56 protein-coding genes and 8 pseudogenes (1 of these 64 only partly in view) are annotated in these 57,671 nt (G+C 40.9%); 41 read left to right on the forward strand and 23 right to left on the reverse strand.

Features of this window, described 5'->3' with window-relative positions; genetic code table 11:
- The first annotated feature begins 178 nt into the window (after positions 1-178).
- A complete protein-coding gene (locus G3352_RS03610) occupies positions 179-523 on the forward strand; it encodes a DMT family transporter (protein WP_240342939.1) in 345 nt (114 codons plus the stop codon).
- A 67-nt stretch (positions 524-590) separates the two neighbouring features.
- Complete coding sequence (locus G3352_RS31035) at positions 591-674, forward strand: hypothetical protein (RefSeq protein WP_345940723.1); 84 nt, start codon at positions 591-593, stop codon at positions 672-674.
- A gap of 176 nt (positions 675-850) precedes the next feature.
- Here G3352_RS31035 and G3352_RS03620 read toward each other — a convergent pair whose 3' ends face one another.
- On the reverse strand, positions 851-1,528 hold the full coding sequence (locus G3352_RS03620; protein ID WP_163753869.1) for an SDR family NAD(P)-dependent oxidoreductase: 678 nt from the start codon (positions 1,526-1,528) through the stop codon (positions 851-853).
- 155 nt (positions 1,529-1,683) lie between these two features.
- On the opposite strand from G3352_RS03620, the gene G3352_RS03625 reads away from it, so the two are divergent.
- Together G3352_RS03625 and G3352_RS03630 are read left to right on the forward strand one after the other, a co-directional pair.
- Positions 1,684-2,268, forward strand: coding sequence for a TetR/AcrR family transcriptional regulator (locus G3352_RS03625; protein ID WP_163753871.1), 585 nt, complete (start codon positions 1,684-1,686; stop codon positions 2,266-2,268).
- Between the two features lie 588 nt (positions 2,269-2,856).
- Positions 2,857-3,423: an NAD(P)H-dependent oxidoreductase gene (locus G3352_RS03630; protein ID WP_163753873.1), complete on the forward strand. Its 567-nt coding sequence runs from the start codon at positions 2,857-2,859 to the stop codon at positions 3,421-3,423.
- Positions 3,424-3,761: 338 nt separating this feature from the next.
- Here G3352_RS03630 and G3352_RS30810 read toward each other — a convergent pair whose 3' ends face one another.
- Positions 3,762-3,947 carry a hypothetical protein gene (locus G3352_RS30810; RefSeq protein ID WP_205524689.1) on the reverse strand — a complete coding sequence of 62 codons (186 nt, stop codon included), beginning with the start codon at positions 3,945-3,947 and terminating at the stop codon, positions 3,762-3,764.
- A gap of 217 nt (positions 3,948-4,164) precedes the next feature.
- Here G3352_RS30810 and G3352_RS03640 point away from each other — a divergent pair, with 217 nt between their 5' ends.
- Complete coding sequence (locus tag G3352_RS03640) at positions 4,165-5,355, forward strand: glycine C-acetyltransferase (protein WP_163753877.1); 1,191 nt, start codon at positions 4,165-4,167, stop codon at positions 5,353-5,355.
- A 37-nt stretch (positions 5,356-5,392) separates the two neighbouring features.
- On the forward strand, positions 5,393-6,352 hold the full coding sequence (locus G3352_RS03645) for an L-threonine 3-dehydrogenase (RefSeq protein WP_024630055.1): 960 nt from the start codon (positions 5,393-5,395) through the stop codon (positions 6,350-6,352).
- 628 nt (positions 6,353-6,980) lie between these two features.
- Here G3352_RS03645 and G3352_RS03650 read toward each other — a convergent pair.
- Both G3352_RS03650 and G3352_RS03655 read right to left on the reverse strand, forming a co-directional pair.
- The gene (locus tag G3352_RS03650; protein ID WP_163753879.1) at positions 6,981-8,360 is read right to left on the reverse strand and encodes a sugar phosphate nucleotidyltransferase; all 1,380 of its coding nucleotides are present in this window, start codon (positions 8,358-8,360) and stop codon (positions 6,981-6,983) included.
- Positions 8,361-8,377: 17 nt separating this feature from the next.
- Positions 8,378-9,187 carry a DUF6492 family protein gene (locus G3352_RS03655; RefSeq protein ID WP_163753881.1) on the reverse strand — a complete coding sequence of 270 codons (810 nt, stop codon included), beginning with the start codon at positions 9,185-9,187 and terminating at the stop codon, positions 8,378-8,380.
- A 203-nt stretch (positions 9,188-9,390) separates the two neighbouring features.
- On the opposite strand from G3352_RS03655, the gene G3352_RS03660 reads away from it, so the two are divergent.
- From G3352_RS03660 to G3352_RS03670, 3 genes and pseudogenes are all read left to right on the forward strand, one after another.
- A complete protein-coding gene (locus G3352_RS03660) occupies positions 9,391-10,146 on the forward strand; it encodes a YheC/YheD family protein (protein ID WP_240342920.1) in 756 nt (251 codons plus the stop codon).
- Positions 10,134-10,418: pseudogene (locus tag G3352_RS03665) on the forward strand (response regulator); the annotation flags it as partial. The gene G3352_RS03660 and the pseudogene G3352_RS03665, both read left to right, overlap by 13 nt.
- A gap of 609 nt (positions 10,419-11,027) precedes the next feature.
- Complete coding sequence (locus tag G3352_RS03670) at positions 11,028-11,390, forward strand: VOC family protein (protein ID WP_145321572.1); 363 nt, start codon at positions 11,028-11,030, stop codon at positions 11,388-11,390.
- A gap of 57 nt (positions 11,391-11,447) precedes the next feature.
- On the opposite strand, the gene G3352_RS03675 is transcribed toward G3352_RS03670, so the two are convergent.
- Together G3352_RS03675 and G3352_RS03680 are read right to left on the reverse strand one after the other, a co-directional pair.
- On the reverse strand, positions 11,448-11,882 hold the full coding sequence (locus G3352_RS03675) for an Rrf2 family transcriptional regulator (protein ID WP_163753901.1): 435 nt from the start codon (positions 11,880-11,882) through the stop codon (positions 11,448-11,450).
- A gap of 438 nt (positions 11,883-12,320) precedes the next feature.
- Positions 12,321-12,668 (reverse strand): winged helix-turn-helix transcriptional regulator, encoded by a 348-nt coding sequence (locus G3352_RS03680; RefSeq protein WP_163753903.1) that lies wholly within the window; start codon positions 12,666-12,668, stop codon positions 12,321-12,323.
- A gap of 435 nt (positions 12,669-13,103) precedes the next feature.
- Here G3352_RS03680 and nfsA point away from each other — a divergent pair.
- The 3 genes and pseudogenes from nfsA to G3352_RS03695 all read left to right on the forward strand — a co-directional run bounded on the left by nfsA (position 13,104) and on the right by G3352_RS03695 (position 15,284).
- Positions 13,104-13,834, forward strand: a pseudogene (gene nfsA, locus G3352_RS31540) (oxygen-insensitive NADPH nitroreductase).
- Positions 13,835-13,887: 53 nt separating this feature from the next.
- Positions 13,888-14,619 carry an NADPH-dependent F420 reductase gene (locus tag G3352_RS03690; protein WP_163753905.1) on the forward strand — a complete coding sequence of 244 codons (732 nt, stop codon included), beginning with the start codon at positions 13,888-13,890 and terminating at the stop codon, positions 14,617-14,619.
- Between the two features lie 239 nt (positions 14,620-14,858).
- Positions 14,859-15,284, forward strand: coding sequence for a MarR family winged helix-turn-helix transcriptional regulator (locus tag G3352_RS03695; protein WP_163753908.1), 426 nt, complete (start codon positions 14,859-14,861; stop codon positions 15,282-15,284).
- Between the two features lie 767 nt (positions 15,285-16,051).
- Here G3352_RS03695 and G3352_RS03700 read toward each other — a convergent pair.
- Positions 16,052-16,747, reverse strand: coding sequence for a MerR family transcriptional regulator (locus G3352_RS03700; protein ID WP_205524690.1), 696 nt, complete (start codon positions 16,745-16,747; stop codon positions 16,052-16,054).
- 159 nt (positions 16,748-16,906) lie between these two features.
- Here G3352_RS03700 and G3352_RS03705 point away from each other — a divergent pair, with 159 nt between their 5' ends.
- From G3352_RS03705 to G3352_RS03730, 6 genes are all read left to right on the forward strand, one after another.
- Positions 16,907-17,395 carry a DUF6022 family protein gene (locus G3352_RS03705; protein WP_163753910.1) on the forward strand — a complete coding sequence of 163 codons (489 nt, stop codon included), beginning with the start codon at positions 16,907-16,909 and terminating at the stop codon, positions 17,393-17,395.
- Between the two features lie 72 nt (positions 17,396-17,467).
- The gene (locus tag G3352_RS03710) at positions 17,468-19,099 is read left to right on the forward strand and encodes an SNF2-related protein (protein ID WP_163753912.1); all 1,632 of its coding nucleotides are present in this window, start codon (positions 17,468-17,470) and stop codon (positions 19,097-19,099) included.
- Positions 19,100-19,489: 390 nt separating this feature from the next.
- Complete coding sequence (locus G3352_RS03715; RefSeq protein ID WP_163753914.1) at positions 19,490-19,960, forward strand: DinB family protein; 471 nt, start codon at positions 19,490-19,492, stop codon at positions 19,958-19,960.
- A 647-nt stretch (positions 19,961-20,607) separates the two neighbouring features.
- On the forward strand, positions 20,608-20,880 hold the full coding sequence (locus tag G3352_RS03720; protein WP_163754744.1) for an ArsR/SmtB family transcription factor: 273 nt from the start codon (positions 20,608-20,610) through the stop codon (positions 20,878-20,880).
- Between the two features lie 62 nt (positions 20,881-20,942).
- The gene (locus tag G3352_RS03725; protein ID WP_205524691.1) at positions 20,943-21,989 is read left to right on the forward strand and encodes an Atu2307/SP_0267 family LLM class monooxygenase; all 1,047 of its coding nucleotides are present in this window, start codon (positions 20,943-20,945) and stop codon (positions 21,987-21,989) included.
- Between the two features lie 93 nt (positions 21,990-22,082).
- On the forward strand, positions 22,083-23,255 hold the full coding sequence (locus G3352_RS03730) for an MFS transporter (RefSeq protein WP_163753916.1): 1,173 nt from the start codon (positions 22,083-22,085) through the stop codon (positions 23,253-23,255).
- Positions 23,256-23,413: 158 nt separating this feature from the next.
- On the opposite strand, the pseudogene G3352_RS03735 reads toward G3352_RS03730, so the two are convergent.
- The 7 genes and pseudogenes from G3352_RS03735 to gap form a co-directional block, all read right to left on the reverse strand.
- Positions 23,414-24,564, reverse strand: a pseudogene (locus tag G3352_RS03735) (IS3 family transposase).
- Between the two features lie 125 nt (positions 24,565-24,689).
- Positions 24,690-25,880, reverse strand: coding sequence for an MFS transporter (locus tag G3352_RS03740; RefSeq protein ID WP_345940711.1), 1,191 nt, complete (start codon positions 25,878-25,880; stop codon positions 24,690-24,692).
- Between the two features lie 105 nt (positions 25,881-25,985).
- Positions 25,986-26,078, reverse strand: a pseudogene (locus G3352_RS31050) (sugar ABC transporter permease); the annotation flags it as partial.
- 57 nt (positions 26,079-26,135) lie between these two features.
- A pseudogene (locus G3352_RS31545) lies at positions 26,136-26,828 on the reverse strand (DUF2306 domain-containing protein).
- 183 nt (positions 26,829-27,011) lie between these two features.
- Complete coding sequence (locus tag G3352_RS03755; protein WP_163753922.1) at positions 27,012-28,001, reverse strand: aldo/keto reductase; 990 nt, start codon at positions 27,999-28,001, stop codon at positions 27,012-27,014.
- Between the two features lie 210 nt (positions 28,002-28,211).
- Positions 28,212-28,451, reverse strand: a complete 240-nt coding sequence (locus tag G3352_RS03760; protein ID WP_163753924.1) for a NifU family protein — start codon at positions 28,449-28,451, stop codon at positions 28,212-28,214.
- Between the two features lie 220 nt (positions 28,452-28,671).
- A complete protein-coding gene (gene gap, locus G3352_RS03765; RefSeq protein WP_163753926.1) occupies positions 28,672-29,682 on the reverse strand; it encodes a type I glyceraldehyde-3-phosphate dehydrogenase in 1,011 nt (336 codons plus the stop codon).
- A gap of 193 nt (positions 29,683-29,875) precedes the next feature.
- Here gap and G3352_RS03770 point away from each other — a divergent pair, with 193 nt between their 5' ends.
- From G3352_RS03770 to G3352_RS03785, 4 genes are all read left to right on the forward strand, one after another.
- Positions 29,876-30,475: a TetR/AcrR family transcriptional regulator gene (locus tag G3352_RS03770; RefSeq protein ID WP_163753928.1), complete on the forward strand. Its 600-nt coding sequence runs from the start codon at positions 29,876-29,878 to the stop codon at positions 30,473-30,475.
- Between the two features lie 1,035 nt (positions 30,476-31,510).
- Positions 31,511-32,287: a hypothetical protein gene (locus G3352_RS03775; protein WP_163753930.1), complete on the forward strand. Its 777-nt coding sequence runs from the start codon at positions 31,511-31,513 to the stop codon at positions 32,285-32,287.
- Between the two features lie 3 nt (positions 32,288-32,290).
- Positions 32,291-32,800, forward strand: coding sequence for a hypothetical protein (locus G3352_RS03780; RefSeq protein ID WP_163753932.1), 510 nt, complete (start codon positions 32,291-32,293; stop codon positions 32,798-32,800).
- 511 nt (positions 32,801-33,311) lie between these two features.
- Positions 33,312-33,713 (forward strand): DUF3888 domain-containing protein, encoded by a 402-nt coding sequence (locus G3352_RS03785; protein ID WP_163753934.1) that lies wholly within the window; start codon positions 33,312-33,314, stop codon positions 33,711-33,713.
- A gap of 122 nt (positions 33,714-33,835) precedes the next feature.
- On the opposite strand, the gene G3352_RS03790 is transcribed toward G3352_RS03785, so the two are convergent.
- Positions 33,836-34,441, reverse strand: coding sequence for a GNAT family N-acetyltransferase (locus tag G3352_RS03790; protein ID WP_163753935.1), 606 nt, complete (start codon positions 34,439-34,441; stop codon positions 33,836-33,838).
- 184 nt (positions 34,442-34,625) lie between these two features.
- On the opposite strand from G3352_RS03790, the gene G3352_RS03795 reads away from it, so the two are divergent.
- Positions 34,626-34,781, forward strand: a complete 156-nt coding sequence (locus G3352_RS03795) for a hypothetical protein (protein WP_163753937.1) — start codon at positions 34,626-34,628, stop codon at positions 34,779-34,781.
- Here G3352_RS03795 and G3352_RS03800 read toward each other — a convergent pair.
- Positions 34,762-35,373, reverse strand: coding sequence for a hypothetical protein (locus G3352_RS03800; RefSeq protein ID WP_163753939.1), 612 nt, complete (start codon positions 35,371-35,373; stop codon positions 34,762-34,764). The genes G3352_RS03795 and G3352_RS03800 overlap by 20 nt on opposite strands.
- Before the next feature lie 1,029 nt (positions 35,374-36,402).
- Between G3352_RS03800 and G3352_RS03805 the strand changes: the two genes are divergently transcribed.
- From G3352_RS03805 to G3352_RS03840, 8 genes are all read left to right on the forward strand, one after another.
- On the forward strand, positions 36,403-36,987 hold the full coding sequence (locus G3352_RS03805; RefSeq protein ID WP_163753941.1) for a hypothetical protein: 585 nt from the start codon (positions 36,403-36,405) through the stop codon (positions 36,985-36,987).
- Positions 36,988-36,995: 8 nt separating this feature from the next.
- Positions 36,996-37,436, forward strand: a complete 441-nt coding sequence (locus tag G3352_RS03810; RefSeq protein ID WP_163753943.1) for a hypothetical protein — start codon at positions 36,996-36,998, stop codon at positions 37,434-37,436.
- 367 nt (positions 37,437-37,803) lie between these two features.
- Positions 37,804-38,190 (forward strand): DMT family transporter, encoded by a 387-nt coding sequence (locus G3352_RS03815; protein ID WP_205524693.1) that lies wholly within the window; start codon positions 37,804-37,806, stop codon positions 38,188-38,190.
- Positions 38,191-38,530: 340 nt separating this feature from the next.
- A complete protein-coding gene (locus G3352_RS03820; protein ID WP_163753945.1) occupies positions 38,531-39,007 on the forward strand; it encodes a Cif family virulence factor in 477 nt (158 codons plus the stop codon).
- 402 nt (positions 39,008-39,409) lie between these two features.
- Positions 39,410-39,790: a hypothetical protein gene (locus tag G3352_RS03825; protein ID WP_163753948.1), complete on the forward strand. Its 381-nt coding sequence runs from the start codon at positions 39,410-39,412 to the stop codon at positions 39,788-39,790.
- A 117-nt stretch (positions 39,791-39,907) separates the two neighbouring features.
- Positions 39,908-40,249 (forward strand): hypothetical protein, encoded by a 342-nt coding sequence (locus G3352_RS30815; RefSeq protein WP_205524694.1) that lies wholly within the window; start codon positions 39,908-39,910, stop codon positions 40,247-40,249.
- A 129-nt stretch (positions 40,250-40,378) separates the two neighbouring features.
- Complete coding sequence (locus tag G3352_RS03835) at positions 40,379-40,933, forward strand: AAA family ATPase (RefSeq protein WP_163753951.1); 555 nt, start codon at positions 40,379-40,381, stop codon at positions 40,931-40,933.
- A gap of 258 nt (positions 40,934-41,191) precedes the next feature.
- Entirely contained in the window at positions 41,192-41,677 is a 486-nt protein-coding gene (locus G3352_RS03840) for an AbiH family protein (protein ID WP_163753954.1), read from the forward strand.
- A gap of 279 nt (positions 41,678-41,956) precedes the next feature.
- Here the strand turns inward: G3352_RS03840 and G3352_RS03845 are convergent, their stop codons facing one another.
- Positions 41,957-42,517 carry a hypothetical protein gene (locus tag G3352_RS03845; protein WP_163753957.1) on the reverse strand — a complete coding sequence of 187 codons (561 nt, stop codon included), beginning with the start codon at positions 42,515-42,517 and terminating at the stop codon, positions 41,957-41,959.
- Between G3352_RS03845 and G3352_RS03850 the strand changes: the two genes are divergently transcribed.
- Positions 42,504-42,974: a GNAT family N-acetyltransferase gene (locus tag G3352_RS03850; protein ID WP_163753958.1), complete on the forward strand. Its 471-nt coding sequence runs from the start codon at positions 42,504-42,506 to the stop codon at positions 42,972-42,974. The genes G3352_RS03845 and G3352_RS03850 overlap by 14 nt on opposite strands.
- Positions 42,975-43,199: 225 nt before the next feature.
- On the opposite strand, the gene G3352_RS03855 is transcribed toward G3352_RS03850, so the two are convergent.
- Positions 43,200-44,072, reverse strand: a complete 873-nt coding sequence (locus tag G3352_RS03855) for an SDR family oxidoreductase (RefSeq protein WP_163753961.1) — start codon at positions 44,070-44,072, stop codon at positions 43,200-43,202.
- Between the two features lie 96 nt (positions 44,073-44,168).
- Complete coding sequence (locus G3352_RS03860; RefSeq protein WP_163753964.1) at positions 44,169-45,023, reverse strand: helix-turn-helix transcriptional regulator; 855 nt, start codon at positions 45,021-45,023, stop codon at positions 44,169-44,171.
- Between the two features lie 245 nt (positions 45,024-45,268).
- Between G3352_RS03860 and G3352_RS03865 the strand changes: the two genes are divergently transcribed.
- Both G3352_RS03865 and G3352_RS03870 read left to right on the forward strand, forming a co-directional pair.
- Positions 45,269-45,613, forward strand: coding sequence for an SDR family NAD(P)-dependent oxidoreductase (locus G3352_RS03865; protein ID WP_205524695.1), 345 nt, complete (start codon positions 45,269-45,271; stop codon positions 45,611-45,613).
- Positions 45,614-45,984: 371 nt separating this feature from the next.
- A pseudogene (locus G3352_RS03870) lies at positions 45,985-47,193 on the forward strand (methionine--tRNA ligase); the annotation flags it as partial.
- A gap of 744 nt (positions 47,194-47,937) precedes the next feature.
- On the opposite strand, the gene G3352_RS03875 reads toward G3352_RS03870, so the two are convergent.
- Positions 47,938-48,900 carry an NAD(P)-dependent oxidoreductase gene (locus tag G3352_RS03875; protein ID WP_240342924.1) on the reverse strand — a complete coding sequence of 321 codons (963 nt, stop codon included), beginning with the start codon at positions 48,898-48,900 and terminating at the stop codon, positions 47,938-47,940.
- Positions 48,901-49,134: 234 nt separating this feature from the next.
- Here G3352_RS03875 and G3352_RS03880 point away from each other — a divergent pair, with 234 nt between their 5' ends.
- The 5 genes and pseudogenes from G3352_RS03880 to G3352_RS31665 form a co-directional block, all read left to right on the forward strand.
- Entirely contained in the window at positions 49,135-49,794 is a 660-nt protein-coding gene (locus G3352_RS03880) for a TetR/AcrR family transcriptional regulator (protein WP_163753969.1), read from the forward strand.
- 67 nt (positions 49,795-49,861) lie between these two features.
- Complete coding sequence (locus tag G3352_RS03885) at positions 49,862-50,992, forward strand: alpha/beta hydrolase (RefSeq protein WP_163753972.1); 1,131 nt, start codon at positions 49,862-49,864, stop codon at positions 50,990-50,992.
- 496 nt (positions 50,993-51,488) lie between these two features.
- Positions 51,489-51,785 (forward strand): hypothetical protein, encoded by a 297-nt coding sequence (locus G3352_RS03890; RefSeq protein ID WP_163753975.1) that lies wholly within the window; start codon positions 51,489-51,491, stop codon positions 51,783-51,785.
- 86 nt (positions 51,786-51,871) lie between these two features.
- A pseudogene (gene xerS, locus G3352_RS03895) lies at positions 51,872-52,650 on the forward strand (tyrosine recombinase XerS); the annotation flags it as partial.
- Between the two features lie 383 nt (positions 52,651-53,033).
- Positions 53,034-53,198 (forward strand): annotated as a pseudogene (locus tag G3352_RS31665) (ROK family protein); the annotation flags it as partial.
- A gap of 148 nt (positions 53,199-53,346) precedes the next feature.
- Here G3352_RS31665 and G3352_RS03905 read toward each other — a convergent pair.
- On the reverse strand, positions 53,347-53,721 hold the full coding sequence (locus G3352_RS03905; protein ID WP_163753978.1) for a collagen-like protein: 375 nt from the start codon (positions 53,719-53,721) through the stop codon (positions 53,347-53,349).
- Positions 53,722-54,858: 1,137 nt separating this feature from the next.
- Here G3352_RS03905 and G3352_RS03910 point away from each other — a divergent pair.
- Both G3352_RS03910 and G3352_RS03915 read left to right on the forward strand, forming a co-directional pair.
- On the forward strand, positions 54,859-55,935 hold the full coding sequence (locus tag G3352_RS03910) for a glycosyltransferase (RefSeq protein ID WP_163753980.1): 1,077 nt from the start codon (positions 54,859-54,861) through the stop codon (positions 55,933-55,935).
- Between the two features lie 19 nt (positions 55,936-55,954).
- Positions 55,955-56,455, forward strand: coding sequence for a PIG-L family deacetylase (locus tag G3352_RS03915; RefSeq protein ID WP_163753983.1), 501 nt, complete (start codon positions 55,955-55,957; stop codon positions 56,453-56,455).
- Between the two features lie 114 nt (positions 56,456-56,569).
- Here the strand turns inward: G3352_RS03915 and G3352_RS03920 are convergent, their stop codons facing one another.
- Positions 56,570-57,316 carry a glycosyltransferase gene (locus G3352_RS03920; protein ID WP_163753986.1) on the reverse strand — a complete coding sequence of 249 codons (747 nt, stop codon included), beginning with the start codon at positions 57,314-57,316 and terminating at the stop codon, positions 56,570-56,572.
- 5 nt (positions 57,317-57,321) lie between these two features.
- Positions 57,322-57,671 carry the 3' end of a glycosyltransferase family 4 protein gene (locus G3352_RS03925; protein ID WP_163753989.1) on the reverse strand. Its footprint extends 661 nt past the window's final position, so only the last 350 of its 1,011 coding nucleotides appear in the window; the start codon falls outside the window, past its right edge; its stop codon occupies positions 57,322-57,324.

Raw genomic sequence — 57,671 nt, forward strand, 5'->3', positions numbered from 1 at the left:
GTAAATAATATACATTAATGGATCTGACCCTCAGATTAATACAACTCTCTTGCCGTCCGAAGAAAGAGTTTCACCCCGTGTGAAGACTCTTTAAATGAAGGAACAGCCAGGTGAATCTCTCTCTCGGGTTGCGGATCAATCGTCCTGATGCGAACATTAGGCGGTATTGACGTTGACTATGATCTTTGGTGGAATTATATTGTTAGTTACGGAGACAACCGTTGAAAATTGGACGGATATCACTTGGAATCAGCAATTCATCTCGACATTATCCATTATTGCAATCTTCTGTTCGGCGCTAACTTGGCTAGTTTTCTTTTTGCTTGTTCGATCAGGGGAAGCCGGAAGAATCGGATCGTTTAACTTTCTGGTCCCACTTATTGCAATAGTGATCAGCGTTATCTTTTTGGGAGAAACGATTACTACGAAGAGGGTATTTGGACTTGTTCTGATTATCATTGGAATTGGACTAGTAAATCTTAAAATAAAATCCCAGCGAAATCATAGTAATATGAGGGGATAATTAGACACCTGGGATATCACAACGAATGCTGACTTTACAGTTCAGGGAACTCTAAGCGGATGGAATTGTGAAGAGGGAGGTAGATAATACTGCGCCACCAAAAGTAGAATATTTCCTAAGGAACAAGGGGGGGATTATCGAGTATCATTGATTCTATAAGGGGTTGGGGAAAAGAGTTTCGAACCTAAGTCTGTGTTTACCAAATAAATGATTTTAAAAAACGCGAGCAAAACTATAATTTAAGTTTTGTTCGCGTTCTTTGTTTATGTGGTGTGGTTTCGATTTTTAAACGAAAAAATAGTTCACAAATGACGAAGAAAATTTCAATTAAGAAATCGTCGTCGGATCAAAATCGGGAGGGAATATTTGTTCAAAACATTCCTTTCTCTCATATAATTTATACCAAGCGTTTGCAATAGCATCCGGGTCCCCGGCTGTACCTAGTTGTATCATGGTCCCAATTGAAAGATGTCCGACATACACACCTTTTTCTTTTAACTCATTGTGCAAGTTTGTCGCATAATTACGAATACCCGCCCCAACAATTCCGGCATTCCCTGCAAAAGTTAAAGGGAACATCGCAGATATCCCTGTTGTAAACAGAACTGCGCCAGAACCACTATTGATCATATCGGGCAGCACCTCATTGACGGAAAGAACGGCTGGCAGCAAGTAGCTGTTCATTAAATCTAATACACTTTGAGGCGTAGTTCCAAGCACATCTGTGAAATGATCCCCTTTGGCATAGGGGCTAAATTCCAGCACATCAATCGAACCAAACACTTTCTTTGCAGATTGGATGGCTTGTTTTAATGCGGCTAAATCGGTGATATCTGCGACAAAAGACTGCGTTTGAATATTTAATTTTTGAAGTTCAGACTCGATCATTGCTAATTTCTCAGGGTTACGTGCAATGGCTGCCACCCTAAATCCGTGCTTCCCGAATTTTTTGGCGAGAGATAAACCTAATCCGGGACCTGCACCAACAATGGCAATAGTTTTCATTTTTCATTTACTCCTTGTCTGTATTATATTAAAGTAACATTCTGTTGCTTTAGTATAACTATAACTTTCAATGAAATAATGCAACAATCAACAACCGTGTGCGAATGTTGCTATAACAACAAATATGATAAATTGTCGGGAGAGAGGTGAGGAACATGGCATCAAAAGTAAGGAATTTACGAAACACACATACCAAACAGTCATTAATTAATGCTTTTTATAGTTTGGTATCTAAAAAGGATTTCGAAAAAATCACAATAGCAGATATAACAAAGGAAGCGCAAGTTAATAGGGCTACTTTTTATGCACACTTTAATGATAATGATAAATACGATTTAATAGAGTATCTTATGGGGGATTTTGCTTCGGTTTCTATCAATAAGCATACTTTAGGTATTGTAAAGTTTGATCAGGATAGTATATATCAACTTGTTCTAGCGGTATTGGATTTTTATCAACAACCGAACATTGAATGTCGCAGCAGCTATGGTGGCTTGGTGTTACCTCAAATGAAAGAAAAAATAATAAATGAATTGAAGGTTTTTTTGTCGAAAAGTTTGGAACATATGTATAAAGATAACGAAACGAATATGTTTATTCCAATTTTTGTACAAATCATCCATGAAGGGGCCTTGCAATTGGCTAGTGGTAAAATCACTATGAATAAGGAGAAATTTGCCAATAAGATTGCATTATTTGTAACAGGTAGATCTGGTATTTTTGAGGAAACAGTACGCTAACAAATAACACAGGATGGAGCTGTGAAAAGGACAGTTCCATCATTAGGTCCCCGTTTTCGTTTGTAGATACAATGATTTCAAAAAATAAGTACAGCGAAAGTTAGGATTAGCTTTACCAACGTTTTTCAATACGATGAGTTACGGTTAGTCGCCATAATGGAGTGAAAAATTGATTTATTAAAAATAAATTTTCAACTTAGTAGCCATAACATAAAGGTTTTTATGAAATATGATTTGCATTATAGGAAAAGATAACATACAATATCAACATGTTAGTGATTGATCAATCACAATCTTTAAAAACAAAGGAGCAAGTAGACCAAGTAGGGACTACAACTCATCCAATAAGGCCAAACGCTGCCTCTCAGAGCGCATTTCGTGACATGACATCCATCTTCTCAGGGAATCAGGTTTACTGATACTTCACGACAAACATTTGATGAGAAAGGCTTGATTGGAGAAAGGTCTTTTACCATGATTTGAGGCAGACAGCTCCTACAGATTTTCCAGACAAAATAATATTTCATTTAATGTGATTGATCAATCAATAACTACTATAGTGCTTTCAAAATGAAAGGAGACATCCCTATGAAACATTTAATTGTGTACGCTCATCCGAGAAAAGAAAGTTTTAACCATGCCATTTTAGAAACTACCGTCCAAGGCCTTCGCCAAAAAGGACATGAAGTCACCGTACGCGATTTATACGAGATGGAGTTTCAACCCGTCATTAGCAGCAGTGAAATTTTGGGTGGAGTTGGCGAAGACATTGAACAGGAGCAGGAATATCTGAAGTGGTCGGACGTCATTACTTTCATTTATCCGATATGGTGGACTGGACTGCCTGCAATTGTCAAAGGCTATATTGAGCGGGTCTTCACTTACGGATTTGCCTACCGTTACGTGAATGGGGAGCAGAAAGGATTGCTGAAAGGCAAAAAGGCCATAATCATCAACACGCAAGGAAAATCGCATGCCCAGTATGCTGCCAGCGGCATGGATAAGGCGCTACTCCTGACTTCCGACAAGGGGATCTTTGAATATTGCGGCATAGAAGTGTTGCATCATGAATTTTTCGAGTCCGTACCGAGTTCCGATGAGGCAACGCGAACAGCTTGGTTGAAACAGATCGAAGAGATGGTAGGCAAAGCGTAAGTAAAATTTATAGTTAAGGATGACAGAACACCTCTTTAGAGCCATTTTTCGGTACTTTTCTTTAAGATGATTTAACAATTGTTGTTGGCTGGTTGAGGAATACAAACTGTAGTAAACATAAATTAGAATACCGATTATGAATTATTCCAGATGCGATTCTGGCTATAGGGAGAGAATTGCCCATCAATAGTAATTGATTCATTACTAACAAGTGGATGATAGCTTTTTTAAACGAAAACCTGTGCCGGATAATAGCCAATTCGAGCAGCCGGAATTAATTCAGGAGGGATTAGGACTTCATTGGTAATATTAATGAGCGTATAAGTGCTTCGCCGTTGTCAGCCCTTCGCGATGCTGACGACACCTTCATTGATATTCCATTGGGACTGCTGCATGATTTTTTTTGCTAAGGCAGTATCCCTTTGCGCAAGGGCTTGAAAAATAGCTTCGTCAACGAGTGCTGTTTGCCGCGGAAGAATCCCGTTTGAACCGGGGTAAATCGATTGATTTAAAGGAATAAGCAAAAGATATAAGCAAAGATTTACTAGCGATTGCTTCCAGGAATGGGGGAAGCAATCGCTATGTTTTTTTGCGGATATTTTTATTTTTTGTCCGCCACATGTGTACAATAAATAAAAAAGATGATACATTGAAATTAGTTTAATTCCTTTTATAACAGGGTTTTTTGGAGAATATTATGTCTCCTGTACGAGGACATTCGTATATCGAGGAGGGAATGGAATGTCAAGTCAAGCATTGGACCAATTTTTAAGTTCGAACATCGAAGATCTAAAGACTAAAGGTCTATATAACGTCATCGATACGCTGCAGGGTGCAAATGGTCCTGTTATTCGTATCGACGGAAAGTCCCTAATCAATTTGTCTTCCAATAACTATTTGGGACTGGCAACAGATTACCGCCTGATTGATGCTTCAGTTAAGGCGTCGCAGACATACGGTGCAGGCGCAGGGGCTGTGAGAACAATTAATGGTACGATGGATCTTCATATTGAGCTTGAAGAAAAACTGGCCCGTTTCAAAAAAACGGAAGCCGTTATCGTGTATCAATCGGGATTTAACTGCAATATGGCTGCTATATCCGCGGTAATGGACCAGCATGATGCGATTTTATCAGATGAGCTGAACCACGCTTCGATTATTGATGGCTGCCGCCTGTCGAGAGCCAAGGTGATTCGCTTTAAGCATTCGGATATGAATGATTTAAGACAGCAGGCGAAAGAGGCCAAGGAATCCGGTCAGTACCATAAAATTATGGTCATCACCGACGGGGTTTTCTCCATGGATGGTGATATAGCAAAGCTGCCCGAAATCGTGAAAATAGCAGAAGAATTCGATCTGATTACTTATGTGGATGATGCCCACGGTTCGGGCGTTCTCGGAGCAGGTGCGGGAACCGTGAAGCATTTTGGATTGTCCGACCGCATTGACTTTCAAATTGGTACTCTTTCCAAGGCGATCGGCGTTGTTGGCGGTTATGTGGCGGGTAAAAAACAACTGATCGAATGGTTGAAGCTGAGAAGCCGTCCGTTTCTGTTCTCGACATCGCTACCTCCGGCTGCAATCGCTTCTTGCAGCGCTTCTGTCGACATTTTGATGAATGACAAAGAGCTGATCGAGAAGCTGTGGGAGAACGGTAATGATTTGAAAAACGGCTTGAGCCGGCTTGGATATGATGTAGGCCAAAGCGAAACGCCGATTACACCTTGTATCATTGGCGATGAAGTAACCACCCAACAGTTCAGCAAACGGCTCTATGAAGAAGGCGTTTACGCCAAGGCAATCGTGTTTCCGACGGTTCCCAAAGGAACCGGAAGAATACGCAACATGCCGACAGCTGCCCATACCAAGGAGATGCTCGACCAGGTGATCTCCGTTTATGAGAAAGTTGGCAAGGAAATGAAGCTGATTTAGCTGCATTCGCGGGAGTATATTTCGGGAGGAATGTCTTATGAACAAGATTTTGGTGACCGGAGCACTGGGCCAAATCGGTTCTGAGTTAGTTGTTAAATTACGTGAAATTTATGGTGCGGATCACGTCGTTGCTACGGATCTAAGGTCATCAGCCCACGAAATTACCCGATCCGGACCATTCGAGCTGCTGGACGTGACGAATGATAAGGCGATGTTCGAAATCGCCAAGCGGTACGAAGTTGATACCGTCATCCATTTGGCTGCGCTGCTGTCGGCTACCGCAGAGGAGAAACCGCTGCTTGCCTGGAATTTGAATATGGGCGGATTGATGAATGCACTTGAAGTATCCAGGGAGCTCGGCTGCCAATTTTTCACTCCAAGCTCCATTGGATCTTTTGGTCCCTCGACTCCGAAAGACAATACCCCGCAGGATACGATCCAGAGGCCCAATACAATGTACGGCGTGAACAAAGTGTCCGGCGAACTGCTTTGTGATTATTATTTTCACAAATACGGCCTGGATACTAGGGGGCTGCGATTCCCGGGTTTGATATCTTATATGACGCCTCCCGGCGGAGGAACGACGGATTACGCGGTGGAAATTTATTACGCAGCCGTGACGGCTGGCCGGTATACATCTTATATCGCCAAAGACTCAAACATGGACATGATGTATATGCCGGATGCCCTGAACGCTATCATCGAATTGATGGAAGCGGATTCTTCCCGGTTGATGCACCGAAATTCATTTAATGTCACCGCAATGAGCGTGGATCCGGAGGCGATTGCTGCAGCGATTCGGGATGAGTTTCCCGGCTTTATCCTTGATTATGACGTTGATCCGAAGAGACAGGCGATTGCCGATAGCTGGCCGCATTCCATTGATGCGACTGCAGCGAAAACAGAATGGGGATTTCATGCCCGCTACGACCTGAAGGCCATGACGAAGGATATGCTTTCACAGCTAAGCGAGAGACAAATGCTTCGCAAAGCTTAAAGTTATTACGAATTCGCTGTGCAAAGCGAGTAGAAATACAAAAGAAGCTGCATCAAGAGGTTTTGCGTTACCCGGACCTTTGGTTGCAGCTTCTTTTTTCATCCTCCAGCCCAGACACGTGTCTGTGGCTTATCAGATAAAGAACATGGCATAAAGTTTGCAACAGGACGGACCGAGGTATGCAAAATTAAAAAACACAGATCGAGGGACAAGAACATGGTACCATTGAAGTCGCTATCTTAGCGGCTTTTTTATTTTATCGGTACAAGTTCTTGTCCTCAATTCGACTATTTTCCAAATCCCTAATAAATCTTCAAAGAGCAGTGAGTGAGGATACATCTTTAAAGCGTCACTTAGATAGTCATGGTATACAAATTGATCTTACCAATTATGAGATGAAATACGGGGCAGGCAATGTTTTTAGCATTTGATCTGGTAAACCTTATAATGATGACAAAGAGAGTTGACTCTGGCGCGTGAGTGATAAACTCTTCAATGTCGAAGAGTACCCTTTCAATATAAACATATTCCCTAGCACACTGATATTTGGTTTTACCCCATGTTTCGTTCGATACGCAAAGCAAATAGCCCCCACGAATGGACGGGGCTAAGATTTGAAAGGTTCAATTTACACTCCATAGTTATACGATCCTGCACGTTCTACGATTATATTCCAGTCTTCTTCTTCAAAAAGGATGTTGTTCTCATCCTCGGGTTCGCCGATCTGTACTTCAAGGAAGACCAACCTGGTTTCAGCGAAAATAGAATAGACGCTCTCCGAGATCATCGCGAACTGAGTGCCCAGAGTCATCTGTGTGACCTGTCCGTTGATAAGCAATTGACCGCTGCCTGCAAGTACCGTCCACGCTCTACATCCTGCCCGGTGCCAGTTCAACCCGATATGTTTGCCCGGTAGAACCGTTATGTTTAATGTGGTTACAGTTGTATTCTCATCTTCTACCGAACTCTCAATGACACGATAACTGCCCCAGGTTGCTTCACCATACATCGGTTTTAATGGCAAGCTACCTAATTGCGCTTTAATTTCATTTGAATTATTTTTGTTGGCAATGAGTATGCCGTCCGGACTTGCGGCAGCGATAATACCTGGTACGCCAATGACTTGGATGGGGTAGGGAAGCTCGTTAATAATATAGGAGTCGGAGGAAGAGCCTGAGATTCCACCGTGTCCGATTACATGGGAATCTAACTGTGCGCACAGCGTATCCCAGCTTCCGATATCCTGCCATACTCCCTTATAAGGTAGGACTACGGCCCGCTGCGCCTTTTCTGCAACATGCTTGTCAAAACTACGTTCAGGCAACGCTTCATACAGGGAAGACAATTGATCATAATGAACCGGAAGCCCCATTTTTTTAATATGGGATATCATAAACTCGACGGTGAACGCGTACACACCGCAGTTCCATAGTGCCCCACGTTGTAGCAGAGTTTCAGCAATGGTGGCTTCGGGTTTTTCTATAAATTGTGTTATGGGCGCATAAGCATTACGTTCTTCCCCACCCGGCAGGATGTATCCATACTGTTCTGAAGCATGTGTAGGCCTTGTCCCAATTAAAGCGATATCGGCTTGAGAATGTTTCAAGATGTCCGGCAGTAATTGGAAATTGCTGAAAAAATCTTCACCTGCGAACACATCAGCTGGCGCGATACAGATCACATCGTCATCTTTGGCCATCCGGAAGGATTGCAGATATAACGTCGCTAAGGCCGCCGCAGTAAAAGTGCCTCGTTTATAAGGTTCCCCGATGACTGGTATTTTGCCTTGAGTATGTCGAGCCGTAATATTAGCCTGATCCTGATGTGAAATAATGAGCGTTGAATCCGTTAGGTATGAACTGTCAAGCTGGCGGTATACTCTGCTGATCATGGATTCTCTACCTCCAGCGGGTGTTGGAAGTATATCTATGAACAGCTTGGAGCGAAGCTCATTGGATAACGGCCAGAGCCTTTTGCCAGAGCCGCCGCACAGCAGTACGATATGCATGGGCTTCCTCCTTAAGCTCAGGGAGCTTTACTATAGATTTTCCGTTTATGAAAGGAAAGAGAACGGTATTTAAGAGCCAGATTACGGATTTGTTGCTCTTTTAACGAAGAAGCGTTCACATTCAGACTTTTATTCATGGAACTTCTAAGGACCATGCTGCCTGGGTTCTTCGTATACATAAAATTGGCATACGTTTCATACTCGGAGAAACCAAACTGCTTTTTCTTATTGATATTGGAGATGATCGCTTTGTACCATGGCAGTTTATGAACCGCTTCAATTTTCTGTTTCAAGGCAGAGAGTTTAGATTTGTCGAACAGCATATAATGGGTGACAAAAGAGCGGGGACGCGGAGCTTTCATGCCTAACAACTTGCTGTAGGTATTGAAATATTCCGGCTGGCTCCAGTCACGGCAGTAAAATACTGTTTTGCCTTCTACAAGAAATGAATGAGGTTTAATCAGTACGGTATCCGCATCCATGACTAGAAAGTATTTTGCCTTCACAATGGAATCTCCGTTCATTTTGAGCAACTGCTGATATAACCAGCCTGACCGATCCCACCGGGAGGACTGGTAGTGTATCTCGTTTTTGGTTATAGGCAGGACGGATCGCTCATTAACAAAAATGCAGTTTTTACGGGAACAAAGTTTTCTGATTTTGGTGCTGACCGGAGAAACAATATATATGCTTCCAATGGGATGTTTTACATAACGGCGAATGTTATCGATGACGAGGGGAAGGGTAGTCAAATCTTTCTCGATCGCTGGTATAAGAACATCAATCTTAGGCGCATTATTCAACCGGATTCCACGCTGGACGGACATCTTCTCAACTCCTTGCACAAATCGTGATGACTTATTATATGGTATGTGTGCAAAAGTGTTTTGGTCAGGGCATGTGCAAATATACATTTTTTACGAATAGGGGCTTTTGTTGAGGGTTCCTTTATCAGTATTACATATAATGCATGCAGGATCTTGATCAAACAGCGAGCTTTGATGCGGTTGCTGAAGGGAGAGTTTACGACATGGGAGTTGATAAATTGCAGCCGTTAAGAAGCAAGTGGTTAAAAACAAAATTGATCATTAATAATGAATCAATTAAACCGTTTATCCCCGACACACAGAAATATAACAAAACGAATCTGAAATCCATGATCAGCAAATATGGAATGGTCTATGTCAAACCCGAGAGAGGTACTTTCGGGATGGGTGTTATTAAGGCCGAGATGGACAGTCATCAACATTTTGTCTATCAGATAGAGCAAAAACGCCTGACGTTTGACAGCTTTGAATCGTTTTATAGCAGTCTGACTCGTTTGGTGCATAAAAGAAGTTATCTGATTCAGAGAGGAATCCATCTGCTTAAGCACAATAACAGACGTTTTGACATCCGAGTCATGATACAGCTAAGCCCGACCAAACATTGGGAAGCTACCGGAATCATCGGCCGACTGGGTCATCCAAAGAAAATCGTAACCAATTATCATAGTGGTGGTACACCGATGGATATTCACAAGCTGCTACAATCGCATGCATCCACAAAACGCAGGAATGCACTGGTTCAGGAGATGAATGAGCTTAGCCTGCGCATAGCTCGTCATATGAAAAAAAAGTACCCTTATCTAATGCAAATCGGTGTGGATATCGGCCTTGACCACAGTCTGAAACCCTGGATTATAGAGGTAAATGTCAAACCGGACCCATTTATATTCAATCAATTAAAGGACAAGACGATGTATCGCAAGGTAATACGATATTACCGCCATAAAAACCAAATTTGATTTTCAAATTAAGCCTATTCACATCTGGTGAACAACTGCTCTCGCACTACAGAGATACTGGGGATACATTTCATATTCTCATCTTGGATGTGGAGATGGGCGGAATGAACGAGATTCAGACCGCTAAAGAGATCAGGAACATGAAGTTTCTGGATGTACAGATTATGTTCTTGACCAGTTACCCGGAATACATGGTGGAGAGCTTCGATGTCATCACCTTTCAATATCTGATTAAGCCAATTCAGCCGCAAGTTTTCGAGGAAAAGATGTTGCTTTGGGAGTTATTCTTGATGGTCCTTTGAAAGATGCTGTAGTTAGTAGAGAAAGTGACTTAGTGTTGAGTATGAATTACAATAAATGATAGGGAAGTTTAAGGAGCAGAGGTGGAGTGGGCATGAAGAAGTGTAGAAGAAAATTGTCGAGTGACATGAACATATTCCCATTGAAGTCGCTATTTAAGCGGCTTTTTTATTTTATCGGTACAAGTTCGTGTCCCGAGCCAAGGACAAGAACTTGTACCGATTGCCGGAATGGACAAGAACATAGCCTGATTGCCGATTAGATGTATATCTAAACGTAGAATCTTACTTCAGCACAGTTAGGAAGTAGAGGGAAAAACATGCCCGTGTTTTTTGCTTGGTTTGAAAAACTCAGCTATCAAACCCTTTGTGTAGTAGAAAAGAGATGCCAAGCTAAGGCGTCAGAGAACGATGCCATTGCCAGGAATCGAGTGACCAAACAGATCTCAAGTAGACGAAACAAGTATGCAAAATCATGAGAATACTCATCAAAAAAATTGACAGAATCAAGATGTTTTTGTATAACTAAAACAGTTATAACTATTGTGGTTATAATTAGAAAACAAAAAATTGGAGGCTAACATGAAAATCTTAAATCATTTTATCCCCGTTTTTACCGAGCAACTTGAATCAACCGTTGCTTATTATGAATCTCTTGCTAACCGATCTATGGATCGGACGTGGGACATTCCTGAAGCTGGCTTATCTTTAGCCACAGTCTATCCTTACGTTATTGTATCTGGAAGTCCCGATGCCATGGAGCCTGCTAAATCACTCCGTGCCGTGGTGTATGTGGATTCCATGAACGAATTGAAGGAAGAATTAAAAAAACAAAATACCCTTATAATAAGGGATCAGTGTGGTCCTATTGGTCCAAGCATTTTTGTGCAGCATCCCGATGGCAGTTTTATTGAATATGTAGAGCCTGCGCAAGCTACTGTTTGATTGGTGAAAAATTAAAAAATGTAAAATAAAGCTACTCCATACACCGTAGGAGCAGCTTTATTTTACATTTTCCTCTGTTCGTATTTGCTCCACAATTTGAGCTAGGGTAACAGAAGCCAGTTCATGCTCCATTACCTTCTGCGCATTAGAGAGTTTTGGTAATAGTATCGATTCAATGTTCATACCTACAGAGCAATTGGGGTCAGTATTCTTGTGAAAATTGAAAAGCTGATTTCCTTCCACAGATTCGACCGCTTGAAAGATATCCAGCAGAGTTAATCTTTCGGGCGATACCAGAAGGGAGGCCCCCGCAACTCCTGGTTTTGTTTCAATATACCCTGCTTTTTTGAGCTGGGCCATAATCCTTCTAATTACAACAGGGTTACTATTGATGCTACGTGCAATTCGATCACCTGTACTATATATGGGATTCAACGTAATCATCGAGAGAATATGGACTGCCATCGAAAAGCGACTGCTTATTTGTTTCATCTACTCACCTTCTTTGCTACAAAGTATAGTTCCATTTATAGAACAGGTCAATCGACAGTTTTTCAGCAGGAAAACAAGAGGAACGTTTCGGTTACTATTGCATCATTAATGATGGCCTTGTCCCAGAAAGGACCAGCAAGCCTTTAGATGACCTGATTAGAGATACAAAGTACTTCTTTGTAATTAAAGCTGAAGAAGGACAATTCATTCTTAATGCAACATAATAAGAACATATTAATATTCGAGCCCCACTTTTGATTATTTTTAGAGAAGAGCATTTGGAAATTATAAAAGTAAAATATTCATTCAACTAACGGGAAACGATAGTCAGAACTACACAGCGGCAGCTGATCAGAAGATTAACTGCAGCTTTTATCTCGCTTTACTAGAGATACATACTCATTTACGAAATACTTCATTTAAATAATCAAACAATTTTTATTCGCCAAATTGTCTACCGAAGTCTTCCATCTTTTCAAGGATAGGTAGTAATTTGGTTCCCTTATCTGTTAACGAATATTCTACTCTAGGGGGGATTTCCGGATAAACATCACGTTTAATGATTCCACTGTTCTCCAATTCTTTAAGTTGCTTCGTTAAAGAGCCTTGAGATAGATCTCCAAGGAATTTTTTGATATCCGAGTAACGACGTGTTTCGGTTTTTAGATACCACAAAATAAAATACTTCCAGCGCCCTGATAAGATATTCTGGGTAAAGGCTATCGCGTACATATCTTTATTTTCATCCATGAAATTTTGATCAAATCCTTCATTACAAACCCTCATTGAACCCACCCCTATCTAAAGGTACAAAAAGATGTACTATGTTCATCTAAATTGCCCTCTTTGCAATCGAAACAAATACGCATATGATTGATTGTAACAACAACAAAACAAAAAAAATCAGTTTACCTGAAATGTGAAATACCCATAATTTCATTTGTTATAGTTAGCATGCTAAGTAATAAGTATACTTTTTGAGGTTATAGTTAGCAAGCTAATTATTAAAGAAAGGAGTTAGTGTTAAGTGAGTACAGGAAATAGACCAAGCTATCAATTTTGGATTTCGTTCATATTTATAAAGGAACTGGAGCTACAACAAGTCTTCAGAATGTGACGGAAATGGTTCAACTAGCAGAACAGTGGGGGTTCAACAGATATTGGTTTACAGATATGGGTGCGGGGCGGGAATCTGAATAACCGAGAAAAGGAGAGATTTCAATGAATCACACACTTGAGTTGCTTCATAACCATTCGTTCGTACACATCTCAACCCCTGACTGAGGAACAAATCGATGCAATTTTTAAGGCTGCGAGTCAAACTTCATCGTTTAGCCTCCTACAGGCCGTCTCCATTGTTCGTATCACTGATCCTATTCTACGAAAAAAGGTAAGACAACTCTGTGTTGATCAACCTTATATCGAAGAAGCTGCAGAGTTTTGGATTTTTTGTGCAGATTTCAACCGAAATCATCAAATTGCTCCGGAGGTAGATATTGAATATATTGAATTTCTATTGATTGGTTCATTCGATGCCGGGCTCATGGCACAAAATGTTAACAGCGGCCGAATCTATGGGACTTGGCGGTGTGTTCATTGGTGGAGTTAGAGCTAATATTGAAGAATTATCGGACGTGTTGGGTTTACCGAAGTATGTGATTCCCTTGGTGGGATTATGCATAGGTAGCCCTGGTGGAGATAAACCTGAACTGAAACCTCGTTTGCCTCAATCTATGGTGCTACTAGAAAATCAGTATCAACCATTTGATCAAGATAACTTGGCATTCTATGATGAAACCATGTTGAAGTATTATGAAAATCGTCCGATAAGAGCCCCTTTCACCGTGAAAAAAGTAAAAGGTTGGAGTGACCACATTCAGGATCATCTCCAAAGAATTGTTCTGCCCCAAATGATGAACTACTTGAATAAGCAAGGATTCGCCAAAAAGTAATAATTAATCATTGAAACTTTTCCGTGTAGAAATATTAAATAGGAGTGAAAAAAATGAGATTTGGAATAATTGGCGCAGGACCCATTGCATTATCTATTTCAAAAAAGTTGGTAAATAATAACCATGATGTAAAAATTGCAGATGCTCGTGGTATAGAACGGCTGGAAGGAAAACCACTTAACGCGACTCCTGTAAAGGTAGAGGATGTAATTTCTAATATTGATGTTCTTATCGTATCTATCCCTCTTCATGCATTACCTAATATTCGTAGTGTTGTAGAAAAAGCTGCTGATGAAGTTATTGTAGTAGACACTTCCAATTACTATCCTCAAATGGGCGTAAAAATTGATGAAATTGAGAACGGAATGGTTGAAAGTGTCTGGGTTACAAAACAATTAGGTAGATCAATCATCAAGGCTTTTAACAATTTGTTAGCCTATACTTTAGAACATGAAGGTACACCTGAAGGCAGTAGTGGTCGCATTGCCGCAGCCATTGCCGGTGATGATCTTCAACAAAAGCGAACAATTATGAGCATAGTCAATGAATTAGGTTTCGATACAGTTGATAGCGGGAGTTTAAGTGATTCATGGAGACAGCAGCCAGGAACACCGGCATATTGTACAGAACTAAACAAAGAGGAACTAACGGTAGCACTTGAAAAGGCAAATAAAGAACAAGCCCCAATGCTGCGGGATAAAGTAATGGAAAAGCTAATCGCGGCTTCTGGTGGGTATTCGCATAAAGAAACCGTTAATTTAAATAGAGAAATATATAATTCCTAAATCAACAATTTTGAAACTATCTAGAGAGCGGCAGATGAGGACACGAAATAATGTCTGTCTGTCGTTTTTTTAGAAATTTTGTCACATCCAGAATAATCTTTAGTGAAGATATTTGCTATAAATAATGTACTTCAAAATACTGGAGATACCCCGATAAGCGTGTGCTTGAAGGTGAATTGACACTTTAATATCGACATGATACATTTAGTCTGCTAAATATCATCAGGGAGGTATAAGTTATGACAGATGCAGTAGATTGTGACATTCGACAGTCTTTAGATCGGATTTCCTCCCAAATGCGTCGAAATTATAGCGAGTCTCTGAGGGAACTTAATCTTTATGTAGGACAAGATAATTTGCTGTATCGTCTGTGGTTGGGTGACGGAGTAACACAGATGCAATTATGTGAACACTTAAAATGCGAGCCACCAACAGTAACGAATATGGTCAAATCACTGGAGCAGAACGGATTTATATATCGTAAACGTGATGTACAAGATGCAAGGATAATGCGTATTTTTCTAACCGACAAAGGAAAAGAATTAGAAAAACCAGTTGAAGTCAAATGGAGGGAGCAGCAAAAGAAATTGCTTCAATCCATATCTGCAGAAGACCGTTTGTTATTAAGAAAGCTAATGCAACAAATGGAGAGGAATATAGTATAACTCTCTATTTGTACGATATGTTACTTAGCTTACTAAATATAATGCGATTAAAAATTCCACGAAACTAAACCTAGTTCTATAAATATAAACAAAGGTCGATGCTTGCGGTATCAGAAGGCAATGATGTTACCCCGTCCAAATTGGTTATTGAAAAGAAAATCCAATCCACTACCAAGAACTGAGATATCATCTTATAGTAATCCGGAAGTTCAGATTGCCTAAGTTATGCTAGTGAGAGGCGTAACTGTCGAGGGACAAGAACATATTCCCATTTAAGATTAGATGCATATCTAATAATCAATGAGTAAGTATAGCCCAAAATGCAATAAGTATGACGTTAGAATGGTTATAAGCCAATTTCCGATTGGATTATTATCCAAACATTTGCATGGAGAGTTGGAACAGAATAAGAATATTAGTTTTAAAACGGATATTTACTGTTTGTAAAGTAACTATCCGCAATTCATTTTACTTAGTAAAGACAGGCGTTTGAATTTTATGGATCCAAAAACTATTCGGTGTTGCATTGCAACATATAAATGAAAGCGTGAGGAGTCTTTTTTACTAGAGACAAGTGTGCCTACATATCGAAGAAACGGATCTTGTGTGCGCTTAGAGATCTAGAAGACGTCCATATCACGATTCAAAGAGAATTAAAAGTACAGTTATATTTGTTGCTAAAATCTTCAATCGGTCGGTCAATCAAGTATACTTGAATCGTTTATGTGCTTTAGAATAGACATTGAGTACGGGGTTTCGGTTATATCTTAAAAATCTAGTGATCGAATCAATCGCTGTAGGAAGTAGAGACCTCTCATCTGAAGTTTAATCGTTTTGTTCAGATAAGTTCGGATATTTTCTGCAAGCTTCATCGCCTGTTCGATGTTTTGGAATTCTACAAGTGCAATTGATTGCTTTAAGATTACGGTCTCCTCGGAATAAACAGCGCTTTGTAATATCTGGATCATCTTAATTTTAAATAGGTGAGCTTCATTATATAGACGGTATTGGTTATCAGAGTCACGCGCAGTAGTGAAAAGGCCACTTGCCTCCCAGTAACGGATCGCTGATTTAGGGACTCCCGTCCGTCTAGAGACCTCGTTGATGCGGAAGCATTGGTTAAATTCGTAAGTTTGACTTCCGTCGGCATATGAATTCAATTCCCTTACCAGCTGATCCAAACTTCCTTTCTCCCGATGCAGCATGACCTCCCTTTCCCTAACGATCCACAATGCATCGTCCAACTCATTTCTTTGGAGACCATGAAGCACCTCGGTGGTCACTTCCATTCCGAATGCAGGGGCCATGGCTTGAATACATGCTAGATAGGCCTCATGCTGTTCCGTATACATACGATATCCATTGGCAGAACGCTCAGCAGGGGGGATTAACCCCTTCGCTTCGTAGTTTCGCAAAGTGTTAGCGCTTATCCTAAATTGATTCGCAAGTTTTTTTGGTCGCATGCCTATGTAATCCCGCCTTTCTAATGAATAAAAGAACATTAAAACTATTGTAACGTTTATCTCGTATTTATGTTGATTTTATTTGGACATTTCCAAAAAACCTTCCAATTCGCTTGTATGTTGTATGATGAAGATAAATCGAATCAAGGAGGAATAAAAATGACTTTTAACCCAGTATTCCATTACGAGATGACAATCGAGGAGATTGGCCAAGTAGGAAATCGGTATATTGAATCGGCTTGGAAGCCCTTGTACGATTCGATGCACGATCAACTAATGGTCGCTTTTCGTGAGATCGAAGATGCTGCCTATGGGCTGTATTTGGACCAGCTGATGCCAGCACTATTTGATGGCCTTGAGGACGTCGGCTTCGAAGCAACCGAACCCCTCAAGGACGATGACTTCGTTATCGGCAAATGTTTACTATTCCGAAATTCGCTTGAAAAATGGGGATCCGAGGAAAATAGATCCAGGATCTTTTGGAATGTTGTGCGTAGTAAAAAAAGCCAAAAGCCTATTGGAACTTTATTGATGGAAATTCCTCATTCTCATCTGAAGTTTGAGATCCCTACAGCACCTGTACTCTATTCGTTGAGGGAGAGTAAGAGGGAACAGATCATGCAAGAAATCCGACTTATCAAGGGATAGATTGAGGGAATTATGGATGAACGCAGTGCTGGCATAATATGATCTATTGGAAGGTGGGGTTGATTGGGAACGATGTATGGAAAACTAGAGTTAGTGAGCGGAAGATGGAAGTTAAGCGAAGTTCATCCGCATGTTGCGATTCGCTTGAAGCAGCTGTTTCCACGGGTTTCAATGAAACAAGTGGGCACATTTCTGTTTTCGAACAGATCGAATATATGCGCGGATCTAGCCTGGTTTATTCAGCGATTTCCGATGGAGATAACTTCTGAAGACAGGGCTAAGCTATTGCGTGGCAACAATAAGTTCTTTGAGAATAAAGCGTACATGGAACAGATACTCACTCCAGATTATGATCCCATCCTGCGCACGGGACTTAAACTTGGACAAAAGATTCGCCACTATCAATCACAGGCTATCGATCTGTGCTTAGAACGCCGTTCTCTGCTTCTCGGTGATGATGTTGGTCTTGGAAAGACATACGCAGCGGCTGGCATGCTGCTGGAACCGGATACACATCCTGCTGCTGTTGTCATTCAGGCGCATCTCCAAGACCAATGGAAAGAGAAGATTGAATCCTTCACGGAGCTTATTGTTCATAAAATTGAAAGAACAAGACCGTATTCGCTCCCCGTTGCAGATGTTTATTTGTTCAAGTATAGCCAGCTTGCCGGTTGGAAGAACTTTTTTGCAGACGGTAACTTCCAATGTGTCATTTATGACGAAATTCAAGAACTTCGAACAGGTCACACCAGTAATAAAGGTGAGGCCGCGAAAATTTTGTCCGATGCAGCAGAATTTCGGTTGGGTCTTTCGGCAACACCGATTTACAACTACGGTACTGAGATCTGGAATGTATTACAATTCCTCGACCCCGACCTTTTGGGAACCTATTCAGAGTTTATTCGGGAATGGTGCCGTAATGATCGGAAAGTTCATGACCCGGTTGTACTAGGCAGTTTCCTTCGCGAGCAGAATATCATGCTCCGGCGGACGAAAAGCGAAGTTGGACAACAGTTGCCCTCCATCAACCGGATTGTCGAGATGATCGAGCCCGATCTATCAAAGTTAAAATCAGTGAAAGCACAAGCAAAACAACTTGCCTTAAAAGCTTCCCAAGGGACATATCTGGAATGTGGTCCAGCAGCTCGTGAGTTGGACCTTTTGATGAGACAGGCAACTGGTGTGGCTAAGGCTGCAGGTGTTGCGCAATATGCGAAACAGTTGTTGGAAGCAAACATCCCCCTGCTTCTTGTCGGATGGCATCGTGATGTTTATGAGATATGGCTTAATGAATTGGCAGATTATCGACCAGCTATGTATACGGGCAGTGAGTCAAATATGCAGAAGAACGAATCAATTAGGCGGTTTGTCCAAGGGGCAACAAATGTATTCATACTATCGTTGCGTAGCGGTGCAGGGTTGGACGGTTTGCAGTATCGCTGCTCGACTATATTGTTCGGAGAGTTGGATTGGTCGCCTAAGGTGCATGAGCAAGTCATTGGTCGATTAAACAGGGAAGGCCAAGAGGAGAAAATCACAATAGTATACTTAAATGCAGAGGAAGGTTCCGATCCGGTCATGTTAGACGTATTAGGCCTGAAGCAAGCCCAATCGGAAGAAATAATCGACCCTCACGACCTATCGAACACTAAACCAGTTCAGAAGTTAAACAGGACCCAAGCGCTTGTGAATCATTTCCTATAAAGGAATGGTATACATTCCAAAGTATTATTGAGAGGAATAATTGTAGTCTTTATTCAGACGGTCTTGGGCTTAGATAATTTTTTGTTTTATTAGTACAAGTTTTTGTCCCGAGTCGAGGACAAGAACTTGTACCGATTACCGGAATGGACAGGAACATGTTTCTATTTCAGATTAGGCCTATATCAAATCGCTTTTTGCCTGTTAACTCATTAAACTAACGGGCAGTTTATTTGAACAATCGTCAGTAGATCTTTTTCAACAATCGGGCCAGATTGTAGAATGAGATTAACAAACGAGTCAATGGGCAGGATGTTTTATCGAAATGTAGAATCTTAAACAGATTGATTCATTTGTTAGAAAGGTCTTGTAACTATAAAGGAGGAGAGGACTTTGCAACGAATTGACTTGCTTTTAAACGTCCTGGATTCAACTTTCGATAAAGAGAGCTGGTATGCCCCGTTTAAACATGCAATAGAAGGACTTACAGCCGAACAGGCTAACTGGAAACCATCTGGAAAGGCAACTAAAACAATTTGGGAGAACGTTAACCATCTCATTTATTATAAAGAGAGACTTGCTACAAACTTGGAAGGCAGAGAATGGACAAATAATCTTGACGGTGATGAAACATTCTCTCTGACCAATCAGCCTAATGACGATATGGAATGGAAAAAAGTCGTTGAACGTGCCGAAAACGCTCAACACAATTTAAGAAAGGTATTAAGTACAATTTCCGATGAAAAGCTTGACCAAAATTCACTTGAGGGTAAATTGCTTGACATCATGCTTCATGATGCTTATCATACAGGGCAAATTATTCAATTAAGAAAAATGCAAGGGTCTTGGCCTTCAATTCGTTAATTGAACAATTTTTTAGTTTTGGTGAATTACTTTAACTAGTGGGAAACGATAGCTCAATAAAACCAACAAAGCAGCTGACCAACGTGATCGGCTGCTTTTGTTCAACTAACGGGCAGGTTAGTTCAAACATTTTACGGAATATCTAAAGTACGATGTATTTCAATGTTCACGAAAAGAAGTAAATCCTTGTATATGTAAATAAACGAGTACAAGGAGATAGAGCCTTTAACAGCTTACCTTGAAATGTTTCTTGATAATCATCTTTCTTTTCTTCACGCCAATTTCTAGAAACTTTACCTATAAAGAAAACCGTTTTTAACCCATAAGTGTGCAGGGAATTGCTTAATTTTCGTTGTTTCTTTGCTTTTCGGAACACAAATATTGCTGCGAGTTGAAATTGGAAGCATAGAGTTGCCGTGAATCCCCATTAGAACGCTTATGATACAGCCATATAATCAAGTCAGCTTTTTTTCGTTAAGCTAACGAGCGTTAGCATGGCGACAGCACACTATCTGTTCTTCAGGCAGGTTAAGCGATAATGTAGTCCCTTTACATTTCAACAATAGGGTGCTATAATCACTTCGACACTTATAGAAATGTAGAATGACGCTTAGAAAGGAGATTATGTTCCCGTGGCTGAAAACGAAATGGAAATGGAAATGGTTCAGGCGGTCAAAGTATATAAAGCTTTAGGCGAACCCACACGTTTAAAAATCGCAGTGATGTTAGCCAAAGAGAGTAATCAATGTTTTACAGCTATTGGTGAACGACTAAAAACCGTTGCTGGTTCAACATTGTCACACCACCTGAAGCAATTAACCGACTCTGGCTTAATCAATTCATCTAAGAGTGGATCATTTGTCCACTATAGTGTTAATCAGGAAGTGGCAGAGAAATTTGCGCCTTATTTGCTGGCGTAAATTTTTTTAAGTAACATTTCTACATTTCTAGAAGTGAAGAAATGAAAAAGGAGCGAATGAGAATGAAAGAAAAGTCAATTATGGAACTAGGAATCACCACCTTTCTCCATACAAATCCAGAACATGGTAGTGTATCCCCGGCAGAGAGGCTACGACAAGCGATCGAGGAAATTCAACTGGCTGATCAGGTTGGGCTCGATGTGTATGCTATTGGAGAACATCATCGAATCGACTATACAAGCTCATCACCGGCGGTCATTCTTGCGACTGCAGCATCTACAACTAAGCGGATACGGCTATCTAGCGCTGTAACAGTGCTCTCTTCGGATGATCCTGTCCGTGTATATCAGGATTTCGCAACACTGGACGTTCTATCTAAAGGGCGAGCCGAGATCATGGCTGGACGTGGCTCTTTTGTTGAATCGTTTCCACTATTCGGATATGACTTGAACGATTATGAAGAGTTGTACGAAGAGAAACTTGAACTATTATTAAAAATACGAGCTGATGAAAAGGTGCAATGGAGTGGTGGACATCGTCCAGCTATAAATAATATGGGCGTATATCCCCGTGCTGAGCAGGACCCATTGCCAGTATGGATAGCTACTGGCGGCAGTCCTGAGTCGGCGGTTCGAGCTGGTAAGTTAGGACTTCCTGTTATCTTCTCGATTATCGGTGGAATGCCAGAACGTTTTGCACCATTGGTGGAGCTATATAAGGAAGCTGCTAAGAAAGCTGGGTATGATCCCAGCAAGTTACAGATTGCATCCCATTCCCATGGTTTTATTGCGGAATCGTTTGAAATAGCCGCTAAAAATTACTTTCCCGTTATGGCTGAACAGATGAATAAAATTGGACGAGAACGAGGGTGGGCACCTTACACTCGTGACACGTTCAAAGAAGCTTGCAACCTGCGTGGTGCTCTATATGTTGGAGATCCAGAATATGTGGCGGAGAAGATTCTACTTGCTCAAGAGAAATTAAGTTTGACCCGTTTCCTTATGTACGTTGATTTCAGTTCACTGTCTCATTTGGAATTGCTGCGGACGATCGAGTTTCTTGGTACAAAAGTTGCACCCATTGTTCATAAGGAGCTAGCAAGAAAATAAGAGGACTGTAAGTAAGCCAATAAGGTACAGCTCAATATTAAACTTTAGTTCGACAGTTCTAAAACTGAGGAAATGAATGTGAGGGATTTTAACATGAGAAATTCTTGGAAAATTTATGTTCTGGCCATGGTCAGTTTTTTGGTAGGAACATCTGAATTTGTAATCTCAGGTATATTGGATAGGGTAGCAGGCGATACCGGGGTGACACTGGCAGCAGCTGGGCAACTCATCACTGTCTATTCACTTGCTTACGCAATAGGCACTCCAATTTTGATCGCAATGACTGCAAAAATGGATCGAAGAAAGCTCATGCTGGCTGCTTTGACGCTATTTTTCATAGGAAATCTAGTCACGATTTTAACAACTGGCTTCTCTATGCTGCTGGGAGCTAGAATTATACTGGCAGTTGGCACGGGTGTATTTATGGTGGTGGCCCTGACCGTAGCTGCCAACACCGCTCAACAGGGCAAGCAAGGAAGTGCAATTGCTACAGTTCTTTTAGGCTTTAACCTTGCGCTAATTCTTGGTGTTCCTCTGGGAAGAGTGATTGCTGGTTCATATGATTGGAAGCTCATTTTCACGGGGATCGGCGTGCTCAGCTTAATCGCAATGTTTGTTCTTCTATTGACAATTCCCAAGTCTAAGGGAGAGACTCCTGTACCCCTACGGGAACAGCTATCCCTGCTTAGAACGCCTCGAATCGCTATCGCCTTATCTATTGGATTTTTCTGGATAATGGGTTATACAATCGTTTACACGTATATCTCCCCATTCCTTCTAAACATTACTGGAATGAGTGACCGAATGATTAGTATTGGGCTCTTTGCATTCGGTATTGCCAGTCTTCTTGGTTCCCAAGTTGGAGGCTATGGTGCAGACAAATGGGGTATCCCTCGTACAATGATTGGCGGCCTGCTTTTCCATTCCGGAATTTTGCTTTTAATCACAGGATTCGCCCATACTTCCGTGTACTTTGTGTTGCCTTTACTTATGTTGTGGTCCTTTTTTGCCTGGTCAACAGGTCCTGTCCAACAGGTATATTTGATTGCTATGGCACCAAAAGCCTCGGGAATCGTCTTGAGCTTGAACACTTCAATCTTACAATTGGGCATGGCTGGTGGTGCCGTAATTGGGGGTATAGTAGTGGAAAACATATCGCTTCAAGCCGTAGGTTTTATTGGCGCCATCGGTGTTGCGCTTGGAATCATTCCAGCAGTATTATCTTTATCTATGCGGAAAAAATCTGATATTAGTGTACAAGGATAATTTAAACCAAAAGTCTGAGGTACTGGCGATTTGAACCAAGCGATAATCGCATAGTAGGAGTATACCTATGCAAGAAAAATTTTCCTGTTAGTTTTAAAAAAAGCAGCCGATCATGGTCATAGCCCCGTCAAGTAGACAATAAAAAAAGAGAAATTCCATTAAGCGGCGACTTTTTCCCTGAATTCAATCGGGGAGAGGTCGTCGAGTTTGTTTTGGAAACGTTCCTTGTTGTAAAACAAAATATACTCTGTAATTTGGTTCCTTGCTTGCTCCAGATTCTGAGGCTTCTCCAAATACAACTTCTCCGTCTTTAAGTGGGAGAAGAACGACTCAATACATGCATTGTCATAGCAGTTCCCACGCCGAGAATGGCTTCCTGTTAGCTTCTTCTCTTCAAGCAACTTGGCATAGCTCTGTGTTGTATACTGGAACCCCTGGTCGGAATGGAGCAAGGCAGGTCCACATTTCAGTTTCTTCACCGTGTCCATAACGAGTTTTAAGTCATTTCGCTCGGAGAGTTCCCAAGCTACAATCTCGTTGTTGTATAGATCCATCACAACCGAGAGATAAGCAAAATCATGCCCAATCCGGACATACGTAATATCCGTCACGAGCTTCTGCAAAGGAGCTGCCGCCGAGAATTCTCTATTTAAGACATTACGGAACAGAACGGACGGTTTCCGGCCAGCCAATGGACGTTTCTTGCGAATCACGGAACGAATCTGGAGTTCTCTCATTAAGCGGCGTACCTTTTTGTGATTCACCACGAGGCCTTCCTTTCCTAACGCGGTTCGCATACGTTTGTAGCCAAAATAAGAACGAAGCCGGTGAATGCCTAAAATATGTGCTTTTAGATCCGCATCCCGATCTGCTCGTTTGTCTCTGAGGACGATGTTCTTCTTCCATTAGTAGTAACCTGCACGAGAAATTTCAGCCATTTTACACAACCAAACCACAGGTGCCCACTCGCTTATTTCTCGAACGGACTGGCACCGGGTTTCGAAATCCAGCTTCCCTCTCCGTGCAAATTCGGATTGAGCTTTTTTAGATATTCTACCTGCGCTTTCAGATAAGCATTTTCTTCTTCTGCACTGCTAAAATGCTTCTTCGTCCAACGTCCTCGATAATCCTCAAAACTCTCTCCATTTTGGCTTTTCCGAACCCAAGTAATAATCTGGCTCTCACTCTTAATACCAAACTTCTCCATGATCCGACTGTATGTCCAACCTTCTTCCAATCGCAGACGAACAGCCTCTTTCTTCGTTTCTTCACTATATTGATTAAAGGTTTGGCCTTTTTTAGCTGGCATAGCAAAAACCCCCTCGGGTTTTCAGTGTTGAGTTCATTTTAACATGACCTCTTTTTTCACTGTCTACCTTGAGGGGATAATACCAGAATACCAAACGACTCAGGACCTTTTTTGTTGGAGAGATATTAAGCTGCTAACTTGGATGCATCTTTTATATTGGACTTACGGGTAAGAGGTATAAATAATAGGATAGATAAGAACCCAAGTAACAAGAAGACAATTCCTACCCACATGACGCTTTGAATACCCATGCCATTGATAAATGCACCACTAACCATTGTACCAATGGTAACTCCAAGATTTGAAAACGCTACGAACAGACCGTTAGAGAAGTCTGGTGCTTCGGGCGCGGATGAAGTGATCATGTACTGGGAGATATTAAGGCCAAAAGTAAACAATACGCCCCAGAAAGCAATAAGAAGTATCATGGGAACAGTAAACGATCCGAGCAAGAATAGTACCAAATAACTACCAACAAACACGAGTGGATAGACAAAGGCAGTCTTTAACGCATTATTTGTAAGTAATTTACCTGCGAGTAAATTACCTATCATCCCTGTTAAACCAAATAGAATAAGCATTAAGCTAATCGTATTTGATGACATTTCCGTTACACGCCCAAGGTACTCTGCAAAGAAGCTGAATGTTGCATACATACCAGAAAGGATAAAGATTGCACCAAAGATGGCTGCCCAAACAACACCTTTCTTCAAAATACGAACCTGTGAGCCATAAGACTGTTTTTGTTTCACGGGAAGGGAAGGGACAAAGAGAAGAATGGCCAAGAATGTTAAAGCATTTACAACAGCAAAGAATAACATCGCTATCTCAAGATTCGCATAGTCCGCAATGAAAGAGGCAATTGGAATTCCAATAATCATACCCGCGGTGAGACCCATGAATACACGACCGATTGCTTTTGGAGCCATTTCTGGACTAACTGAGGAAGCAGCTGCAGTAAAGGCAACAGACACGTAAACCGGATGTAGGAATGCAGGAACAATTCTTGCTATTAAGGCTATTGAAAAATTGGGGGCAAACATAGAAACAACGTTACTAACCACAAATAGCCCGATAGCAAGAAGCATAACACCTTTACGGTTAAATCCTGAGAATAACAATGGCAAGATTGGACCTGAAATTGCAACTGCGAGTGCGAATAGGCTAACAAGCAGGCCTGCAGTTGAAACGCTAACTCCAAAGTTTTCAGCAATGAGTGGCAATATCCCGATAATACCCATCTCTGTATTAATGATTCCAAAAATCCCTAAAGCTAGGATGGAAATAAAAAATGCTTTTGATTTGGTAACAGACACGATATTCACTCCTATTTATATTATTTTGTATAACTACTGTGAAAATGAAAAAAGATATACTGATATTTTTCTATTAGGAATCAATCTATAATCAAAGATTCATCAGAGCATCTTCCCGATTTGTAAAATTAGCAAAATAACAATGGTAGGCTTAATCCCAGGCAAAGTAATATTCCATATTTTACGAAGCCTGCTCGCCAGCCTTTCGTCTCCGAATGGTCCATTCCGCCGCCAAGAAAAGAAGTACGATCGTTCCTATAACACTCGCCGTACCTCGTAGCTCATTCCCAGCGCGTTGATGAAGAGAAGCATAAGCGTATGTATTATCTGATTTGTAAAGCAGAACGCGTAGCTGCGGATCATCCAGCGGCGGTGGTTTTCAACCCGTCCTTGTCGAATATGCAAGTATGCGTTCACTGTTATAAATATCTAAATGATATTAAGCAAATTGAAGGCTATACTCACGACCTTGCCTCCGGTCGCAAAAGGAGCCATATAGCCTGATGTGATGCATACGGCCAGTACGGCGACGACATAGACGTAGCCGAGAATACGATGCATCTTCCGGTACTTACGGAGCTTGGCACTAGCAAAGTTTATGACTCCCGCAGCGATTGCGATGCAGGCGAAGATGACGTGAACGTTCAGCATAGTTAGCCAGACAGGTAAATTCATCGGACGGATGAGCTTGGTCTTGTGGCTCAAAAAAACCGACGCATCCGGATCCAGGGCGAAACGATTCAAGAGCGTCCAGAAGACGAAGGATGCAGCAACGGTAATCAGGAGGCGGAAAGCACTTTTAGTGTTCATCAGCCTGGGCGCGTTACCTATCAATCTGCGAGAATCACGTTGACTGCGCAACCCGGCAAAATGGAAACCGGCGAATGTGAACAGTGAAATGAAAAAACAGCAATTAAGCGAGAACAAGAGACTGCGACTAATCGTCATGGCGCAACTCCATTACATGTTATTTAGAGTCATCAGCGCGATCCGGAATATAAACCTGTAATGAAAAGGGATGAACAAGGAGTAGAGTGAAAAGCCTCAGTAGAGCGCAAGCCCATGCATGGGCTGTAGATAGAATAGAATAAGCGGGGACCGTTGTCCCCGCCCTCCATATTGAAAAGTAAACTATCCGGGCAAAATGGCTTCGATTTGCTCCAGCTCTTCTGCACTAAGTTCCGGTGCATTCAAGGAGGCGACCGCATCCTCAATTTGGCTTACCTTGCTGGCTCCAATCAGGGCGGAAGTCACTCTGCCGCCGCGAAGCACCCAGGAGAGAGCCAACTGCGACATTTTCTGTCCGCGAGCAGCGGCAAGATCGTTCAGTTTCCGTACTTTACCGAGGACATCATCCGTAAGCTCTTTTTCAGAAAGGAAGACACTTGGTCCGGCGGCACGGGAATCGGCTGCGATGCCGTTTAGATAACGGTCAGTCAGGATGCCTTTTTCCAGCGGTGAGAACACGATGCTTCCAATACCTTCTTCGTCCAGTACATCCTGCAAGCCGCCTTCAATCCAGCGGGACAGCATCGAGTAATTCGGCTGATGAATCAGGCATGGAGTTCCGAGCTGGCGCAGGATTTGCGATGCTTTGCGGGTATCTTCCGCACTGTAATTCGAAATGCCGACATACAGGGCCTTGCCTTGGCGAACAAGCAGATCCAATGCGGACATCGTTTCTTCCAGCGGCGTGTTAGGGTCTGGGCGGTGGTGGTAGTAAATGTCTACATAATCCAGTCCCATCCGTTGCAAGCTTTGATTCAGACTGGATACGAGATATTTCTTGGAGCCCCATTCTCCGTAAGGGCCTGGCCACATATAATATCCGGCTTTGCTGGAGATAATCAGTTCATCACGATAAGCGGCTAAATCCTTCTTCAGGATTTGTCCGAAAGTCTCTTCTGCGGAACCGGCAGGAGGCCCGTAGTTGTTTGATAAATCAAAATGGGTGATTCCCAGATCAAAGGCTCTTCTCACCATCGCTCTGCCGTTCTCGAAGTTATCGATCCCGCCAAAGTTATGCCACAGACCTAGCGAAATAGCTGGCAGGAGCAGGCCACTGCGGCCAGTACGGTTATATGTCATCTTGTCATATCGGGTGGAGCTGGCATTATACATGAATGTTCCTCCTAAATGTGATTTGAAACGTGATCCTTTGAAGCACTTGGAAAAGCCGTTTTTTCCGGAAGCGCATACTTTTGTTGGATCTAGCGCAATCTTCATCATAAAGCTGCATTCGTTTCAAGTTTGGTTTACGCTCTTATTGTAGCGAAAAGGCAGGTCCAAACGTATGTCAGCAAGGAAGTAGTTTGTTTGGTCACCCTTTCTCTAGAAGACTTGAACGACTTCATGAATGCCATCTACTTCTTCAAAAATGGCACGTTCTATGCCAGCCTTCAATGTGATCGTTGCACTAGGACAGCCGTTGCACTCTCCCAAGAATTTTAGTTTAGCCACTCCATCCTTAACTTGAACCAATTCGGCATCTCCACCATCGCGGTTTAAATAAGGACGCAGTTTTCTCAATACATCATCTACATCTTTGAACAATTCCTCAGAATCTCTCATTTCATGACTCCTTTCATAGAGGCTGTGCTATCAGCTTCACCGTTCGCATTTTCTCTAATTCATCAATCATGTCTTGATAAAACTTAACTCTTAACCTGGAATAAATTTCTAGAAATCGGAAGTACCGATCTTGCTCCTGCTTATGCAGCTTTCCGTACAGTGCATATAAACCCTGCTCTTTTGATGCTTGCAGCTAGGGTAAAGAAGAACTGCAATGATGTTACTTGGCGAGTTTTGCAAAGTATTCTAATGTTCTAACCAGTTGCGCGGTGTAAGACATTTCATTATCGTACCAGGCAACAGTTTTCACCAGTTGCTGGTCGCCAACGGTTAGAACTTTTGTTTGAGTGGCATCAAAAAGAGACCCGAATGTCATTCCTCTAACATCGGAAGATACGATCTCGTCCTCCGTGTATCCGTATGTTTCTGGATCTGATACTTCTCTCATAGCGGCGTTAACTTCCTCAACCGTTACCTTAGTGTTCAAAATGGCTACGAGTTCTGTTACGGAGCCTGTTGGCACAGGTACACGCTGAGATGCACCATCAAGTTTGCCCTTCAGTTCAGGAAGAACGAGGCCAATGGCTTTAGCAGCACCGGTGGAGTAAGGAACAATGTTCTCTGCTGCAGCCCGTGCTGCGCGGAAGTTCCCTTTTGAATCTGGCGCATCAAGGGTATTCTGGTTGCCTGTATAGGCGTGAACGGTTGTCATCAACCCGGATTGAATTCCAAATTTATCGTTCAGAGCTTTAGCCATGGGAGCCAGACTGACCGTTGTGCAAGAAGCACCGGAAATGACGGTTTCCGTTCCGTCCAGTGTTTCATGGTTTACGTTATACACGATGGTCTTCATGTCGGCTGTTGCCGGAGCGGAAATAACAACTTTATTTGCTCCGCCTTTCAGGTGAAGCTCGGCCTTTTCTTTGGTGGTGAAGAAACCTGTACATTCGAGTACGATATCTACGCCAAGCTCGCCCCATGGGATTTCTTCAGGGTTGCGGTGAGCCAGCACTTTAATTTCTTGACCGTTAACAGTAAAGGCTCCATCATGAACTTCGATGTCTCCATGGAAAGTGCCTTGCGTAGTATCATATTTGAGCAGATGCGCCAGCATTTTTGCGTCAGTTAAATCGTTTATCGCTACAACCTCGATATTTTCTACCTCTTGAATTCGACGGAAAGCGAGTCTACCGATTCGCCCAAAACCATTAATGCCTACTTTTATACTCATTGAATAAACCTCCTGTTTTCGTTCGAAATCCATTCCCCATTTTTTTGTCCAATTTGCCTTTGGAATGGTTTGTTTTTTAAAAAAAAGATACCGATCGGTACCTTTATTATATCAAGATTTATGACATTGGCAAGGTTTCGGCCGTAAAATTTGATATAATGTTAGATTAGAATAAGAACATTCGGAGGAAGCTATGAAAAAAGGAGATCGAACAAGAGAGCACATTATTATGAAATCGGCAGAAATCTTTAATCAAAGAGGTTATGCCGGTACATCGTTAAACGATATTATTGCCGACACCGGGATTAAGAAGGGGGGCATCTATCGACATTTTACAAATAAAGATGAGATTGCGCTTGAAGCCTACAACTACGCCGCCAGTATAGTTGTCAGCAAATTTGCTGAGGCGGTCGAACGGGAGCAGTCTGCGTCAGGGCGGTTACTTGCTTTTTTTAGTGTTTATGAAGATGTTGTTGGTAATCCACCATTTGTTGGCGGATGCCCTATGCAGAATACAGCAGTAGAAAGTGACGATACTCATACGGAACTTCGAGATCGGGCAAGACAAGGGCTGCATAACCATTTGGATATGATAAAGAGTATAATTCTTAACGGAATATATAGTGGGGAGTTTAAGGAGGATATGAATGCGGATGCACTTGCTTCATTTGCCTTTTCCTTGCTCGAAGGAGGCATTTTACTCAGCAAGTTAGATGGGGATAATAAACATATGCAAATGAATACAGCATGCTTTGCATTCTATTTACAGAATTGTTGTTTGAAAAATAGTTAATCAGTTGTGCTTAGAAGCGTAGAGAGAATATGATGCTTTATGATCTCCCTCAACATTTTGGAGGTATATCGACATAAAAGTATTTGTAGCTGGTCAACCGGGGTTATTGACCGTATGCAGACTCAACCGGTTTTTGGAAAGGGCCTTGTTTTTCCCTAACTGGCAGATCAAATCTTGCTCAATGCTTCCCTAAGGGACGTTCGCATACCCGTGGCGTTGGAAGGGGAAAGGTGGTATGATCGCGGAACCGAATGACAAAGCACTACCGGTTTTCTTGTTTCTGGTAGCGGTCAAACTGTTTATGTTTGCCATATGACCGGTCTGCGACTAGGATGTACTCCGGGTCCAGCAAATGAGGGCAACGTTTTAAATCGGGCTTATATCCAGTTGTTTCGGAACATTGACTGCTTCATATTCTTTTGCAAAACACAGTTTCTGAGAGTTCGTTATGTAATCTTGTTTAAGCTTCTCAAGTTCACTAAGAACGTGATTAATTTTCAGATCGTATTTTGAGTTATGTGCCTAGAATAATTTGTAATTGCTCCAGAGTACCTACATAGACTTGATATGATTCTTGTTGAACTTGCTCATAGAGCTGAACTATTATCTTGTATTTAGAAGTTTTTAGCACCCATTTATGTAGCCTCTTGTTTTATTTTTTTGTGGACTTCAAAGGGATCTCCCTTATCAAAATAAGCCTTATTTTGCATATAGCGATTGATAAAGCTTTTGTGTTCTTTAAGGGATATAAATTCAGCATTTGTATCAAGTCTTTACTAATCGATTAGCTGTTTTTACGGAACCATCTAATGATTCAAGATATGTCTACGTGCAATCAATAATTTGTTTATCCTTGGTTTATAAAATAAGCCAATTGAGTTGAGAATATGTCCATTTCTTGTTCCTTTCGTATGTAGCCATGGGAACTCTTGAGGAAGGCCCCGTTGTACTATCTTTTGGTGATGACAGTTTTGGAACAGAAGAAATTTCTAACATTGTTCGTGGGATAGGTAACGTCGAGGAGGAAGAGCTTTAATGTCTAAATATAAGGTTTTGAACAAGAGTATCATCTCACTAATAGTTGCGTCTATAACGATAGTACTAACCTTTTCACCTAACGCGCACGCTAACCCTCAATTACATCACAAAGGGAATGACTACAGTTCTTATATTGGAGGTAGTACTCAAGCAGTTAATGGTTGGAGTACAGTAGTTCTCTCAACTTCGACATTAATGGATGAAAACAAAAGACTTGGAAGAACTTATGTTCAAGCATGGGCCAGACTTGATACGATAAAAGCGCACTATGGTAATTATTATATTCCTACTGTCGCAGCAATCGAAACTAAGATGAAAACAGTAACTCATGATAGCAGTTTTGTTTTCGATATACAAGGTACTAATCCAGGCGAAAATCTCAAGGAACATGAAATAGATACAACAATCTTTGATCTACTGGATTATAAAATATCTGGAGTAGGTGTGATAGGTAGCCTTCTTAATCAATATTCAAATGGTATTACAACAGGGACAGATCAGGATATCTCTAATAGCAAGAATGGAACATTAACGTTCCTGTGGCCTACAGATGCGAGTTTACCAAATACAATTAGCTGGAAAGATGCAAACAAAGCGATTGGAGCTTATAAAAAATCAGGCGTTACTGCGGAGTTTAATTTCAGAATAATAGACGGTTTACAAGTTCACGTCGCTCCACAAGCAAGAGTACAATACGGATTGTATACTGCTAAAAGCATCACTCCATTAAAAATCTGGTCTGCTGAAGCGTATGTACAACATACGATTAATTAAATTATGAAAAAATACTATAAAAAAACCACGCTATTTGTCGTCGTGTTCCTTATTGCTATATCTGAAATTCTAATTATAAATAATGCTAGCAATAAAAAAGAGAATCTAACAAGTTCAAACTACTATAACAGTTTTGTTTCGAGTGTTAATAGTCTGGATTTGGTTTTAGCGCAAATAGATGAGAAGAATATTAAAGATGATACGGCCGTACTAATGTTTGATGCATATACTTCTATTGTTTTTATAAATCACCGTATGGATTTGATGTTAGATCATTCAGCAATCAAACTTAATACACTAAGCAATGATTTTTTATTATTGGAGAATTCTTATGCCTCACTTGTAAGAGATCAAATATCAGATGAAACTAAATTCAACTCTCAAGAACACAAATTATTCAAGCAACAGATCCATCAATTTTTAAATGATTTACCAAAGGAATATGAGGATTCTGATAATTTTATTAATCAGCTTAATGAAGCAGGAGAGCAAATTAAACCACTAATTCATTAGATAGTCCGCTGATCATGTAAAGTTTGATAAATCTCTTACTCTAAACACATAAGTTGTAACCTAATGCTTAAGTATGACCTCTGACACATAGTCGGAGGTTTTTTTTGTTTCTAAAAATTTATTTAAAATGAGTTGTATTCTAAGCCTAGAAAACTCCTTATAAGTGAAGGCGAGAATGAAAGGTTTGAGGACAAGAACATAGTCCGATTGCCGATTAGATGCATAGCTAAACATTTATCACATGCACTTAAGACTTCATTAAGTACCATAACACATAAAAATGTTCATATTGTTATGGACAACTGAATCAAAGAGAGGTTAAACATGGTTGAATGGGTATTAAAAAAGCGAAAGCTGTTGAAGACAAGAACATGTTCCTATTTCCGGTTAGACGCATAACTAATTGTCATCTTGCCCTTCAATTCATTAAACTAACGGGCAGGTTAGCATAATAAATTATCTTCATTTAGTGAAAACTACCCTTAAAAATCTGGGGATGAGGGTTTCAGAAATGAAAAGATTTATGGGATCATTGCTAACAGTCATCATTTTCTTGATGGTAATCCAGCCCATTTGTGCAAAGCCAAACGATGAACCATTGAAACGGCTTGTACTTACTTTGTTAGCTCCAAAAATACAGGAACAGATTAACCAATACTACAAAAATAAATTAACTGAATCACCTACGTTTACGCCTTTTTTGGATGGAACTGATGTAGACGTTAAATATCATTCTTCACATATTGATGTTCAGGTTAAAACTATCCCGTACGTAGGACCTCATTTGGATGTTGGACTCGACTCAATGAGGTTTAGTATAGATAACTCGGGATCAATAGTGGTTCTTGAGTATAAGCACATTAGGGATTATGACTTGCCTCCTAACTGGCAAGAAATTATTAAAACTCATTGAACTAACGAAGAAACTATAGCTCAATAAAGGCCCTTGTTACGACGGGCTTTTATTGAGCTTACCAATGGCATTTGGCTAGGAAAATATCAGGGTGCTTCTTTTACTTTCTTTTGTACAAACATCTATCTTGTGTTTTTTGGCGAGTATTTTATATGGATCATATGTTCAAGAGTGCTTTTTACCTCAGGCCAGTCGTTATCCGTAATGCTATAAAAAACATTGTCATGAAATCTACCTTGAGTATCCCGCCTATGCTTCCTAAATATGCCTTCTTTAGTTGCCCCAATCCGTTCTATCGCTTGCTGTGACCTTATGTTATAGCCGCTGATGGAAAATTGCACGCGGACTAACGCTAATTGTTCGAAGCAATAATTTAACAGTAAAAACTTACATTCCGTATTTACACCTGTACGCCAGTAGGTTGGTGTTAGCCATGTCCAGCCGATTTCCGCATTTTGATTGATCATATCGATATCTCCGATTCTTGTGGTTCCAATAATTTTTTCCGACATGAGTTCGACGATGACGAAAGGGAGTTGGGTGCCATGAAGCTGGTTTTGTATGGCTTGTTCGATTAAATGCTTAATATCATCATATGTTGCATTTTTTCTCCAAGTAAATTCCCATATGTATGGATTCATCAGTGTTTCAAGTAAATCTTCTTTATGTTTAGATTCTAGGGGTAAGAGTTTTATTGTCTTGCCTATTAAAGTAACATTTTGATTCATGTCATTTACACCTCCGATTCCGTTGTGATTCATTATCTTAACGTGGTGGGATTAGTATATATGTATTGGTATCGACGTTGAATGCATTAACCGTTGAATTATTGTACTTTCATGCATCACAAATTCCCTACAGGTGTTCTATTAAGTTCAACTAACGAGCAGGCTAGTTTAGCGAAGGTGGAGGATGACTTTTAATATTGATTGGGATGAGGCTGAGGTACCCTCAATTCAAAATGGTCTACACCATTTTGAATTGCAAATTGGAGAAGAATATGATTGCCGAATGGTAAAAGGTGGTGGACATTCAGGTCATGCTTTTACTAATTATGCCAGTGATTAACAGTTCTTTTCTTAAAATAACTATCCCCTTTAAATGGGGTTAAGGATTGTCCGATCTTAACCATATACTCTATTGCTTTATGTTTACTGATAACACTGATTGGATTAGCATTATTGATTGATTTAACATTCTTCTTTTCAATAAGAATCATGTAATTTCTACCTTTCTTATCAAAATTCAATGAATAAAGGAAATGGTTTTCCTTATACTCAGCCTTTGTTTTATCATTTATGGTGATTGTCCTACGCATGCTAAAATCTGACCGTTCTATTTGTGGATTAACATGAATTCGAACTTTCAGATCTCCACCTACGTATTCCGTTGTTAGAACATCACCACCACCAAGAATGCGTATACTTTCCAAATATGATTCACTGGGTAACCAAGTTGGTATTAATACAGGATTTGTAGATGTTAATTTTTGATATTCTTTAACTGCTTCACTTAGTGAAGCAAAATACGTAATTGGATAGTGAGCTTCCTTATCAACTTTAGGTAATACAGCTTCAGAATAAGTACTAATGGAAGGGATTATCCCTGTTATCCCAAACCCAATAAGAACTAATAAGCACTTCTTCATTAATCTTTTCATAAACAACCTCCTTGAAACAAATCAAACCTTTGTTTGAGTTATTTATCTGCTTATCTCGACTTTTTATTCAGGTTGCTCAATAAAAGATTAAATACCTGCTAGGCGATTCCCAGTCATAAGCCGATCCAGAAGTAATGCCCAATTTAATCGGCTCAGGTCTCCATAAGTATCACCGATAAGAAGTCAATTACAGCAAGATGAGCCGAATAATAAGGAAGTAATTCATGAATATTCATCTGTTACCATCTAAGGTTCAGATACTCTGGAGTTTAAGTTTAGTTGGGAATGACGGTGATGAAAGGAGAGCAGCCATAAACAGTTCAGTTCATCGAGAATGGTTTTAACGGCTATAGGGTAGATGATAACTATCTAGGGACAAGATTAAGCTAACGGGTAACGTTAGTTGAAAAAGAAAAGAGTATTCTGTAGTTTAGCATGCTACTCACTCTTTTGTTGAGTTATCGTGTCATAAGTAAGTCTTTTAAAATTTGCTACATGAAGAATCAGATTCAAAGTAGCTATGGAGTACTGGAAGCATACATATACTTTTGATAAACTCATCGGTTCGATGACATTAATCCATTGTGTAAATGTCCCAATCGAAATTTTCAATGGAAAAATAATCATTTGTTACTAGTAATTGAAGATTTATAAATGAGCAGTGTCTCTGGTATACTCATGAATGCATTTTAGCGATAATTCCAAGATATAGTTTTTGATTCAATACTTTCTTTTCTTGGAGAGTTATCCGCATATTACTTTGTTCGTCGTTATTTTAGCTATTATCACTTTTTCAATGGACCCACATAGTGCTTCTGCCGCATATGAAAAGTATTTTTTTAAAAGTTTTGTTATGAAACAGGGATTGGTGAGATAAATTTCAATCCTCACGGAACAATACAAGAGAACAACGCTGCTACAAGTGCTGTTTCCAGTTCTGTTCTCTATGATGGGTTCACAGGTAAAGCGAGACTTAAAACTTACACTCGTAATGGCATAGTTCAACAGTGGTATAGCCGTAACTATAAAATGCCAGGTGACATAAGAGCTACAAATGTAGCAAATTCCAAAATCGTAACGACGTTTAAGTCGCAAACTGCTGTCGATAATTTTATTGCACCTGCCAATATATTACCGAAAGAATCTTCTAGCACAGCCATTCCTAGTCTAGGATGGTTAGCTGAAGGACTTCAAATACCGTTTTTAGGTGATGTTATTGATACGGCTTTCTTTTTCCTAACTGAGGCACCAGGTAAAGTTAGTTATAACATAGATGACTTAAATCGTTCCGCATCAATTTACCTGACAGGAGTCTCAAATGATAAAACAGAGATACCGCCTAGCGTTGGCGTTGCAAATGCTGATAAATATACCGCAGGCGTTTACGATTCTGCAACAGGAACCTATAAAGAAGGTTACAAACCCAAATCAATCGGAGCACCTTCGAACTTTGTATTCTATTACGATGTTCCTGATGGTGTCACTAGAAATTTACAAGCAAGCGCCAAAGCTTATTACACTGTTTATACAACAAATGATATCTCTTATTACTATCCTGTCGATGTGTATACGCGTCAAGCTACGCACTACTTCAAAATTACTGGAAAAGAGTAGGGTGAACCATGAAAAAGAATATCTTAATTGGGCTGGTTATTGGGCTAACAATAATTGTTGGGGTTTACTCATTACTTACAGCGAGTAAATATCATGCTCTTACCAGCAAAATTGAAGGTCTACAACAATCGCAGCTTGCCGGTATAGACGAGAGAGCAGCAAGTATTAAATATCGATTCTCAACTTTGATTAATGATAGTAAAATTACGGATAAGGAAATAATTAATGTAGCTTTTCTTATTGAAGAGTTCAGGAATTTAACAAAACCTTATGGTGCGCTTACCCCTCTCGATGAAGATGAGGGTGCAATCGTAGCAATGCAAACTGTTTATGGGAAGGCTTGGAAGGTTATAAACATCAAACCATCTGACATCACAGTGAACGATGTTAAGAAAATAGAGAATGCAATAGACCAATTTAGAAATGATGTTAAAGCCTTAGGTCATTAACTAGTAACAAGAAAAGCCGCTTTTGTGAGTAACTAAATAATTGTCGCGGGACAAGAACATTGTTCCATTCAAAGTCGCTTATTTAGCGGCTTTTTTGTTTAAAGGAACTAAGTTCTTGTCCCTTGCTGAGGACAAGAATATTGTACCATTGCCGAAAAGGACAAAAACATTGTGTCATTCCCGATTAGGTAAGTATCTAAACAGTTTCATGGCTGGAATTCATGTAGAGTGACAAAAGAAAATAACTTAAAATGTCGCGTAAATATCGTTTTTGTTTAAGGAACCAAGCTTATTTCCCAAACTGAGGACAAGGACATCGTGTCATAGTCGATTACACAAATAGGTAATTGCCGGTTTCTATACCGGATTGACCCTGATTAACAAATTTATTCGTGGTCTAGACGGTTTGGCAAATACACTTTTGCAGCTAGGATTGTCAGTAATGATTTTAATTTCATTTGTGTTGATTACAGAGGGCATAAATGTCAGTTCGATGGATTGTAACAATGTTATATTGATGCTTGTACTTGGTATCGTTCATGGTGGATTTGGTTTTTATCTTTTTTTTGCCGGAATGAGAGGACTTAATGCCCAGAGTATAGCTGTATTGAGTTATATAGCCCCCCTAACCTCTCTTTTTATTTCAATACTAATTATTGGAGAGAAGATGACTTTTCAGCAACTTGTCGGTGCTGTCTTGCTATTGTGCTCGATTTGGACAGGAGAAGCTGGTCAAGAAGAAGTTGCAGATTGATTATGAATAACTCTGCGGCTGACCAATATCTGCTACCTTTATTCAACTAACGGGAAACTTTAGCATAAGAAATGCAATCAACAGCAGCCGTATTTTGGCTGCTGTTTTTAACTAACGTGTTGACTATAGAGTTCGTTGCAGAAGTGCTGACGATCCTTTTTTGTATACCTATTGAGACGGGAGACTCCTAGGGCGCCTTCATGAAAACTCCAAGTATGTTAGTCCACTATTTTATAGATTAAAAAAACAGAAATCTCACAACTTCCCAGTAATTTACTACGTTATATAAGTACACATAAAGAACAATTGAAAAATAACTATCGAAAAGGAGCTTCGATCCATGAAGAGAGAAAATTTAGTATTGCTATTACTTGCTGGAGTTGTTGCCGGTTCTATTTTAGTAACATCAACTACAACCGCAGAAAGAGTCGTTGCTCAAACTCCGATGGAGGCAGCAACTGAATACTATGATGCTTACATTGCTAAGGATGCAGAGGGAATGATGTTATATTCAAAAGATATAAACTATTTGGATGAGAAAAGTAGGGAAAAAGGATATGAAAAAGATTTCAAAACCAATCCTACTACTGGGTATGAAATTGTGGGAAGCAAGCAAATCAACAGTAATGAAGTTGAAATTTCAGTGATCGAAAAGTATGCAGGACAAAGCTACGAACAGTCACCACCACTCCCTTATAAAGTTTTCAAAAGCGATAATGAATGGAAGGTTTTGGTGGAACCGTTGGAAATCAACACAGTGACAGGTGAAGTAACTAAAGGTACGCCGGTTCACGCTCGGCAGTATATGGATAATTAGTTTTTTTCAAAAATTCACGTGTCCTGTTCTATTCACGTATTACTCGTATTCTGGATGGAACATATCCGAATACTTCTCGCTTTTATGGATACACCAACAAAAGCGTTTTTACATTATAAATGACACTAGTTCTTGAGTTTAACGGTAGCAGTCTTCTCGAAACTTCATTGCCCACTCCAGATAGGCGAGGAGAGCTCATCCCGCGGTGAACTGATCGATCATCTCTTCTCCAGATGCTCTAACAGGTCGTAAATGTCCCGGTGACCGGCCCCTTGCCTTCTAAATATAAGTTCTTGAATTCATTGCTCAGACTGACGGATCCGACGGTAATTCGAGCGACGAGCCCTCGAAGACAGGCTCTCAGAAGCGTCGTGTTGATCAATAGAAGGAGATCCCAGACCCATGGTTGATCCATTGGATTTTAGAAAACATGTACCTGTACTAATGTCCGTCGAAGGAGGGAACTTCTTTTATACTTTAAATTCAATAAGGCAATATAGTAATGCAAGTGTAGTGACTTTTAATATTGATTGGGATGAGGCTGAGGCATCCTCAATTTCCAATGGTCACCACCATTTTAAATTGCAAATTGGAGAAGAATATGATTGCCGAATTGTAAAAGGTGGTGGCCATTCAGTGACAAGAAGACGGGAACAAAGATTGTCTTTAGGCTGGAATAGCTTCATCGAGCATCGATTAGGTTATCCGGAAACGATAGTTATAAAACCAAAGGAGACCGCCGATCAACAGGATCGGCGGCTTTATTCGACTACCGGGCAGTAAAGTTTAGTTATAATCAACTTTTATCACCACAAAATAAAGTCTACTTGGTAAAATTGTGAATTAAAAATCACATTAACTGGAGTGGATACTTTCCTTTCTGAAGAAGACTATGCGAAGGTGGCGAAAGAAGCTTTATATCAATACCCAAACATTTGGGAAAAACTTGTGTATCTCGGAAAGAGTGATAATGTTACATTTCAAGTTCAGACCAGCGATGATAATCAAAAGTTTCTTATCAAAATCCATATCTCAACGATTTCCATTCAATCAAAAGGGTATATCGCATCAGAGCTTATTTGGCTTGAAGCCTTGGTTAAAGATACAAATCTCGGCTCAACAGTTTCCGTACGATATCGAATCGTACATCAACGGAAAAAACGACCTTGTTTTGGAAATCGAACGAAAGGCACTGGAATGGAAAACTTCAAGAAACCACAAAGTAATCGAGTAACCCTATGATTATGCTTACGGGCGACAAGAGCGAGGCGATGGAACGGAATCTATCGCCTCATGAATCTGGTTAGGACTGATACTATACACAAATGGGCAGTTATTTATCATTTTATTACGTCATAAGGAGTTAAACACATGTCAAAGCCGTATTTAATCGTTGTCACTGGTAGGCCAGGTTCAGGGAAAACAACATTTTCTAAGGAGCTTGGTAATGAGATTTTTATGCCAGTAATCAGCCGGGATCAGATTAAGGAAGGATATGTGCATACTTTCGCCAAAAGTCATACCGAGCTTCCAGAGGAAGTAAATTTAACGGCCACGGAAATCTTCTCTGAGACGCTCATGGGGCTGATAACAAACAATGTATCGGTAATTGCTGAAGCAGCGTTCCAGCATAGGAGATGGTCGACCATGCTTGAACAGTTCATGGGAAAGGCGCGGGTCTATTTGTTGATTTGCAAGGTTGACGACAAGATCGCGCTCGACAGGTTTGTCCGACGGGGGCTGGACAACCCGCTTCGGGAATACTTCCATGGCGATAAGGGAGTCGACATGGCCAGAAAAGGAATTGAGCTGAGCGTGAGCCCTTACGAGGAACCCCGGATCGACGTACCTACATTCTCTATTGACACTTCAGGGGAATACACCCCCTCCATTGAGGAAATATGCAGGAAAATTTTCGGTGAATAGGATAGGTGATCTAGAACAAGAAAGATATTAATCAACGAGAAGCCAAAAGACCCGAAATCTGAAAAGCTATTCCATCGTCAATAAGAAATTTACGTTAAACTCTAACGAAGAACTTTAGTTCAAATGAACAAAAATGCAATTGGTTTTACTTAAAAAAGAACTTTCCATATCTCCGGAGGTTTCTTACATTTCCATATTCATTGCCCCTGGTGACAGCTACACTGGTATTACCCCAACTTGGCGATTCGGCACGTCATAATGTCTAGGCATTTAAGCGGAAACTATCATCGGAAGCAAGGATTTATTCCGATACTCATCATTTTAGAAACTTTCGGTGCTGAAATTGACGATATAGACATTGTACACATCCATGGGTCATTGAATAATGGTCCATTCGGTGATGACCCGATATTGGAGCATGGTAATATTACAAGAATGGAAGAGATCCAAGAACAAGCAGGTGAAGCAGAAGAGAAGTTTGATGAAAAACTGTTGAGCATCTGTGGGGCAATTCAACGTTATTACGAGGAGACCTATAAGAACATAAAAGACTATATGTACAAACTGGATAGATTACGAGGGAAATGTATCGATGAAATTATCTCTATCGGTCATTCTATCGCCGGTGTGGATCTTCCTTATTTCAGCAGTATAGATGAGCTTTCACAGGAGCAGGCTAAGTGGATAGTTTATTATTATTGGGAAGGTGAGAAGCAAGCTATGTATAATAGTTTTGTACAATGACACAAAGTTACCAACCATGATAACCTTTTAGAACAAGGGTTTTTCATTTTTTAGTAGGCAACTTTGTGTCAAAACAATTTTTGCGGGTAAGTTGTCGACTCAGAATGCGAAAATTGTTTTAAAACGATCTGACAAAACAAGTAATTGATGACATGAAAGGACGCGGATGGGGATCAAGTCACGGATTTGGTAATTGATTATTTAAGGGTGAAGCATAAGAAAGTTCTAAGAGATTAAAGACTCGCCACTTTTAGGCGAGTCTTTTTTGTTTGTTAGTATTTAGTTGTTCCATCTTTTTGCAGATGATGTATAGCTACCATCACCACTGATATTCAAAATCAATTCCCCATTAGTAGTTTGAGGGTTTAATTCCCAAATCCCAAAACTAGCTTTCATCGATGAGGTTGCACGTATTGTGCCGCTAACTGGTCCCGGACCGACCCCAGGAACTTCACCATTCAAGTTCCAAACACTCCAAATTGGACTGTAGAAACTTGTCGAAGGTACAGAATTGTACCAAGTGATCTTTTTACCATCAGTAATGTACTCTTGTTTTAACGTATAAGACCAAAGCAATAAGTTATCTCCAGTGATTGCGCTATAAGCACTTAATGTGACATCTGCTTTCCAGATCCCCTTGGAGGCAGGGGCAATCAAAGATGACCGGGAACTATTGCTACTTTGTGATGCTGACGATGTTAGCTGAACGTAGCTACCGTCATCAAACGTATATGTAGCTACTGGATTAGATTCATCAACAACTAATCCAGATTCCAAAGCCTCATCAATCTTAGCTGGATCGTTAGCTTGAAGGAGGCAGGTGGGTATGGAATACAGCATACGCTTAGCAGAGAAAGAAGATATCAGAGTTTTACTTGATGTGAGAAATAACAAGGATTTATTTATAACGTATTTGAACCAACAAGAAAAAAAGGAAGTGTATCTCCTTGTTGCTGAAATGGATAGGTCAACAATTTTGGGGTTCGGTCTTTTAAAACTTAATAGTAACTTATCGCCCGAATTGAGTGACTTATATGTAAATAAAAACTTTCGTGGCAATGGTATTGGTTCGAGTTTAATTAGACATCGTGAAAAACTTGCAAGGAAACTCGGCTATTCTGAAATATTCGTTAGTGTTGACCCAATTGGGAATCCGAAAATGATAAAGCTTATAACCAAGCTTGGATATAAAAGAATTACTGAACCATACTCAAGAACAGCTCTATTCCACAATGAAGACGGGACAACATATGAGCAAACTTATACAAGGGTTGATTTAAAGAGGTCATTGAACTAACGGGGAACGATAGCGTTATAAACCTAAGAAAGCAGCTGATCAATATGATCGGCTGCTTATGTTCAACTAACGGGCAGGTTAGTTTAAGGTCATGCGAGGTGAACCATATCATAAATAAGGGCAAGTTTTAAATATGCTCCCCTTTAAGTAGACAGGATTACTAAATAAACCGGCTGTTCAGAGGAGCATATCAGTTGCCGTGGATGTCGAATTCTTTGGTATCCTTTAAAATTGTTTTACCACTTCACCTGAATCAGTGGAGTAAGCCAGCTCTTTCTGTGCTTCCAGAGCGGCCAGTCTGTCCAGCAGAGCTGCACGGATTTGCTCATAGGCGTCACTGCCCAACGCCATACGTAACGGACCTTCTCCCTGGTCGACACGACGGATAATCTGCTGTGCCATTTTATCCGGATCGCCGACAACCATTTGATTGAACATGCTCATATCTATACCAGGCAGTTCTCCCTTCATCAGACTAACGAATTGTCCCGCTTCCGTATCCCGGTATTCGTCCATCCGCTCGCCGAATACGGCGTTGCTTGTAAGGAAATTCGTTCGGATTCCGCCGGGCTCCACCATAGTGGTCTTAATATTGAACGGAGCCACTTCCTTAGCTAGCGCTTCAAAGGCTCCTTCGACCGCCCATTTCGAAGAGCAATACAGTCCCATACCCGGAATAGAATAATGACCCGCCATACTCGAAATCTGTACCATGTGACCGCCGCCCTGCTTACGGAAAAAGGGCAGGACTGCACGCGCTGCACGTAGGGAGCCAAGCACATTGGTCATAAACTGATGCTCAATTTGCCTGTCGCTTGCTTCTTCCACTGCACCATACAAGCCATAGGCTGCATTATTGACAAACACATCGATCGTGCCCAGTTCTAAAAATGCACGTTCCACCACTTCAGCAATTTGCTGAGAGTTTGTCAAATCTAAATTAGCCTGCCAAAGTTGTGAACCATACTGTGCCTGCAGATCATCCAGCACCCCCGGCTTGCGTACCGTTGCGGCTACACGGTCCCCTCTAACCAGCAACCGGCGAGTTATACGTGAAGCCAAGCCTCCTGACGCTCCTGTAATGAACCATGTTTGCATGCTAAATACCCTCCAATCGTTGTCTTCCACTGAATCATACAAGCAACTGGAGGGTGCTAGCCACAGCACGTCTATTCTATTAACAGGAGTAACAGTCTACGGTAGCTGCCTGTCCTGCTCAAGTAAACGCAATAATCTCTCCTCCGTGCCTGAACCGGGCACCGGAACAAAGAAACACCAGTGCAGTCCCGGGTCATTATCGATTACAGCCGCGGAATGGAGCTCGAACTCCATCTCCTGTGCGTCAGGAATATGGTATAGAGCGGTGGCTACGCGTTTTTGTTTGATTTCATATAGCTCCCAGAAATGTACGAACTCCACGCTTTCCCGTCTCAAGCGTTCAAACCGTTCCATATATAACGGGTTGTTCTTGTAAAGATCGAAGCCTGCCCGCAGAACGGCTACAGAGTAACGGGCAGCGCTTTCCCAATTCACCAGTCTGTTGCGGTAATCAGGCTTTAAAAACATAATTTCCATCATATTCCGTTCGTTGTCCGGCAGACTGCCGAAATCGGCTACGATCAGTTCAGCCGCCCGATTCCAGGCGATAACATCCGTACCTTCGTCTGTGATAAAAGAAGGATAATGCAGTTGATTTACGATTTTCTGCAGAATTCCCGTATCCGGCCCACCGTTATTTGGCACTGTGACGACGCTCGCCACAACTACATTGGCCAGATCGAATAGATGCTTCTGCTCGTCTTCGTCAAGCTGAAGCGCTTTGCTGATACTTAGCAGCACTTCCGGCGAAGGATTAACCTCCTTGCCTTGCTCCAGCCAGGCATAGTAAGTCACGCTTATATTAGCAAGATAAGAGACTTCTTCTCTTCGAAGTCCCGGAGTGCGTCTTCGTCCGGGCAGCGGTTGGATCCCTGCCTCTGAAGGATGCAGGCGTTCTCTGCGCGATTTTATGAACTCACCCAATGCGGATGAGAAACGTTTTGTTTTCAAGCATTTCACCTCTAATTACTAATATGAAAGATACGTATCGTAATTAACCAAATGGACTCAAAGCACTTCGTATACGATCATTATAATCGTTGTTAAGTTTCGTTGCCACAAAAGAGAACCATAACGAGAACCGATGCGGTTTCTCCCGTTAATAGTATAGCTATGCTGTGGCTAACCACTTCTACCGATAGTACGATTAAGATAATTTACATCAGTGCAGTGTTATCATTAGGAGGCTTAGTATCGTGAATAAGTATGCATATAGAAACAAGCTGGCTGTAGTCACCGGAGTTTCATTTGAAATCGGGAAAGCGTATGCCAAAGAACTGGCGGCACAAGCCTGTCATGCGATTCTGGTAGCGCGCTCCAAGGACAAACTGGATGCAATGGAAAGGGAAATCAACGTCATTACGGCGTGCAGGCTTATGCACTCGCTTGCGATTTGTCCAAAGCGAATGCCCCGCGTCAACTGGCCGAACAAATATCCGAACTGGGCTTGTCGGTCGATATTCTCATCAACAACGCAGGCGCTGGCACATGTGGACGTATATATGTCTGAGATTTGCTTCGATTATAAAAGTCAAAGGTAAACTTTCTAAAAACCTTGACTTGGGAAATGATGTTTAGTATTATTTCCAATAACTTGAATATCCTGAAAAGCTAAGAAGAGAAAGAGGTACCATGGCAATGTCTTTTTACAGAGAGCTCCGGTAGCTGAAAAGGGGTAAAGAATAGCCTAGCGAACATGGTCTCAGAGCTGCGCATCGAAACCTCATGTGGTTTTAGACTGCGACGAAACCCGCATCCGTTACTGTGCTAGGGTATAAACGCGAAAAGCGTCGTACCTGAAGAGGTGAATGCCGTGAGGCATGTATAAAATTGGGTGGTACCACGTGAGCACAACTTTCGTCCCTTTGGGATGAGGGTTTTTTTGTTTGTCAAAAATGAGGGAGGGAATCTCATGGCGCAGGTATTTATTGGTGGAGCGTGGCCGTATGCGAATGGTTCATTGCATCTGGGGCGATTGGCAAGTTTATTACCGGGGGATGTAGTGGCACGTTTTTTCCGTGCAAAGGGAAATGACGTTTTATATGTGTCAGGTAGCGATTGTCATGGAACTCCTGTTGCCGTTCAGGCTATTCAGGAGGGAGTCTCACCAAGTGATATTGCAGATCGATATCATCAGGAATTTATCGAATGTTTAACTCGCTTGGGATTCACTTATGATTTGTACACGCGCACCGATCAAGAATTTCATCATCGCGTAGTCCAAGATTTGTTTTTGAGGCTTCTGGAAAATGGTCATCTTTATAAAAAGACCGTTCTACAGACATATTGTGAAACAGATCAAAGATTTTTACCAGGCACTGTCTCAATTCCAAGATGTATTGACCAAATACGCAGAAAAGGCTCAGGGATGGAAAGTAAATGCTATCCATTTGACTCAAAGGTACTTAGATGAGGGGCTTCAAGATCGTGCGGCGACTAGAGATCTAACGTGGGGTGTAGAAGTTCCGGTTGAAGGATTCGACGAAAAGAAAATCTATGTCTGGATTGAAGCTGTTAGCGGGTACCTGTCTGCAAGTAAGCAATGGACAGTTCAGGCAGTGGTAGTTGGGAATCCTTTTGGTCGGACGAAGAGAAGAATTTAACCGCTTATTATGTTCATGGAAAGGACAATATACCTTTCCACACACTTATTTGGCCTGCTCTGCTCTTGGGAGTAGGAGGGCTACATTTACGGGATCGAATTATCTCATGTGAGTACATGACACTAGAAGGGAAAAAGTTTTCAACAAGCCGCAACTGGGCAGTCTGGGTGCCGGACATTCAGAAAAGGTACCAACCGGACTCCATTCGCTACTTTCTGATTGCAAATGGACCAGAGAAGCGCGACACGGATTTTTCATGGAGGGAATTCATTTACAGTCACAATGGGGAGTTGCTTGGTGCGTTCGGAAATTTTGTTAATCGAACGTTGGCCTTTATCGACAAATCCTTTGGAGGATGCGTTCCTTCAGGGGAGCTTAGCGAGGGATGGAAAAGGGCAACTGAAGAGATGTATCGAAATTCTGGAATTCTAATTGAAGAAGGTCGTCTAAAAGAAGCGATCGAGTTGATTTTCACCTACGTACGTCAAGCAAACAAATATTTTGATGAGCAAAAACCTCAAGGGAAATCGAGAAGCATGTGGACATACACTAAATTCTTGAGTACAGTATAGCGGCTTATTTGTTTTAAGGAACCAAGTTCTTGTCCCAAGCTGAGGACAAGAACATTGTACCATTGCCGAAAAAGACAAGAACATTGTGTCATTTTGGATTAGATTGTTATCTGAATAAAGTGTGGTGGAATAATGTCTCGTGACAAAAACACCAATAGCATCAAAATTCGCTAAAATTGAGGTTTTTTATTTTGGTGAACAAATTCATTTTCCTGAGCTGAGGTTAACAAATAACTAATGGACAATAGGTGCAGAAATGGGGTATGTATGGGCACAGTTACACTTGAACACGCCACAATGAATTTTCGATTATTATATTGAATTGTCTAGCAGTGGAATCAAGCAGCAACATTGAGAAATTTTGTCCAGTGGGAAATATGAAGAGAATCATCTGATTGCCAAAGACTTAGAAGTCACTTAGTACGTGCATCATCTTCTTCCAAATGGATTTCTATGCAGAAGTCTTCCTAGTGAATCATCACTGCTCCCTGTTTTGTAACCATTTAACCGTCCCAATGAGTCCTATTAAGAATACCAGTAAATAACTTAGTCACAAAAGCAACTCATCTTCTGTAGAATTTAAAGATATAGATGTATCCTATGCAGCAATCGAAATTAAAAAGCTGCTGAGATTGGTATCATTGAAGGTAAGGGAGTAGGGGGCGATCGATTTTTATTGCACCAAAACTATCATAACTGATTGAGCTTGCTTTCAGGCTCTTCACAGTTTTGTACACGTTTTATATTCTCTATAAAGAAATCATATCTTTTTTTATGAAATTTCCGACCATCAGGCATTCCTGCTGTATGGGGAGTAAGTATCACATTACCCAGATTCCGGAGCTCGCTGTCAATAGGAAGCGGTTCAGATTCAAACACATCCAGGCATGCGCCTGAAATATCCCCTTTTTTTAATGCATCAATCAAGTCTCTTTCGTTGACAATCCCGCCGCGAGCTGTATTGATAAAAAGAGTGGTATTCTTCATTTTCTTGAATGTCGCTTTGTTGATCAGCTGTTTGGTGTGCTGATTCAAGGGTATATGTACACTGATTATGTCCGATGTGCTTACAAGAGTATCGAAATCCGTCATTTTCACAAAACCGTCCGATTGTACAATGGCATTTCTCGAATAACCCAGCACATTCATATCAAAAACCCTGCAAAACGCAGCTACTTTTTTTCCGATTGCGCCCAAACCGATAATCCCAATTGTTTTGCCCTGTAATTCACTCCCTGTATAGTCCAATTGATTTTCATCCATCTTGTTTTTCATGAAAGTATCAAGATACGGTATGTTTTTATAATAAGACAATATCAGTGCCATTACGTGCTCGGCCACTGCCTGTGCATTCACTCCTGCAGCATTGGCCACCCAAATGCCGAGCTGTGTACAGGCAGGGACATCTACATTATCAAATCCTGCACCCGTCTGGACCAATTTTAATTTTTTTGCGATAGAAAGCAGGCTGTGATCCACTTTAATATGTTCAGGGATGATTACCTGGCAATCTTCAATATGATGCAGCATTTCTTTTCCGGGCGGGACAACTACAACGTTCCAGTCTTGAGGAAAATACCTTGCAATATTTGATTTTGAAGTCTCGCTAAAATAGCCAACTATGAGAATCTTCATTGCTAAACCACCTTTCATAACGTATAGCATTCTTCGAATAAAACCCGTACACCACTAATTTTTTCCCCTCTCTATGATTGTATCATATTAAAAAACAAAACAACTCCATTAACTTATCTCTTAGGAAGGATACTTTTCTAATGTAATGGTTTTAATCTTTTATAATTATATTGATTTTCAAGACTACTTGACATGTGAATGGATTATCGGTAAAGTGAGAATCAATTCACACCTTACGTTAAGGAGCAATCTATGCCAAAAAATTCGTTCTTTCGTTTAGATGAAGCAAGGCACGAGGAAATATCTAATAGCGCTATGCATCTTTTTGTTGATAATCTTTACGAGGATATAACTATGAAGATGGTTTTGGATAGTTTGTCCATGCACCCCGGAACATTTTATCGGTATTTTGAAGACAAGGATGACCTTTATTGTCTCTTAGTACGTAATGTCACACAGAAAAGAGCTGCGTATTTTAATAACAGTAATGAAGATTCCCTTTACCGGTTTTTCCTTACTACCTTATTTGGTAACGTTAATGGCACTGAGACCGAGCCGCTGAATGAGTTGGAAATCAAACTCACTAAAACATTTTTAAACATTCCTGAGAACACTTTGCTTAAAGTATATCTGAATGTGCTAAAGGGCGAGTCATTCCCCTTAATCAAGGACATTTTACGCCGAATGAGGGTTGATGGATATCTCCGACCTGATCTTGACGACGATCTGATTTCTTTTATGTTTGAGTCAATGCAGTTTAATTTAGTCATGTTTTTTAGGGAATTCGATATTAAGGACTCTACGCTGCAACATAAGCTTAGTAAGTACTTTGCTGACTTTATGAGTCATGGGCTGCTTGAAGATCATAAATATTCTGAAATGGTTAGCGATATCAAGAAAGCCAAGGAGTAAATATATGATTCACTGGATGTAATAGTTTCACAGTCGCCACTTTTATTAATTAAGGGGGAACAAGAAAATGAAAACGTATGACGCATTTCCAGAACCAATTGGCGGCTATACTGTCGGTCGAACCCAGATGGATTTGGAGTACACGGCATCCGATCACTCAACAAGAGAACTGACGGCATTTGTATACTATCCTTCTGACAGTAGCGAAGGTAAGACTACATCAACGTACATGTTTCCTGAAGTCTACGAGATGCTTAATGAGCAGCCGCTTGTCACTGAGGATATTTTCTCAATAGATATCAAGACCCGGTGTTACGATGATCTTGCTCTCTCCGGGAAGGAAAAGCGCTATCCGGTGTTATTCTATGTTTGCGGCGGGGGCGGTTCTCCGGAATGGGGTACAGTGATCTGTACAGATTTGGCAAGCATGGGATATGTAGTGGTAAGCATCGGCCATCCGAATAGCACGATGTATAAGCGTAAAGATGGGCGGCTGTTTAATGTATCCAAGGATTTTTCGGATGTCCTTATCGCGTTCTCTGAAGATCCGGAGATGCTGGCGCTGGCTGGTAAGATGGAGATGCGTCCTGACGATGAGACTGCCATTGAGATGTGCCGTAACGTGCTTGCACTGCCTATACTTGCCAAGTTAACAGAGTATAGTGAATTACAGGCAGAAGATGTAAGGTATGTAGCCGATTATCTTTACAAACTGGACTCTGGAGAACTGAATTCCATCTTTAAGGACCGATTGCTGCTTGACATCGGCATGGGCATAGTCGGACATTCTTATGGAGGGCTTACGACGGCGATGGTTTGCCGGGACGACGAGCGGTTCGCCTGCGGGACTGGCTTGGATAGCGGTGCGTTCGGCCTTCTTGACAGCGATCTCAAGAAACCCTTCTTGCTACTGTTTTGTGAACCTAACTATAATATGAATGCGATAATTGGCGTTAACAATAGCATGGAAACCTATTATTTCTCTGTTGATCGTGTTGCGCATTTAGATTATTGCGACATCGTGTTTACCAGTGTTAATGAGAAACTCAGAGGCGAACGGGATGCTATGGAGATGCGAAATCTTGTTACAGACTATACGAAGAACTTTTTTGATCATTACATACTGCAGAAGGCTGCAAGTGTGGAAAGTCTGGCATACGATGGCGTGGACTTGATCAAGAAGACCAGCAACAAGTGACATAACCGAGAGGTTGCTGATAAACGCATGTCAAAGAGCTAGCCGTACAGACACAGAGCCGATAACCCTATTATGCAGTTATCGGCTCTCTCGCTAATTCAGGCATTGTTTTTCTACTTGAGATGATAAGAGATGTTTTCACCGTTGAAAAACACACTTGAAAACAAACTTCTCATACCAAATGAATTTATACTAATGAATCTAAAACATCCATACCAACGTCGCATAAGATCACACAGGGTTAATTCAATAAAGGGGACTTTAGTACAAAAAGGAGCTTGTAACTAAGTGATACAAGCTATTGTCTATATGTGTATTCTTACGCAAAATAAGTTTTAAAAATGGTGCAATATAAATTACAAATTGACACACAAAGCATTAATTGCATCTCCATCACTTCCACCAGCAGTTTATGTAGCGTCGATTGAATCGTTCTTTAACCCGAAAATTGGTCTGAATTCATATCAAAAGGATATCGTTGAGCGGGCGCTTCGATATGCATAACAGACACCCAATGATTCGATGCGGACGAACAGACCGAGTGAATGGTGAGATGCTGCCGTTTAGCTTCAAGCATCATTACGAGAATTACCTCAGCCGGCTGGAGCGAATAGATCCAATAACAGGATGCTTACGAGCTGGCGAAGTCGGGCTGGCTGAGAAACGGATAGGCCTGCTTATACCTACTCTTCATCCTTCGTTAATGGACTCTCAGAAGCATCGGATCGAGGATGAGGAGTATGATAAAGACGAGTTGTTACACAAGAGTTTGTTCCATCAGCTGTTCGAATAATGTCCAAAATGACCATAATGGGATGCTTCGGACGCATGAACACTCAAGGATTAGGTTATTGTAACTTATTTTATTTGCTTGTAATGATAAATTCTCTAAAAGTACATACCGACAGCTTATTTGATTACTTACAGAATAAAGCCGAAACAATTGATTTAAAGCCTTATATACAACGAAATGTTATGGCTAAAATGGACTTAAATGCAGTAAAAGAAAGTCAGGAAACGATCGCGAATCGTATGGAAGGAAAAATACTGAGAGAAAATGATTTTGAAGCTTTTAGAGTGTTTGTAGCATACGATTATGGCGAATTAAACAAAACAAACAAACGTATCATGCATTTCCATCAGTTTAATCGTGAACGAGATACGGCAATAATTTCATTAATCTTAGGAGAGGACTTAGATTATCAGAAGTTTCCGGAATCAATCTTGAGGATTTAGATCTGACGAAATCGTCTGTAAGAGTAACTCGAAAAGGGGGAAAAGAGCAATATGTTTACTTTAGCAGCCAAACATCCCTAGATATTGAGAATTACCTGCAGGTAAGGGAAACAAGATATACCCCAGAAAAAAATGAAAAATATTTGTTTATTGCAGCACCTGTAGGACGCAAAGGTAAAAATAGACGTTTAACACAACGTTCTATTGAAAAACTTATTGAGAAATATGCAACAGCCTTTGGAAAGCCGGCTTTGACGGTTCATTCTTTGAGGCATTCATTTGCCACACGTTATCATATTGAGAATATTGATGTCCCAAAATTAAAAAATCAATTAGGACATTCTTCAATACAAACTACAATGATTTATACGCACTTAACAGATGATCAAATGAAAAACGCTGTAAACAACATGGATAAATAATTTGGAGGGAGTGACACAAAGTTGCCTACCAAGTTACAAATTTGCTCCGTTAATTAAAGACAAAGGGCATAAATGCATGAAAGTAGGGTACTTTGTGTCATTTTGGTAGGGAACTTTGTGTCAATGTACAACGCTAAGTTCTTGCCCTTTAACGGAACAAGTTCTTGTCCTCCGACAAAAGGGGATCTTATAAAAAACAGAACGAAAATTGTCGAGGGACAAAAACATGTTCCCATTGACGATTAGATGTCTATCTAATCGGTTGGTTCATTAAGCTAACGGGCAGCACATTTCGAATGGAAAAGAATTATTCGGAAAAATTTCTGATGGAGAACTAGCCATAATTTCTTTGTTGCAAAACGCCGGAGCTTGAAGTATCTAGAGGAATTGCAACGCTGATTCATATTTTCGATCCTCCTGCAGTGATCGTTGGTGGCGGTATTATGGAGCAAGAATGGCTTGTACGTAGGATAGGCAATTGTACCCAAAAACTTCTACTGGATAGTTTTAAACATACGCAGATCATTCCAGCTAAGCCTGGGCAATAAAGCAGGGCTGATTGGAGCAACCTCTCTGTTTCATCGCAATATATAATGAAGGCCCCTTGATGATTGAGTAGCTAACGGATATCTATTCTTATAAGATAAATGTAAATTACCCTGTATGCGGATTGATCCGCATACAGGGTAATTAATTCTAAAAACAGCTAAACGAGCTGATTTGCTGCAGATCAATGCCGCTGTATAGCCAGAAGAAGCCATTCCAGCGGAAGCCAGCCACCGAATTTCTGCCGACAAATACCGGGAACATCCAGAAGCCGGGACCACGATTCGGCCAAATATATGTGTAGCGAAACAGACAGCCGGATATGGCTCTTGGATCTACCGCAAATAACGAAGCGGGTTGCTGTGGAATGAATGATGGTGGCGGCCCGGTAGGTGCCTGCATGCCTTGTGGTCCGCCGCCTCCACCCCCGGGGAACGATGGAGGACCAGGCATTCCACTGGCTCCTCCGGGACCCCCAGGTCCGCCAAACCCTCCGCCAGGTCCAAAAGGAGGTAAAAATGTCATATAACATCACTCCTGTTCATTAGTGTATTGTATGTAGGCAATTGAGCAGGGGAATGGGTGTGAGCCCATAGAAGGCCGCTAATTTGGTCAAAATCCTGTCAAGTAGACAGTACAAAAAAGACACGATCAAGCTGCGACCGTTTATCCTTGGGCGCGCGGAGTAATGAAAGTGGCGCATATTAATTTTGAATGGGAGTGTTGTATTCATTTGTCGGATTACAATGAAGAGCCCTCGAAGCTTTCCAGAAGGATTCCTTCAAGGGGAACACAGGTTGTGAAACCACATAAATAGGGGTTCCTGAATTTGTGGATCCTCTAAAAATCTCACAACGCACTGAAGAAGGAATAGAAGACAAATTGGCTACCGAAATGCGATAGGCGCCATTGAATTGTGTGCGGATAAATTCCAACAAGGGCTAAAAGGGAATTGAACGGAAACGGTTCCTTTAAACTGAACACGAGGGTTTGTCTCAGCACCGGCAGTCATTAGACCTATCTGTCCGAATAACTGAGGCCTGCAAATGAATAGAATGGGCACCAAAATAGAGTTAGCCAAACTAGCATTTTGTGATGTTCGAGCATCCAAAAAAGTAGTCATGATATGCTCACTTCCTCATGAATAGATATAGCATAGCATAATATATGTAATACCGGACGCAATGCATGGATGAAGTGGCTATGAAACTCAAAAAAGGCAATTGTCAGGTAGCGATTAGGTTAGCCAATATATTATTTTATATTTACAACGAAACAGCGTATTTTGGGATGTCTCCAAGGAATATGTGACCTCGCATCCTGGAAGCGATTACAGCCTTGTTGGTCCTTTAGAGCGAACTGATGTTGACTCGAGTCGTCCTGTGGTCAGGGCAACAATGTAACCGTTATTATCAAAAAATCTTCCATTCGTTAATAATGCTCAGGGTAACTTCAAAGGATTTTGCAAAAACGGCTTCCTTCCAGGCCTCACCTATTCTTGTTAAATGGAGGTGATTTTTCATGCTCAGTCAGAGAATTGTATTTCATTCGAAATACTATAAAACGCCTGTTTTGTCTTCTTGGGTGTATTCCAGTAACGATATGAATTAACACCCCATACTATAAGGAGTGAGATTCATAACCTTATTGGAGGGGAAATTCATGAAGAAGCCAACTCTTCGATTGCTTATGATCATAGATAAATTGGAAGTGGGAGGAACAGAGACATATGTGTCCGCTGTTGTCGAAGAGATGGGAAAAAGAGGGGTCTCCATTTATGTAGCAGGTAATCGGGGGAGTTTGTTGTCCAAGTTCAGGGCGCTTGGTTGTCCAATATTTACGAAAATAAACGACCGGCAAAGATTGGAGCAATGGATTATCAAGCATAAGATCAACGTCATTAATGCTCACCATGAATCTACCGGAATAATCGGTAGCGCCCTCAGCAGAAAGCTGAGAATCCCTTTTGTCTACACCATACATGGGACATACTATCCTCGGGCACTGATCACGAAAATAATGAAGAGGTGTTATAGTCGTCACGCGGTTATTAGCGTTAGCTGGCCGGTTAAAAAGTGGCTGGAAGAGAAAAATATCCAATCTGTATTAATTCCAAATGGAATTAATACGCAGCATTTTAGATACAACAGAAACCAGCAGTTGCTCACACAATTAAACATTGCCAGTAAGTCGAAAGTGCTATTGTATGTCAGCCGAATAGAGGATGAAAAAGCAGAGATATGTAAAAGTTTTTTAAGAGCTGCACAGCGCTGTATGGATTCCTCCCCAAACATGCATGTCGTAGTGGTTGGTGGTGGACCAGGGTTGAATAGTGTCAAGAAACTAGCAGCTAGAAAACACAGTAATCGTATTCATGTAATGGGTGAACGCCTAGATACATCGGCCTTTTTTTCCATTAGTGACGTTGTTGTAGGAACAGGTCGAGTAGCTCTTGAAGCGATGTCCTGCAAGCGGCCTGTAATTGCAATCGGTGCAAAGGGGATTTTTGGAATTGTGAAGCCAGATAATTTCAAGCTTGCTTGGAGGTATTACTTCGGAGATCACAGAGCCAAGGAAACTCTTGAAATAAGCAAGATCGAAAATCTGATTCGTACTGCATTAAGGTCTAAGAAAAGTTCAAAAAATTGGGGAGAAGCAGGACGTGAATTCGTTAAGAAGCAATTTAATATCTCTGGCATCGTCGATAAGCTGCTTAGCTTATATCAGTCCTTCATCTAGAAGATTTGGAGGGAAGACAATGTTCAATAAATTGATGATTGTAGCCCATCCTGATGATGAAATAATCTTTGGAGGAGCTCAACTTATCAAGGGAAAAGGGTGGAAAGTTATTTGTGTAACTAATGGAAAACACAAAGTGCGGGCAAGAGAGTTTAAAAAAGCAATGAAAGACGTAGGAGCCGAGTATGAAATGTGGAGTTATAAAGATAAATGGGAAGGAGATTTTAACCGAAAGGCTTTGAAAAAAGATATCGCACAGGTACTGCAAGCCAATCCTCAGATCACGATGATTGTGACCCACAATAAAAAAGGGGAGTATGGCCATACTCAACACAGAGCATTGCATCAGGTTGTCAGAGAGCTGGCTCAGGAGAAGATGTATATTTTTAAACGCTCTAAATATAAATTGCCTGAAGATCTGATCAAGCAAAAATACAAAATTTTAAAACGATACAGAAGTCAGGACATTGAATGGCTAAAGAAATATACGGATTACGAAAGTATTCGGAAATTAAGGTAGTGTATAATAATCGAATGTGCGGCAATGTTGTTTGTTACAGCGAATAGAATGGACAGTCCCTAAAGTAGTTATACTACCGGAACAGCCCATTCTTCGCTTCAAATGTCCAATTTGCTAAATGGAGCCATTTGAGAGTGAATTGTATTCTTCTCTACGGGTACCTTCATCTGGAATAGTTTCGGTTGTATAAGGTATAAAGTCATCCGTATAGGTAACTAATTTACAATTTCTCATATATTCCTCAGTGTCCCGTTTCTGTGTATGTGACTGAATGTTCTCTCTTCGAATACATACGTAATTTTTCTTAGACACATAATATACGGTATAGCCAGCTCTGCGGCATTTTTTTGCCCATTTGGCATCTGATCCTCCGATCGTATCCTCAGGAAATTTCACCTGTTTCCATACCCTTTTACGAAAAAATAATGTCCCGCCTTTAACCCTTTTGCCAGGCACATTCTCTTGTCCGGGTCGGTATTCCATAAGCGCTTTTTTCGCCTCAAAATAAATATACGCTGTGTGTTTACCAACAATCGGTGCCTTTTGTGTTCTTAGTGCAATGATGGATTCTTTTAAATAATGAGCACCATAATAATCATCATCATCAAATTTGGCAATAAACGAACCTTTTGCCCGGGCAATGGCCCAGTTAAGACATTTCCCCAGTGTATATTTCTCAGGAAGCTTATAGACTCTAACATTTTCGTACTCTTTTGCCTTCTTTCGCCACTTTTTAAGATTCATACTATCCTTATTAAGGATGACGATCATTTCTTTGTTATGCCATTCCTGTCGTTCATAGTTCGCAAAAATGTTATCCATATATTCAGGTCTCATGGTACACGCTATGATTGAAGCCACAGATTTCAACTCCTTTTCAGAATCATATTTTTTCTGGTGTTCCACACCGACTGACGGATAATTTTATATTCCTTATTCGTGATGACTTTTTTATACAACTTAAGAAAATTGTCAGCCATGACTTTATCCGAAAAATGCCTTTTTACATAGGATCGGCAAACTCTTGCGGTGGGGAAATTGTTACGGTATTTCACTTTGCGAACCATATCATCCGTAGAGTTACATAATAATTGTGGTAAGCCTTTTAGCACTTCTGGAACGGCCCCTGCTTTGAATCCGAGTACTGGTGTACCACAAGCCAAAGATTCGATAAGCACAAGTCCGAAGGGTTCGTTCCATGTAGAGGTAAATAACA

Origin of the sequence: Paenibacillus sp. ALJ109b, assembly GCF_010747435.1 — a bacterium.
Lineage (GTDB): Bacteria > Bacillota > Bacilli > Paenibacillales > Paenibacillaceae > Paenibacillus > Paenibacillus taichungensis.

What these genes read in the sequence shown, in the direction of transcription:
- G3352_RS03710 (WP_163753912.1), top strand. Translation starts at nt 17,468, where the DNA reads ATGTATGGAAAACTAGAGTTAGTGAGCGGAAGATGGAAGTTAAGCGAA.
- G3352_RS03655 (WP_163753881.1), bottom strand. Translation starts at nt 9,187, where the DNA reads ATGTCCGTCCAGCGTGGAATCCGGTTGAATAATGCGCCTAAGATTGAT.
- G3352_RS03890 (WP_163753975.1), top strand. Translation starts at nt 51,489, where the DNA reads ATGCATAACAGACACCCAATGATTCGATGCGGACGAACAGACCGAGTG.
- G3352_RS03825 (WP_163753948.1), top strand. Translation starts at nt 39,410, where the DNA reads ATGGTTGATCCATTGGATTTTAGAAAACATGTACCTGTACTAATGTCC.
- G3352_RS03780 (WP_163753932.1), top strand. Translation starts at nt 32,291, where the DNA reads ATGAAAAAATACTATAAAAAAACCACGCTATTTGTCGTCGTGTTCCTT.
- G3352_RS03880 (WP_163753969.1), top strand. Translation starts at nt 49,135, where the DNA reads ATGCCAAAAAATTCGTTCTTTCGTTTAGATGAAGCAAGGCACGAGGAA.
- G3352_RS03720 (WP_163754744.1), top strand. Translation starts at nt 20,608, where the DNA reads ATGGAAATGGAAATGGTTCAGGCGGTCAAAGTATATAAAGCTTTAGGC.
- G3352_RS03805 (WP_163753941.1), top strand. Translation starts at nt 36,403, where the DNA reads ATGCCAGGTGACATAAGAGCTACAAATGTAGCAAATTCCAAAATCGTA.
- G3352_RS03730 (WP_163753916.1), top strand. Translation starts at nt 22,083, where the DNA reads ATGAGAAATTCTTGGAAAATTTATGTTCTGGCCATGGTCAGTTTTTTG.
- G3352_RS03620 (WP_163753869.1), bottom strand. Translation starts at nt 1,528, where the DNA reads ATGAAAACTATTGCCATTGTTGGTGCAGGTCCCGGATTAGGTTTATCT.
- G3352_RS03910 (WP_163753980.1), top strand. Translation starts at nt 54,859, where the DNA reads ATGAAGAAGCCAACTCTTCGATTGCTTATGATCATAGATAAATTGGAA.
- G3352_RS03795 (WP_163753937.1), top strand. Translation starts at nt 34,626, where the DNA reads ATGACTTTTAATATTGATTGGGATGAGGCTGAGGTACCCTCAATTCAA.
- G3352_RS03610 (WP_240342939.1), top strand. Translation starts at nt 179, where the DNA reads ATGATCTTTGGTGGAATTATATTGTTAGTTACGGAGACAACCGTTGAA.
- G3352_RS03845 (WP_163753957.1), bottom strand. Translation starts at nt 42,517, where the DNA reads ATGCTGTATTCCATACCCACCTGCCTCCTTCAAGCTAACGATCCAGCT.
- G3352_RS03790 (WP_163753935.1), bottom strand. Translation starts at nt 34,441, where the DNA reads ATGAATCAAAATGTTACTTTAATAGGCAAGACAATAAAACTCTTACCC.
- gap (WP_163753926.1), bottom strand. Translation starts at nt 29,682, where the DNA reads ATGAGTATAAAAGTAGGCATTAATGGTTTTGGGCGAATCGGTAGACTC.
- G3352_RS03810 (WP_163753943.1), top strand. Translation starts at nt 36,996, where the DNA reads ATGAAAAAGAATATCTTAATTGGGCTGGTTATTGGGCTAACAATAATT.
- G3352_RS03705 (WP_163753910.1), top strand. Translation starts at nt 16,907, where the DNA reads ATGACTTTTAACCCAGTATTCCATTACGAGATGACAATCGAGGAGATT.
- G3352_RS03905 (WP_163753978.1), bottom strand. Translation starts at nt 53,721, where the DNA reads ATGACATTTTTACCTCCTTTTGGACCTGGCGGAGGGTTTGGCGGACCT.
- G3352_RS03800 (WP_163753939.1), bottom strand. Translation starts at nt 35,373, where the DNA reads ATGAAAAGATTAATGAAGAAGTGCTTATTAGTTCTTATTGGGTTTGGG.
- G3352_RS03840 (WP_163753954.1), top strand. Translation starts at nt 41,192, where the DNA reads ATGTCTAGGCATTTAAGCGGAAACTATCATCGGAAGCAAGGATTTATT.
- G3352_RS03690 (WP_163753905.1), top strand. Translation starts at nt 13,888, where the DNA reads ATGAGATTTGGAATAATTGGCGCAGGACCCATTGCATTATCTATTTCA.
- G3352_RS03915 (WP_163753983.1), top strand. Translation starts at nt 55,955, where the DNA reads ATGTTCAATAAATTGATGATTGTAGCCCATCCTGATGATGAAATAATC.
- G3352_RS03725 (WP_205524691.1), top strand. Translation starts at nt 20,943, where the DNA reads ATGAAAGAAAAGTCAATTATGGAACTAGGAATCACCACCTTTCTCCAT.
- G3352_RS03835 (WP_163753951.1), top strand. Translation starts at nt 40,379, where the DNA reads ATGTCAAAGCCGTATTTAATCGTTGTCACTGGTAGGCCAGGTTCAGGG.
- G3352_RS03675 (WP_163753901.1), bottom strand. Translation starts at nt 11,882, where the DNA reads ATGAAACAAATAAGCAGTCGCTTTTCGATGGCAGTCCATATTCTCTCG.
- G3352_RS03760 (WP_163753924.1), bottom strand. Translation starts at nt 28,451, where the DNA reads ATGAGAGATTCTGAGGAATTGTTCAAAGATGTAGATGATGTATTGAGA.
- G3352_RS03700 (WP_205524690.1), bottom strand. Translation starts at nt 16,747, where the DNA reads ATGCGACCAAAAAAACTTGCGAATCAATTTAGGATAAGCGCTAACACT.
- G3352_RS03785 (WP_163753934.1), top strand. Translation starts at nt 33,312, where the DNA reads ATGAAAAGATTTATGGGATCATTGCTAACAGTCATCATTTTCTTGATG.
- G3352_RS03770 (WP_163753928.1), top strand. Translation starts at nt 29,876, where the DNA reads ATGAAAAAAGGAGATCGAACAAGAGAGCACATTATTATGAAATCGGCA.
- G3352_RS03775 (WP_163753930.1), top strand. Translation starts at nt 31,511, where the DNA reads ATGTCTAAATATAAGGTTTTGAACAAGAGTATCATCTCACTAATAGTT.
- G3352_RS03670 (WP_145321572.1), top strand. Translation starts at nt 11,028, where the DNA reads ATGAAAATCTTAAATCATTTTATCCCCGTTTTTACCGAGCAACTTGAA.
- G3352_RS03755 (WP_163753922.1), bottom strand. Translation starts at nt 28,001, where the DNA reads ATGTATAATGCCAGCTCCACCCGATATGACAAGATGACATATAACCGT.
- G3352_RS03640 (WP_163753877.1), top strand. Translation starts at nt 4,165, where the DNA reads ATGTCAAGTCAAGCATTGGACCAATTTTTAAGTTCGAACATCGAAGAT.
- G3352_RS03650 (WP_163753879.1), bottom strand. Translation starts at nt 8,360, where the DNA reads ATGCATATCGTACTGCTGTGCGGCGGCTCTGGCAAAAGGCTCTGGCCG.
- G3352_RS03850 (WP_163753958.1), top strand. Translation starts at nt 42,504, where the DNA reads ATGGAATACAGCATACGCTTAGCAGAGAAAGAAGATATCAGAGTTTTA.
- G3352_RS03645 (WP_024630055.1), top strand. Translation starts at nt 5,393, where the DNA reads ATGAACAAGATTTTGGTGACCGGAGCACTGGGCCAAATCGGTTCTGAG.
- G3352_RS03695 (WP_163753908.1), top strand. Translation starts at nt 14,859, where the DNA reads ATGACAGATGCAGTAGATTGTGACATTCGACAGTCTTTAGATCGGATT.
- G3352_RS03885 (WP_163753972.1), top strand. Translation starts at nt 49,862, where the DNA reads ATGAAAACGTATGACGCATTTCCAGAACCAATTGGCGGCTATACTGTC.
- G3352_RS03625 (WP_163753871.1), top strand. Translation starts at nt 1,684, where the DNA reads ATGGCATCAAAAGTAAGGAATTTACGAAACACACATACCAAACAGTCA.
- G3352_RS03630 (WP_163753873.1), top strand. Translation starts at nt 2,857, where the DNA reads ATGAAACATTTAATTGTGTACGCTCATCCGAGAAAAGAAAGTTTTAAC.
- G3352_RS03820 (WP_163753945.1), top strand. Translation starts at nt 38,531, where the DNA reads ATGAAGAGAGAAAATTTAGTATTGCTATTACTTGCTGGAGTTGTTGCC.
- G3352_RS03680 (WP_163753903.1), bottom strand. Translation starts at nt 12,668, where the DNA reads ATGAGGGTTTGTAATGAAGGATTTGATCAAAATTTCATGGATGAAAAT.
- G3352_RS03660 (WP_240342920.1), top strand. Translation starts at nt 9,391, where the DNA reads ATGGGAGTTGATAAATTGCAGCCGTTAAGAAGCAAGTGGTTAAAAACA.
- G3352_RS03875 (WP_240342924.1), bottom strand. Translation starts at nt 48,900, where the DNA reads ATGAAAGGTGGTTTAGCAATGAAGATTCTCATAGTTGGCTATTTTAGC.
- G3352_RS03855 (WP_163753961.1), bottom strand. Translation starts at nt 44,072, where the DNA reads ATGCAAACATGGTTCATTACAGGAGCGTCAGGAGGCTTGGCTTCACGT.